This is a genomic window from Undibacterium sp. TC4M20W, from assembly GCF_049340245.1.
GTDB lineage: Bacteria > Pseudomonadota > Gammaproteobacteria > Burkholderiales > Burkholderiaceae_D > Undibacterium.
Genome location: NZ_JBMPPI010000025.1, coordinates 1 through 57,671 on the forward strand (window position 1 = coordinate 1; position 57,671 = coordinate 57,671).

The window sequence follows — 57,671 nt, forward strand, 5'->3', positions numbered from 1 at the left end:
GCAAGTATTGGCAGTAATCCAGTCGGCTCGGACGTTTTGATGTCATGTCCCTTAGTGTACTGACTTGAAAGCTGCTTTGGGTTTACATCATTTTTAAAATAGCTCACTTTTTTTGCGTAAGTCCTATATATAATGCACAATTCCATTCCAGCAATGAAAGCGTGCATGAACAATTTTTATAAGCCTCTCGCCTGCAAGATCGCCCTTGGTATTGTCAGTAGCATGTCTTTCTTTCATATGCCGGCTTCGTATGCAGCTAGCGAGCCTATCCCAATCGCCAGCTTTTTCAAAGAAGCCCAGTTCCGTGATGCGCGTCTTTCTCCCGATGGCAAAAACATCGCCATGATCATGAAAGGTGCGAATGACCGCATGGTTTTGGCAGTACTGGAAGTGGGCCAACTGCGCCCTGAGATTATCGCGAACTATGAAGACAAGGACTTAAACTCCTTTCACTGGATTAATAATGAGCGGCTAGTATATGACCTGACTGACTTGCAATATAAGGAAGCTCAGCGCTTTTTCGGTCATGGTCTGTATGCCGTTAACAAAGACCGTAGCAAGCGCATACGCCTGGTCACGCACCAGTTCACCGGTGTACGTACCAAGGTGGAAGGTAATGAATTGCCGTGGTACACCCATTACCTCGACATTGCCCATGGTTCCAGCTCACCTGATATCTATGTCACGCAAGCTGTGGAAGCAGGCTCCAGCATCTATGACCTGTATCGCCTGAACACCATCACGGGCAATACCGAATTGATACCGCGTCCTGGCAAGGTCAATTCGTGGCTGATAGACAAGGCTGGTGTTGCACGCATTGCAGTCACGACGGAAGAAGACAAATCTGTCATTAACTATAAAGACCCGAAGACAAATGCCTGGCGCAAACTGGCGACATCCAGCTGGACATCGGATGACAGGATTACCCCTATGTTTTTTAGCCCCGAAGGTGATTTATATGTACGCGCCAATAATGGCAAAGACCTGAGTTCCTTGTATCGCTTTGACTTGGAAAAGAATCAGCTCGAAACAGAACCTGTCATTTCATTGAAAGGCTATGACTTTACCGGTCAGTTGATTTACAACGGCCCACAAAAGAAAGTATTGGGTTTGCGCTATGAAATGAGCAGACCTGCGACCGTATGGTTCGACGAGTCCATGGCAGAAAAACAAAAGCAGATTGATGCACTTTTGCCAGACACCCATAACTCCCTGCATTTCCCTTCAGATCTGAAAACCAATATCGCCCTGGTTTACTCTCATTCAGATATCGCACCTGGCACATGGCAACTGTTTGACTTCAGCTCAAAAAAATTGGTACGCCTGGGTGTCAGCAAACCTGACATCAAACCTGAGCAGATGGCAGAAAAACAGATGCTGAATTATGCAGCGCGTGACGGCCTGCAAATCCCGGTCAACCTGACCCTGCCTCCAAACAGCACGGGCAAAAATCTGCCAGCCGTAGTACTGGTGCATGGTGGCCCCTATTTGCGTGGCAATCACTGGAACTGGAATCCGCAAGCACAATTCCTGGCCTCACGCGGTTATGTTGTGATCGAGCCGGATTATCGCGGCAGTACAGGCTATGGTGCAAAACACTTCCGTGCAGGTATCAAGCAATGGGGCCTGGCCATGCAGGACGATGTTGCCGACGCCGCCAAATGGGCAGCCGCTCAGGGTTATGCAGACCCAAAACGTATCTGCATAGCGGGTGCTAGCTATGGTGGTTATGCAACCCTGATGGGTCTGATCAAAGACCCCGACATCTTCCGCTGCGGCATAGAATGGGTGGGCGTGACCGATATCAATCTCATGTACGACATCCACTGGAGCGATTTTTCAGACGAATGGAAATGGTTCGGCATGCCAGTGCTGATTGGTGACCAGGTCAAGGATGCAGCCCAGTTGAAGGTGACTTCACCTTTGCAAAACACCGACAAGCTGACACGTCCCTTGTTGATGGCTTATGGCAAGCGTGACCGTCGCGTTCCCATCGACCATGGTACTCAATTCTATAAAGCCATCAAGGGAAAAAATCCCAATGTCGAATGGGTAGAATACGCAGAAGAAGGCCATGGATTCTTCCTGCTCAAAAACAATATCGATTTTTGGGGTCGGGTAGAAAAATTCCTTGAGCAAAATATAGGTAAAGGCCAGCCACTGGCAATATCAGACGCCGGTAAATAATCTTTCCTGCAAAAAGGCCACGAAAGTGGCCGTCTTCAAAGCCAGCCAGTCACGCGCTGGATACACTGCATACACTGGTGAGCCGCTGGGCAATTGATAATTGTCCAGCACTGCCACCAACTCACCACTTTGTAAGTGCTTGCTGACGATGAGTTTATCGATCAGCACTATGCCAGCGCCTGAGCAGGCGGCAGCGACCAGAGCAAGACCATTATTGGATTGGAAGTGGCTGCTCACTCTGACCTTTTTCACCTCGCCATCCTGCAGCAAAGTCCATTCATCATTGGCGCGACCCGCATAGATATACAACAGGCAGGCATGTTGTGCCAGGTCCTCTGCCACAACAGGATATCCAGCGCTGGCCAGATAGGCAGGTGATGCGCAAAGTATGCGCTGACTATCGACAAGCTTGCGCGCTATCAGGCTGGAGTCTTCCAGGTGAGAAACACGGATGGCAACATCAATCTGTTCGGCAATCAGATCAACGAGCCGGTCCTCGACTTGCAGGGCAAAATCAATTTGCGGATAGCGCCTGCAGAATTCCATCATGACTGGCACCAGCCTTGACACCGCCGGAATGGGACAAGTAACACGTAAGCGCCCTTTGACTTCTTGCTGGTGTTGCCCCGCCATTTGTTCTATGTTGGCTAAAGCGGTATCGATGCGCTGAGCCTCGTGCAGGACTTGTTCGCCTATCTCGGTCAGGGTCAGCTTGCGGGTGGAGCGCTGTATCAGCCGTGCGCCCAGATCCTGCTCAAGCTTGGCCAGTTGCCGCGATAACAAGGACTTGCCACAGCCCAGCTGTAATGCGGCTTTGCTGATGCTGCCAGCACGGATAATGGTGGCAAATACGGCCAGGTGTTGTGGATTCAGCATGGATATCCTCTTTTTGCTTCGACATTGTCCTGATTAAGACAACAATATTATGCAATATACCTGACTTATCAAGCAACAATAAGTAACCTATACTGCTTTCCATGGTCAGCAGCGTGCTGCCACAATAAATTCCCAGTAAGTCCTCACTAGCCGACAAGGAAAAAACATGAACGCCATCAACTCTCAATTCAAACTTGCAGCCCGCCCACAAGGCAGCGTCAAAGCCAGCGATTTCAATCATGTCACAGAACAGTTGCGTGACTTGCAAGCAGGCGAAGTGCTGATCAAGAACCTGTATATCTCGCTTGACCCTGCCATGCGCGGCTGGATGAATGAGAGCAAAAATTCTTATATGCCACCAGTTGCTATTGGTGAAGTCATGCGCGCGCTGGCCGTTGGTCAGGTGGTTGAATCAAACAATCCTAAATTCGCTGCCGGTGAGCATGTCAGCGGCATACTGGGCATGCAGGAATATGCCTACTCTGATGGCAATGGCATCAGCAAGATAGACCCAAAACTGGCCCCTCTGCCACTGTACCTGAGTACTCTGGGCATGCCGGGCATGACTGCCTACTTTGGTTTGCTCGAAGTCGGCCAACCCAAGGAAGGTGATACGGTCGTGATATCCGGCGCAGCAGGCGCGGTCGGCACCATCGTTGGTCAGATTGCCAAGATCAAGGGCGCACGTGTTGTTGGTATCGCCGGTGGCGCAGACAAGGTTCGCTACCTGACAGAAGAACTGGGTTTTGATGCCGCAATCGATTACAAGAGCGAAGACGTCAGCGCCGCCTTGAAGCAGCATTGCCCTAAAGGTATAGATGTGTATTTTGATAATGTTGGTGGCGATATTCTGGACGCAGCGCTGGCGCAACTGGCCTTTGGTGCCCGCGTGGTGATTTGCGGTGCGATCTCCCAATACAATAATACGACCCCTATCAAGGGCCCATCAAATTACCTGAACCTGATGGTCAAACGCGCCACCATGAAAGGCGTGATGGTATCCGACTTTTACCCACGCGCCATGGAAGCGGCGATGGTCATGGGTGGCTGGATCATGTCTGGCAAACTGAAAAGCCGTGAAGACATCGTCGAGGGTCTGGAAAATTTCCCTGAGACTTTCCAAAAACTGTTCACCGGTGAAAACAATGGCAAACTTATTTTGAAAGTAGCTGCTGCCTAAGTCAGATTGTGCGTCAAATGAAAAGCCACCAGCATGCTGGTGGCTTTTTTGCTTAAGCCTAATTACTTAAGGCTTCAGTACAAAATGCAGCACAGACAAGGCTGGCAATGTATAACTGAACTTGTTCTTGGAGATATTGCTGAGCCCGCTCCTGGCAGTGATATTGCTGCTGCTGCCACTGACACCCCAGACCTGCGCATATTTCAAATTCACAGGGTGGCTGAGTTGAAAGCTGCTCGTGACATTGCTGCTCTGACGGTTAATGGCAATGACGTGGATGACATTAGGGTCATTGAGATCGACCGCTGCATACACTGCCGCATTGCTATTATTGCTGGAAACCGCTTTCACTGAAGTCGCTGGGAAAACAGATTTATTACCGTCATAATTTCTGTAAATTTTAAAACCGGAAGCAATGTACTGCTCTGCATCACCAAAATAAGTCGCCAGATACACGCCTTGTTTGCCAAAAGCACCCAGCGCATCTGCCTGGGCAATGGCACCGGTTATATCGCTCTTGCCACCGAAATCATATTCGGTCACCGCCAGTTTGGTACCAGGATAAAAATCATTGACGGCTTGTTGCAGCTTGGGCAGCATTTGCAGAGAACGTCCATCAGTAAAACCGTTGCCGGATTGAGTAATCCAGCTAGGCTCTACATAAGTTGCATCCCACAGACTGCGTGCAGCCTGCACCCGGTCAGTGGCATTGTAAGAAGCCTGTGGATAGTAATGGAAAGAAAACACGTCGAGCAAACGGCGGCCAGCGCTTTGCGAAGCCTGGTTCATTTTTGCCAGATAGGCATTCGCCATGGCCATGCCGTTGTAACGATAACGGTCACCAGTATTATTGCTGTAATAAGGCTCAACATTGTATTGCGCCCAGTCAGATGGTTGATGCGAGGCTGAACCATCCCACACTGCCCACAGGCTGAACAGACCAAGGTAGCCGCTGATTGCGGGCCCAAAAGTTTCTGCGCTGGCGTCCATGCGTTTGACTGTTGTTGCAAGGCTGATATTTCTCTGCAAGACATCGGTGACCGTGGTCAGCGTTGGATACAGATTCGCATGCGTACCGCTTTCTCCGCTGTTGGTGGTCCAGTGATGCCAGAGATCAGGCTCATTATCGAGCTCATAGCCTTTAACACCATTTGCGGATGCACCATTGCCATATTTCTGGACAAGAAAATTGATTTCTTCATCTATATAAACCACGCCATCATTCAGACCAGGTGCCAGAGTCAGGCCACCAGCCGCAGCCGGTTTGTCATTGACGATATTGACCCAGCGCGCGGTATCCACATTCGATGGCCCGGCAGTGCTCTGCCAAAGCTGGGAACCCATGCAAGTGCTTGGAGGATTGAGGTTGATGATGTCTTTAGGCAGCTTGCCAGCGGCAGGCAATTGCAGCAAGGAATACGTGCCCAGCACCAGCGACTGGTCCTGGAAACTTTGTAAGGCCGCACCAGGCGTGTAGTAGGCCAAGCCATTATTTGAATTGGGATTGCCCGCTCCTGCAGTAGCACTGACGCCAGCATTGGATGAATGGCACCAATCATTACCAGAATTGCTGACGCCGTTTTCCCAGTTATAGCTGGTCATGTTATTGCCACCCAGGCGACGCGAGCGCAGGTTCAGGTTTTGCAAACTGGCTTGCCCGCCCTGATTGGCCCAGCCAGCACGGCCTGTTCCATCGGCATAAGCGTTATAACCATAGATCAAGGGGCTGATGGTCTTGCGCTCTGCCTGGGTATCAATGGAGAATGTGACATTCTGTGCCGACGTTGTCGAAATTTCTGCCGAAATGCCCAGAATTAAAAGAACTTTGCACAAGCTGACTTGTCTCATGAGGCACCCTTGGTCTGCTCGTCAATAAATTATTTCCAAGTGGAAATTTAATATTCAGGGTACTTCATAGTTTTTAACAATTCAAGAAATATCCGACGGGTAAATGTAACCGTAAGACACATTACCCAGGGGCTTGCTTGGTAACAGCGAAAAACTACTTACAGAATGTTGCAAATCCCGTTGTTGATATAACTTTTACCCCAGCCTTTGTATGTACTTGAGGCTGTTTTTGTTTGCAGTACCACTTTGTCATTTGTCTTTTAATTTGTACAAGTATTAATTTGTACAAGTATTTATAAAAACCATCCAAATCCATTTTCGAGAATAACAATGAGACTAAGCAAACTCGCCCTCGCTCTTAGCCTGACCAGTCTGGCAACAACTGTATTTGCCGCACCAGCCTACTATCGTTTCCCCAGCATACGTGGCGATGCTGTGGTATTTACTGCAGAAGGCGATTTATGGAAAGTTGCAAGCAGCGGTGGCCAGGCGCAAAGACTGACCAGCCATCCTGCGGCAGAAACCTTGCCCGCCATTTCACAAGATGGCAAATGGCTGGCGTTTTCTGCGGCTTACGAGGGGGCAACCGAAGCTTATGTCATGCCCATGGCAGGTGGTGTGCCAAAGCGTATCAGTTTTGAAAATGACCAGGTATCCGTATTGGGCTGGACTGCCAATGGTGAAGTACTGTTAACCACACTCAACAGTACAGGCCCGGCATCGCACCGCATCATCGCCGCCATCAATCCACAAAGCCTGACGCGCAGGGTTTTCCCGGTGGCAGATGCGAATGAAGCTGTGCTCGACGATAGCGGCAAGTATTTGTACTTCACCCGCTTTGGCCTGCACATGACCAATGACAACGCCAAGCAATATCGCGGTGGCGCCACTGCACAAGTCTGGCGTTATGACGTACAGGCCAAGACTGAAGCCACGCAATTATTTGCCGACGACAAAAGCAACAACCGCCGCCCCATGCTATGGAAGGGCAAACTCTACTTTATCAGTGACCGCAATGGCGCCTTCAATATCTGGAGCGCCAATCCTGATGGCACAGATGCCCGCGTCCTGACCCAGCACAAGGAATGGGAAGTACGCAACCCCAGCATAGCCGATGGCAAGATAGCCTATCAACTGGGCGCAGATTTGCATGTACTCGACATCAGCAGTGCCAAAGACCAGACCCTGACCATAGACCTGGTGTCTGACTTTGATCAGCAGCGCAAGCGCCAGATCAAAAACCCTATGGAATATGTGTCGAATATAGAAATCGCTGGCAAGGAAGAACGCCTGCTATTCACTGCGCGCGGACGCCTGAGCATAGCGGGCTCTGGCCCGCAAAGACGCATAGATCTACCGGTGCCGGAAAACGCCCGCGCACGCGAAGCCGTGTTTTCGCATGACGACAAATCCGTTTATGCCATCGTCGATACTACCGGTGAAAATGAAATCTGGAAATTCCCGGCCAATGGCCTCGGTAAACCAGAAGTCTTGACGAGCAACGGCGACGTCCACCGCTACCGCATCATCCCCTCGCCTGATGGCAAATGGCTGGCGCATACCGACAAGCGCGGCAGGCTGTGGTTGCTGGATCTGGCGACCAAGACCAATCAGGTCATTGATGATGCAGGCAAGATAGGTGCTGAGAGACAGGAAGAAGTCATCTGGTCACCTGATAGTAAAACCATCGCCGTCGTCAGGGCAGACAACAAATTGCAAAGGCCGCAGATAGGTCTGTACGCTGTCGACAGCAAGCAAATACACTTTGTCACCAGCGACCGTTATAACTCGCACGCACCAGTGTTCTCTCCCGATGGACGCTGGCTGTATTTTTACTCGGAACGCAATTTTCAGGTCAGCAACCGTGCCCCCTGGGGTGACCGCAATATGGGGCCGCATTTCGAGAAGCGTACCGGCCTGTATGCGCTTGCTCTGCAGGTAGGGAACCGCTTTCCCTTCAAGGCAGATGACGAGTTGAGCAAGTCCGGTGACAAGGCAACTGACAAGCCGTCAGATAAAGATAAAGATAAAGAGAAAACTGACGACAAGAGCGCAGACAAGTCAAAAGACAAGCCAGCCGATAAAACTGAAGAAGCCAAGAAACCTGCCAAGCCTGCGCTACCCGCCATCCAGTACGCCGGTCTGGCAGAACGCTTGTATCAAGTGCCTCTGGCTTATGGCAATTACCGTGACCTGGCCATTGATGACAAACGCCTGTATTTCACTGAAGCAGAAGGCACGGATGGTAAGTCCACGTTGAAAACCCTGGCGATCAGCAAGACTTCACCACAACCCGACATTTTTGCTGGCAACATACGCCAGTTTGATTTGTCTGCCGACAAAAAACATGTGTTTTATCGTCAGCAAATTGGCACTGGGCCACAGGAATTCTTTGTTGTCGAAGCCGGAGCAAAACAACCGGGCGATGTCAGCAAATCCAAAGTCAATATGAATGACTGGACTTTCTTCCTGAGCCCCAAACTTGAATGGCAGCAAATGTATGCCGATGCCTGGCGCATGCACAGGGACTTTTTGTTTGACGACAAAATGCGTGGGGTAGATTGGAACAAGGTACGTACCAAGTATGCACCATTGGTAGAGCGTATCACCGACAGGGCAGAGTTGAATGATGTATTGGGCATGATGGCCAGCGAAGTCAGCACCCTGCATTCACAAAGCCGCCCTGGCGATATACGACGTGCAGCGCCGGAAGGGCAAGCTGCCTCACTCGGTGCGGTCCTGAGCCGCAGCAATGGTGGATACCGCATCGACCATATTTATCATACCGAAGCAGAATTGCCATCCGAGCGTACCCCTCTGTCACAACCGGATCTGGACATCAAGGAAGGCGACGTCATCACCGCCATCAATGGTCAGCCTGTGATGGAAGCACGTGATATTTCAGACCTGCTGATCAACCAGGCAGACAAGCAGGTATTAATGCATGTCAAACGTGGCGACCAGGCAGCCCGTGCCGTCATCGTCACGCCTGTCAATATGATGAAGCATGCAAATCTGCGTTACAGCGACTGGGAACAAAGCCGTAGCGAGGAAGTCAACAAGGCATCACAAGGCCGTATTGGTTACCTGCATCTGCGTGCCATGGGTGCACAAGACATCAACAGCTTTGCCCGTGACTTTTACAGCAATATAGAGCGCGATGGACTCATCATCGACGTGCGCCGCAACCGTGGTGGCAATATCGATAGCTGGATCATAGAAAAACTCTTGCGCAAGGCATGGGCTTACTGGGCATCGCCAACCTCTGCGCCTTACACTAATATGCAGCAAACCTTCCGTGGTCACCTGGTGGTACTGGTGGATGAATTGACTTACTCTGATGGCGAAACCTTTGCCGCCGGTATCAAGGCCCTGAAGCTGGGCCCACTGGTAGGCAAACGCACCGCAGGTGCCGGCGTCTGGCTGTCTGACAATAACTCACTGTCAGACAACGGCATGATCAGGGCTGCAGAAAACGCACAATTTGGCATGGATGGCCGCTGGCTGGTAGAAGGTGTAGGTGTAGCACCCGATGTCGAAGTGGAAAATCTGCCACATGCCACCTTCAACGGCAAAGACCAGCAACTGGAGACTGCAATTCAATTGCTGGAGAAGAAATTGAAAGAGCAGCCGATCAAGGCCATGGTGCCGCAAGTCATTCCACCATTGAAATAAATGACAAGTAAGTAGTTTTTCTTGCTGCATAAAATATCCTCATAGCTAAACACTATGAGGATATTTTTTTGCCTTAAGTGAGGCAACGTACAGAGTATTTACGAAGGCAGAGATAAACTTTAAAGCGTAAAAAAGTAAAAAATAAGATGTATAGAAGTAAGTCGTACAAAAAGAAGTTTATGGAAAGCAGGTATCACATGATCATCTCGCCCATCACTCCAGTAAGCCCATCGGCATTGCAGGTGGTATCAGCAATCAATGCCGGTACGATCAATCCGCTGTCACCCATAATAAGTAGCAATCCAAGCAGCAATCCCGGTTTGCTTGATTCGATACGCAGCGATAACATCACTGTCGATGTTTCTCCCTTGGGTGAATTGCTGGCCTATACCGCACGCCTGCAAAGCAGGCAGGCGGCCAATATTTCAGCAACTTCAGCAAGCTCAGCAACTGCTGATGCAGCAAATCAGACAGAGACAACGCCAGCCAAGGCAGACATTGCCCAGCTCACTGCGATTGCCACTTCATTTGTCGATGCATTCAATCAACTGCAAGCCAGCAATTCCAATCTGACTGAAAACCCCTTGATACCTGACAGCAGCGACAATCTCTTGCAGGTAATGAATGCAGGTGCAAAAAATGCAAATGACAGCAGCCTGTTCGAGCAGTTAGCCGACATAGGAATCAATTTGCAAAATCCCGCCCAGCCAGACAGCAATAGCTTGCTGACGCTGGATGTAAATACTTTTCAAAACGCACTCACTGCAAACCCTGAAGAAACGACAACATTATTGACGCAGGCATTACAGGTATTGGCCAGTGCGGAGAGCACCGTCCTTACACAGAATCAGGAACTGGCTTCTGGCAATCTGCTGGCTACTGTCGCTGCTGATACTACTAATGCGAGTGCGACTGAAAACACTGATGTGGCAAATTCAATTTCAACCAGCAATGCCAATACCACTGATGTCAGCACCACTACCCCATCAGACACTTTGAATGAAGTAGCAGTGAATACACCCGCCACTACATCCACTAATACATCCACGACTTCAGGTACTAACGCAAACACTGCCGCCGATATACAACTGCAACAGACCCTGGAAGATGAAGCATTGCGTGCTGCCATTGATATCACCAGAAATTCGCAGGCAGTAGGCACCAGTGCAAAAACTGAATTCACAAACAATGTAACGCAGGCAGCGCCTGGCATACCGCCAACACCAGCAACAAGTACCGCAGATTTGTCCGTGACCAATAATGTTGCAGCTAGCATTCAATCCAATACAGAGACAACAGATACCCCTGCTGAGGCAACAACGATTATTCCAGCCCCGGATACGAGCACCGCTGCCTCAAGTGCGGCATTGAATACGCAAGCAATAGCTGAGGACACAAGTACAAGTACAAGTACAAATGCGACTGCAACAGCGACAACAGATGCCACTGACCTTGCTGCCAACGCGTCTTCACAGGCACTGAATTCACAAAGCACAACACAAACCACCACGCAAGCCGCCACGCCAACAGCAACACAAACATCGCCATCAGATAATCTGGATAGCACCACTCCGCCGGGTACCCTGGCTGCTGAAAACAAGCTCGCCGCCAACTCCACGACACCATCATCACTGCTGACAGAAAGTCAGCTGGAGAGTCAGGTAGCTGCAAATTCGACAAAATTAAATGAGAGCGCTGCTTCTGACGTAGACAGTAGTGCAACGATAAATAATGGCAAGGCAATGGCTGCCACACCTTCCACATTTGATGAAGTCAGCAAGACGCTGGATACCATCAACCAGGCCACGGCCGCGGCGAATAATATTGCGGCGAACAGTCAGGCGGCATCAGCCAGCCCGGTATCAACAACAGTTGTCACCCCTGTAGCCAACGCTACTACCATTGAACAAGCCACGCCTGTCAGCAATAGCGCAGTAATCACAGCCAATGCGACCACCAGCATACAGGCCAGCATCAATCCTCTGATTTCTGCCGCAGTAGCTGCCTACAGGGTCAAGGACGGCATACAGGCCGACAGTATTGACAAGCCGCGGTCGGCAGAGAGCGACGAAGTCACAGCGCCTGAGCCGGTCACGGTGGTAGAACCCGTCACCCTCGATCTGCATGAACATGCGCAAAGCCAGCGTCATGATGCCGAGGCTGACGCAGCTTATCACCAGGCAGAAGAACTGGGTGAGCCAGAGAAAGAAGATGCGGCCGGTAACATCAACGTCAATATCTGAACAAATCAAGGCATTGCTTTATACGGCAAGCGACTGGTCATGAGATTGCTTTTGACATTGCTTCTGAGATTGCTTTTGAGCCTGTCAAGCAAAAAGGAATTCAGGCCTTTAGTCAATTCAGGGGCCAGTGGCAAGGCCGGATCAGTATAACTAGCCATTTGCTGCGTAGTATCATTGACTATGATTTTCAGCACATGGTTCATATTGTGTATCAACAGGCTTTCGGCGTCTGGTTTGGCAAGTTTCAACGCAGTCAATTGCGCCGTATCTACCTGTATGTCTTTGTCGCCCTGTATTAGCAAGACCGGGCAAGTCAATTTGGCTATCTCTTTTTCCGGCGTGTAACGGAACCATGAAATCAGATATGGCTGCACGCTGGCGCGGTACAGTATCTTTAATTCTGGCGGTACTTCAGCATAGGTTTTACCTGCTTGCAAAGCGCTCAGGATTTCTTCATTACTGGCAGCCAGCGCCGGTGACAATTTGCCTTGCAACTGCCACCGCAAGACATCGGCAGCATTTTTCGCCGGGCCTGCCACAGAGATGTATGCTTTGACGGCTTCTTGTTGCGCAGCCAGCATGGCGATCAGCGAGCCCTCGCTATGACCGAGCATGGCCACACCAGAAAACCGTACATCTGCTTTTAGCAGTCTTATCCAGGCCACGGCGTCCTGCACATAGGTTTCAAAACGCAGATCCGCTTCAGATGCTGCAGATGTTACAGCTTCTGCACTGCCGGCGATGCCACGCTTGTCAAAGCGTACCGACGCTACCCCAGCCTGTGCCATGGATGCTGCCAGCATTTTCAGTGAATCATTCTTGCCTTTCAGGCCGACCGTATTGCCATCTCTGTCAGTGGCACCTGAACCTGCAATAATCAATACAACAGGCGGCTTCACCCCATTGGCGGGCATGAGCAGGCTGCCCTCAATCTTGCCACCCGTGGTAGTAAGTACGATATCCTGATCATAATCGGCTTGTCTTGCGATAGCCGATGTGCAAAAAATGACTACCACCAGAGCCACGGCAAATATCATCATGCGCATGGGATTTACTCTTCGTGGTTTTTGAGAACTTTTTCTATGCGGCGGTCAGGTATCAACCATATCAGTGCCATCGCAACATACATTGCCATCGCCAACAGAGGATACCAGCAGGCCAGCATCATGCCTGTAGCATAGACCACTGGCGAGAGCTTGCCCTTCCAGTCTGCGCCCACTGCTTTTTTCAGTAATGAATCTTCACCCTGAGTAGCAATGATCTGCTGTTGCAGTATGAAATAGGCAATCGCCGACATCAGCAAAACCGCACCATACAAGGCTGCCGGGATAGGGGCGAAATGATTTTCACCTACCCAGCCGGTAGCGAATGGAATAAGTGAAAGCCAGAACAGCAAATGCAGGTTGGCCCATAAAATCCCGCCAGTCACCCTGCGGCAGGTGTGCATCATGTGATGATGGTTATTCCAGTAGATGCCAACATAAACAAAGCTCAGTATATAACTGAGAAATACCGGCCATACAGGCAGCAGGATTTCCAGTGTGCCGCCATGCGGTACTTTCATTTCCAGCACCATGATGGTGATCAGGATGGCGATCACGCCGTCGCTGAATGCTTCCAGTCTGGTTTTGCCCATCATGCTTGCTCCGTCTTGTTAAACTTTAATTATTCTGACGGATATGTTTGTCCGGCGCCAGCAAAAAACTTTGTGGCGCCAGAGTAAGCGTGCGGATGCGCATCTGATGTGGTCAGCGCCTCAGGTGTGCAATAGCCTGCCGCCAGCGAACGACCAGTTCTCCCAGGCAGTTTCCCTGAAGCAGACCATGATGTTTTCTGGATTCATGCTCTTGTCGCAAAGACGCTTCATGAGCGTGTCCAGTAATTTTTTCTTGATCTGTACACTGCGCCCGACTGACCAGAGTATCTCTATCAGGACAAAGTCCTGATTCCTGTCCTTGTGCAGATCAGGGTAGCGAGTATCAAAGCGGAAGTTTTCAGTGTCGAGTTCCAGTATGCGCTGGAACTTGTCTTTCTCTGGCACACCTGCTTCTATCAATGCCGCATGCACGGCATTCAGAACAGTCTCTTTGAACAGCAGGGACTTGGGTTTGCAGACGGTAATTGTAACGAGGGGCATGATGTCTCCTTTTCTACAAAAACGGCGACTTCTTAAAGAAGCTTATTTCCATCTTAGCAAATTAAATAGCTCTTTTGAAATTCTTTATACTTATTTTAGTTAGGCTTCCCGATATTTAGGTTATGTCAGGCTCGGCTTAACAAATCCTTACCTAAGACAGCTATGCAAGCGCCTATCAGCGAAGGTATCATCGCACATCATTTCCGCACGAAAACATTGCATGTCAGATAAGCACCACGCCGTTTTGCTGAAGGCCTCCCGGTTTATAGGGATGTTGCTCTGTATGTGCTGCCTGCAATCAAAAGTGCATGCTGAAACTGTCGTGCCTTTGCTACTCGCAGAAACCCGCGATGAAAATGGTGAGATTGCTCCCATCCGGCCAGAGAACCAAAAAATCATCGCCTATTTTGAACGCGCCATGGATGTGAAATTTGAGGTGCGTCGCTATCCCCTGCCCCGCGTCATAGAAAACATAGGCAAGGGTGAAGGGCTGGGATTTGGTTTATCAAAAAATACTGAACGGCTGAAGACCATGCGCTATTCAGAAGCTGTTTTTTCAGATTTTGTATGGGTCGTGGCAAGAGACGATACGCACATGAAATATGCTGGCATCAGTGATTTGCAAGGCAAATCAGTCGGCATAGTCAGGGGCATACGCTTTGGCGATGATATCGACAAATTACGCAATGTCATGTTTCGCGTAGAAGAAGATCAGCCACAAAACAGCTCACGTCTGAAAAAACTTTTATCAGGCCGCATGGATGTCATGCTTGTCAATTCACGCATGCCAAATGCCAAAGACCTGGAAGCAGAACTGAATCTTTATCTGGATGAAAAAAACCTGCGCAACGAGACGCAGATGAACTATGGCGTCAAAGTATTTGCCAAGCCCTTGCTGGTCGATCCTATCCATTTCACGACTGGCATCAATACCAGATCAGATGTCATCAACAAGATCAACGCAGCCATCATCAAGGGCAGGAAGTCAGGCGACTTGCCCGCCCTCTGGAAAAATTAATCAGTGTCACCGCTGAGCAGTGTCAGCACATTGCCCTGATCAGGCCGAGCGGCCCCACCCAGCATATCATCATAGACTTGCCTTACTGCAGCCTCACCCTGTCCATGGATAACCTGCATCCATGGTTTTTCTGCTGACATCACTGGCTGCATAAAAGCTTGCCAAGCTTGGGCAAGACGGGATTGCACACCATTCGGCCCCCAGTCTGTCATGCGCTTCTTGATTTGTGCCGGTGCAAAGAACAAAGTCGGTTTTGCGCCGGGCAAATTTGATCCACCGCTCAACTCTTCCCAATGCGTACCACCAACTGCACAACTGTATTTCATGTTCTCGTTGAAATGATGATGCAACTGGCTGCGTAGTTGCCCATTGCCAGCCATATCGACATATACAACGCCCTGGTCAGTTGCCAGCTCAGTCACTTGCTCATAGCTGATGACTTCGTCGTAGATCGCCATATTCCGCACGAATTCCAGATTACCCGGCGAAGTCAGACCTATGATCTTGCAAGCTTTGTCCTTGCGCAGCGACAGCATGAATGCCAGGCCATAAGCAGTCTTGCTGGAGGCACTGGAGATCAACACTGTCTGTGCACCAAAGAACTGATTGTCATCAAGAAAATCATCGATCATGAATGAGGTGATGAATAAGGGGCGCAGCAAGACCTGCACATCTTCAGACTCTTTGGTGTAGCCAGGATCGGTAGTAGTCCTGACATAATGATTGTACAGACCATGCATGGCCTGCCTGTGTTCTGCACCATCGACAAAACCGCCAGGTGAAACCCGTGTAGCCTGCACTGTCAGGTGGGTAGCCATGGGGTAGTAGCCATAAAAGCGCTCGCCCACTGCCACGCCTTCGGCTTTTGAGGCCAGCACATCACCAAAACCCCAGACCGGGATATTACCCCAGCCCTCATCGGTAGGGAAAAAATTCCAGTAATGCATGGCTGTGCCAAAGGCTGCATAAGTCACATTATTTGACGTGAAGGCAAAACGCTCTACCTGCAACACGACTTGCCCATCCTGCAATTCCGCTTCCGCAGGCACATGCAGGGGCTTGAATCTGGACTCCAATAAATTGCTTTTATTGACAATAAATTCTTTGGCTGGATTTTTCATGGTCTCGTCGTTTTTATTAAGGAATGTGCATTAAAAATCTAGTATCACATGATTCTGGAAATTTTTCTTGTCTCGTCGATATTTCATTATTGACAAAACATCCTCGCGCAATACTCCTTCCATTCGCGCCATTTTTACTACCGTTCGCGGCAAACTTCTCTGCCTCGTCGCATCAGCATTGAGGGTAATGTTAGCTCTCTTTAATCTCCGTCCTGTCGCAACATCCGAACAAGTATCACCCTATATTTAATTTAACAGGAGATCCACATGCGCGCATTTCACATCCCTACTGGCAAAAAAATTCTGCTGGCGAGCAGCCTGCTACTGGCATTCACGACTCAGGCCATGGCATTTTCTGAGCCACAGTTTCAAACTGCCTTCCAGCAATTCACCCAGTCTGCCAAGGGTAGTGAAGAAGCTGCGGCAAATGCCTTTAATGAATTGCTCAAACAAGACCCGGCCAGCCCATTGATCATGGCCTATGCCGGTGCCAGCACGGGCAAGCTGGCGGTGACTACCATGTTCCCGTGGAAGAAAATGTCTTACGCAGAAGATGGCATGGCCATGCTGGAGAAAGCCCTGCAACTCGCCGCCGCCAATGAAAACGCCCAGGGCCATGGCAGCACGCCGGTGATACTGGAAGTCAAATATGTTGCCGCCAGCACTTTCTTGGCTGTGCCGGCCTTTATGAACCGTGGCCCGCGTGGTGCCAAGCTCTTGAATGAAGTGCTCGAACACAAGCAATTCGACAAGGCAGAGCCAGGCTTTCGTGGTTCGGTGTTGATGCGCGCTGCCAGTCTGGCGAATGAGCAAAAACGCCCTGAAGATGCCAAGCGCTACCTGAATGAAGTGGTCAAACAAAATGCACCACAGGCAGAAGCTGCCAGGGCCATGTTGAAAGGTATTCCATCATGAGCCTGGCACCTGCCATAGAACTGCATGCAGTTCATAAAACTTACCAACTCGGTGCCCACGTCGTCAAGGCCTTGCAAGGTGTAGATCTGACATTACAGCGTGGTGAATTGCTAGCCCTGACCGGCCCGTCCGGCAGTGGCAAGAGCACGATACTAAACCTTTGCGGCCTGATAGACCATGCCGATGCTGGCGACATCTTGCTGAACGGCGTCAACATCAATCAATACAATGAAACACAAAAAACCCTGCAAAGGCGCGACACCATAGGTTTTATCTTCCAGAGTTTTAACCTCGTGCCTGTCATGACAGTGGCTGAGAATGTCGATTACCCGCTATTCCTGACCGGTGTACCGGCAGCAGAACGGCGTGAACGGGTGGCTGCGCAATTAAAGGCCGTTGGCCTGCATGAACATGCGCAGCATTTGCCAGACGCCTTGTCTGGCGGCCAGCGCCAAAGGGTGGCTATCGCCCGCGCCCTCATCAAACGCCCCAGCCTGGTGATTGCTGATGAACCCACGGCCAGCCTGGATTCACATACCGCCGACCAGGTACTGGATCTGATGCGTGAACGCGGCCATGCCGAAGGCGTGGCCTTCATCATCGCCAGCCATGATAACCGCCTGACTAGCCGCAGTGACCGCATCGTGTCACTGCTGGATGGGAGATTGCAATGAAACTCAGCTGGCTCAAATTTGCCTTTTACAATACCCTGCGCAACCGCCGCCGTTCTGCCATTACCGTGGTCATCGCAGCGCTAGGTACAGCAGCCATACTGCTGGCCGGTGGCTTTGCCTATTCGACTTATGAAGGCCTGGCGCAGATATCTGCACGCAGCACTGGTCACCTGACCATAGGCAAACCCCAGCACTTTACCAGTGACCAGGATGTGCCCCTGCAATATGGCCTGGAAAATGCAGCAGCCCTGCAAAGCAAGCTCTTGGCTGATCCGGCAGTGCGTTATGTCTTGCCACGCATAGAATATAGCGGCCTGATCAGCAATGGCGACAAATCCACCATCATGATGGCAGTGGGTATAGACCCTGATGCTGAATTTTCGGTCAAGGGCCCTACCCTGACATTGAAAGAAGGCGAACTGCTGCAAACCGAATCAGCAGAGGCAGAAATCGTCCTGGGTGACGCACTGGCACGCAGCCTGAAAGCCAAGCCCGGCAGCAGCCTGACGTTGATGGCCAGCACCACTGATGGTGCCCTGAATGCGGTTGATGTCACCGTCAAGGGCCTGGTATCCACCGGTGTTCCTGACCTGGATAAGCGCCTGGTGTATTCGAATATCAAGACAGCACAAAAGCTATTGAATACCCAGCGTATTTCCAGCCTAGGTGTGTTCCTCAATTCCATGAATGCGACCCTGCCTGCACAGGCCAGACTGGCAAAAGTATTCCCTGAACTGACCGTACAAAACTGGCTGGAACAAGCCTTCTTTTATAAATCTGTACGTGATTTATATAACCGCATCTTTGGTGCTCTTGGTGCCATCATCAGTGTCATCGTAGTGTTCGTGGTTGCCAATGCCATGGCCATGGCCATCATAGAACGCACTCGTGAAGTTGGCACGCTGCGTGCCATGGGTACCTTGCCAGGGCAATTGATACGCAGTTTTTCTTTTGAAGGAATGATACTGGGCGGCACAGGTGCCATTGCCGGTGCCTTGCTGGCGATCACCGTTGCGTTGCTGCTCATGGTGTTCCCGGTTGAAATGCCACCGCCACCAGGGCGCTCCAGCGGTTACCCCTTACTGATCACGATAGATGCTGCCATGTATGCCATCACCGTGTTCATGATGATTGCCCTGTCCATGCTGTCGTCAGCCTTCATCGCCCGCAAAACCCTGCGTCAACCTATCGTCGATGCACTGGCACATAACTAAGACAGGAAGAAAAATGAAAACAACTATACATATTGCTGCTTTACTGCTGGCAGCAACAACAAGTCTCGCCAGGGCAGATGAAGTCAGTGACTACCTGAAAGCGGCCGATCAGTTCAGGGTCGGTACAGAAAACATGCAGGTAGAAACCGAGATCACTACTTTTGCCAAGGACGGCAGCAAGGAAAAAGAAAGAAATTACCTGGTGTTTTCACAGGTCAATCATCAATCTCTGGTACTCATGAAAAGCCCTGCAGAAAAAGGGCAAAAGGTCTTGATGCTGGGTGATGATTTCTGGATGCTCTTGCCAGGCAGCCAGCGCCCGCTGCGCATCACGCCCATGCAAAAATTACTGGGTGATGCTTCTATCGGCGATATCGCCACCATGAGCTGGTCGCAAGACTACACAGGCAAAATCATAGGCGAAGAAAAATGCGATGACAAACCCTGTGTGCATCTGAGTTTGAATGCCGTGCGTAAATCCGTCGCTTACCAGCGCATAGAGCTGTGGCTGGGTAAGACGCGCCACGAACCTATCAAGGCAGATTTGTATGTGCAATCAGAAAAACTCGCCAAGCAGGCCAGCTTTGTATTGGACAAGCCGCAAGCACCAACTGCGGTGTCTGAAATGATCTTGCTGGATCAATTGAGCAGCCAAAAAGAAACACGTGTGCGCTATCTCAGCCGCAAACAAAAGACCGTGCCTGAACAGTGGCTAAACCCCATGTTTCTGGCCAAGAACCCCAGCCTGGAGTAATCATGCGTGATTTGAAAACCCCAGCCTTGGCAAGCTTGCTGGCTACCCTGGTCTGCACGCCTGCTTTTGTCATGGCTGAAGATACAGACTTCAGCGGTCAGGTGCGTGGCCTGGTCAATAGTTACACCAGCAATGGTGCCAGTCCTTTGGCAATTGCCAATCAACTTGTTCCTGGCTTATCCAGCAAGAATTCGCAACTGGGCGTAATGGAAACCGAATTGCGCGCCGGTGGCAAAGGCATTAATGCGGTTGCTACCTTGCAGGGGCAGATCAATGATGGCGGGCGTACCCAGGCCACGGCATGGCTCAATGAACTGTATGGCAGCCTGGGCGATGGCGCATGGCAATTCAGTGCTGGCAAAAAAACCATTGCCTGGGATGTGGGGTATGGCTTTCGCCCGAATGATGTAGTTGCGCAGGAAAAGCGCCGCTCACTGATCAGCACGACTGTCATAGGTAAACCTTTGGCCAGTATTGATTACTTCACTGCGAATACTTCAGCAACTTTGGTGTGGGTCAATCCTGGCCATGCTGCAACGACGGATACAGCAGATGAACAGGCGCTGGCAGCGCGGGTTTATCACCGTGCTGGCGGTGTGGATTTGCATGGCTTTGGCCGTTATGGTCAAAAGAATGGAGGCAGTCTTGGAGCTGCCGCGTCCTGGGTGGCGACAGATGAAATGGAGATACATGGCTCTGTACGTTTCATGCAAAAAAATACAGGCTTGCGCATGAATACAGATCCTGCACTGCTACAGCATAACAACCCCTGGCAAAACAATACACAAAACAATGTCGTACAAGCCATGCTGGGTGCAAACTACACGACAGAGTCGCAGCACAGTTTTTTCCTCGAAGCCTGGTGGGATGGCACTGCCTTGTCAGACCGCGAATGGCAAAACTGGAACAAGCGCAACCTGACTTTGCAGGGCAGCGTCAATTATTTGCCGCAAATGCAGCAAATAATTGGCTATAACCTGGCCTGGCAAAACCAGGCATTGTCTGCCTCTGGCAATATTCGCCGCAAGAATGTGTTCGCGCGCTGGAGCTGGCAAAAGAATGACTGGCAACCCTCGCTGGATATACTCTGGACGCCAGAAGACCATGGCCGCATCATCACGGCTGCACTGGGCTGGCAGGGTGACCGCATCAGCATCAATGGCGGCTTGCGTATTTATGGCGGCCCGAGCAAGGCAATACTGGCGCAACTGCCAGATAGCAAAACGGCATATGTTTCTGCTACCTGGGCATTTTGAATGTAGTGACAGGCAGTTTCAGCATGAATTTCAGCGACGATTTAAGCGATAATGGCGGCTTGCTCCAAATAGCTGAAAGCCGCCCCATGTCAAAATCTCATGTTGATGCCAATTACCGTTTCATCGCCGCCAACCAGGAAGTCAATACCCGCATAGCACAAAGACATCAGGCACTGGCCCTGTATGTGACCCTGGTAGTCAGCCTGCTGGCCGCCCTGGTGGCCTTGAAACCGGGTGAGCCCAGCAGCAAGCTGCCAGTAGAGTGGCTGGTCATGGGTTTTCCTGTGGCATCAATTTGCCTGACATTCTTGAATTACAAGGCAGAACGCTCGATCACGAATTTGCGCCATTTCCTGGCCACGCTGGAAAGACTGGAAGATGCCCATTTGCACCTGCCCAGCTACAACACTGACCCACGCTGGGCCAAGAGTGCCAACAAGGCCAGACGTTTCCAGGACTATGCCTGTGCAGTACTGGTGGCTGCCGCCAATGCCATAGGCCTGGGGGCTGTCATCCACATCTACCCAGAACGAATTGCAGCGAATCAGTTTGTCATCTGGATCAGTGTCATTACGGCACTGGCTTCACTGTTTGTATTGCTGTTCATGCCAGCCTGGAGTTATCGCCCTGACAGTGAACTGGAAAAACAGATTGTCGTCGCCAATGACGTTACTGCTTCCGCCGATCAGCCAGACCAGCAAGCTTGAGCTTGTAGTTCAAACGTTGTCATTGCCAGCCACGCGCACGGCATTGCGCCCGGCCAGTTTTGCTTCATAAAGCATGGTATCAGCACGCTGGAACCATGCCTGGCCATCTTCCCCTGCGATTTTCTTTGCCACCCCTATGGATACAGTAACCGGATAATCACGCAGCAATTGCGCCTTTTCTACCAGGGTGCGCAATTCCTCGGCAAACCTGGCTGCGGCAATATCATCTGCCCCCATGGCAATGACAACAAACTCCTCACCGCCATAGCGGAAGAAACAGTCTGCCGTGCGTATGCGTGAACGCAGCAGTGCGCAAAACTGTATGAGGACCTGGTCACCCACCATATGACCAAACTGGTCATTGATTTTTTTGAAGTGGTCAAGATCAAGTATCAGGATGCAAACATCGGTATGTACTTCATCCTTGGCGCAGATAGTCTGTAGCTGTTTGTCAAACGCACGGCGGTTGCCAGCCCCGGTTAAAAAGTCTTTTTCTGCTTGCTGGTTCAGTTCAAAATGCTGGAGGCTGGTGCGGTCAGAGAAAATATAAGAAAACAGATTGATCAACACCAGCGTGACAACCAGGCTGGACAAATCCAGCAACAGCATGGCATTACGCAAGATCACGACCAGCACGATCAATGAAACGCTATTGATGATCAGTGCTTCTTTCGCCCTGAGTATAAAGAAGGCAGCGATCATCGTGGGATACACCCAATATGCGATAGGCACGCCCTTGACATACACTGCGGCCAGCATGCCCATGGAGTAAAACACCGTCACGGCAATACCTGCCAGACGTACCTTGCGCGTGCGCCAGACAAAAACAATGATGCACAACATGCCCAGCACGATCAACAGATCGACTGTCGCCATTAAAAAATTACCCTGGAACAGACGCACTATACCAAAAGGGAGGATGCTCGGTATGCTCAGGCCGCAAAGCATGAGCAAGACTACTTCTTCTTTTGAGCGTTTTAACAACATGCTGTTTTCCCGGCTATTGCCCCTGCAAGGCAGGGATCTGTTCAATGCCAGCCTAACTCAAGCGACAAGCATATGTCCAACACTATGCAACAGGCTTTGCATGAAAAAAACAGTCTTGTTAAATCTTGTCATGTCGCCGTAAAGATTTGTTTATCTGCCGGCAATATCAGGATGCAAACATGCATACATCCAGAAATTACCAGGGGTACCGCGCACCATGCGGAAAGCCCGCAGATAACCTTCGCGTTCAAAGCCCATGCGTTCCAGCAGTTGTATGGAATGGGAGTTGGTTTCCAGCACAGTCGCCTGGATGCGGTTATAGCCAGCCTGCCAGAAACCCCATTCAAGCAGTGCCATTGCCGCAGCTTGCATGACGCCCTTGCCCCAGTATTCTGGTGCCAGGTCATAGGCAAGTTCTGCACTACGGTTAATACCGGAAATGGTATGAAAACCGACCGTACCTAGCAACCTGTCTTCTTCCTTGCTGACGATGGCCAGACGAATAGGGGTATCAGGTGCAGCGCTTTCATATGCATCGAACTGCGGTAACAGATCTGCCGCTGCACTAAGATTCCAACTGGTATGTCTGATCACATCTGGATTTTTGAGATAGTCATACCAGGCTGCTGCATCACTGCGGCGTATGCTACGTAAGCGAACATCCTTGTGTGAAATTTCAGGTACTTTACTTATCTGCATACTGTCTGCAAGCTTAAAGAATTATTGCCTGGCGATCAGTTTGCGCACTACATCATTGAACATCTCTACCATGGCAGGATCAAACTGGCTTTCAATATTGGCATTGATCTCGGAAATAGCACTCAGCAAACTGCGTTTGTAGCTGCGGTCAGAACGTTCGTTGGTGACTGAACAGAAAGTATCGACTATCGCCAGTATGCGTGCGCCAGGATGTATCTGTTCAGCTTTCAAGCCATTTGGGTAACCTGAACCGTCATAGCGCTCATGATGATCCAGCACTATGCGCGCAGCCTCATCCCAGCCGCCGAAGCGCAAAAGAATCTGGCTGGCCGTCACCACATGCTCCTGCACGATTTTTAATTCTTCCCTGGATAAACCGGCTTCCTTATTGAAGATGCTGTGCGGTATAAATCCCATGCCAATATCATGCATCAAGGAAGCAGCCTTCAATTGCTGCGCATTGACTGGCAAACCCAGGGCCTCATTCAGTGCCTCTGTTAATTGTGCCGCTTGTTCACTGCGATTTTTTCTATAGATGCTGAGATTATCGATTTGCTGGGCAAACTTGTACATCATTGCCATGTCATCTGATAATTCCAGCAACACACGCGGTACCTTGGCGACATTTTCCTTATTGGCGACTTTGCCATCCAGTGCCGCAATCGCGTCCTTGAATTGCTGAGCCTGAAAGCCACCACCAACGGTTTTTTGCAAGGCATCACATAGTTCATACAGTTTCTTGCGCCTGACATCGCTGGTACTTCCATTGGCGATCAGGTCATTGAGCAAATCCTCGACCTCATCAATGGCCAGCAGCAAAAACTCACCCAGCTCACGAAAATAAGGGTCTTGCTCTGCCCTGACCCTGGCAACGATCTCTTCCAGCCTGTGCAATAACTCAACAAAGGGAATCAGCCCCACCATCTGGCAATTGCCCTTGAGCGAATGCATAGCGCGGAACAGGCGGTGTACATAGGCCGTACCGCCCTGGTTATTGAGCTCTTTGACACAGGCCTCAGCCTCTTCACAAGCTTCACGCGTGCAATCGACAAAGTCATCGATGATGCTGCGTTCCATGGCAAGAAATTCAGGACAAGTGAAACTATCGACACTACTGGCTGTATTCATCTTGGGCTTTCCTGATTGTCTTAGGTCAATATTACTAAAAATTATAGTTCAAAGCAGGCTTCCTATATGGCGCCCATGAATTAAATTAAGTTTTTATCAGGGATATCTGCAAAATCTCAGCGTCTTGATTACTTTATCTACTGTTAGCTGCTTGCAATTAAGTGATGACTGTGTCAATTGAAAAATTTAATAGTCAGACTGGCAAATCAATTGTTATTATAGGAAGCATGGCAGCAAGCTCTCTACTTGGCTGGAAACAGCATAAGTGCAGTTTATTCAATTAAAGCTAAGATTTACCTCATGAAATCCAGTATCTTGAAATTGGTTTTGCCGGTGTGGCGAGTACTTCCTACAGAATTTCGTCAATCCAGCCTGGCCGCAAAAATCCGGCAGCAATTTATAGCTCCGGTAGCAGTACCGGTTCCTGTCGTTGTCCCGGTTGAACCCGCACCACCAGTGGCCGCCGAAGTTGAAGACCCGCTTGTCCCTGTACGTGCGTGGCAAGATGGTTTCAAGCCAGTTCACGATTATCTGCAATCACCGCCCCCCGTCCGCACGGAGTTATTGAAATCATCAATGTGCACAGAACAGTTGATGCGCACCGAAGTTTTTCAATACTGGACGGTGCGCATGGGTGACAGGCCTGGCCATATGCATAGAAAAATCTGGGAGTGGGCTTTTATCACCCAGGCATTAAAAGAGCGCGGCATGCTGCAAGAAGGCCAGCTTGGCCTGGGATTTGCTATCGGCACTGAACCATTGACTGCCATCTTCGCAGCACATGGTGCCAGCATCATCGCCACAGATTTGTTCACTGAAGAAGCACAAGCCAAGGGCTGGGTCGATTCCACTCAACATGCAAATGGTTTTGAAGCCATCAACCAACGTAATCTCTGTGATGAAAAAGAACTGCGCAGGCTGGTCGAATTCAAATTTGCCGACATGAACAATATCAGTGAATATCTGCATGGCAAATTCGATTTCCTGTGGTCATCCTGCGCCTTTGAACATCTGGGCTCCATCGAACATGGCAAGAATTTTGTCCTCAATGCCATGCATTGCCTGAAGCCCGGTGGCATCGCAGTCCACACGACAGAATTCAATATGTCTTCCAATGATGATACTGTCGATACTGGCGCTACCGTCTTGTTCCGCAAGCGCGATATCGAAGAAATCATCACTACCCTGCAATCACAAGGCCACCATATAGAAATAGACTGGGATGAAGGCGATGGCTTTGCAGATGGCCATGTCGATATGGCACCCTACATACAGGATACACATCTGCGTCTGCAGATAGAAAAATATGTAGTGACGTCGATAGGTTTGATCGTACAGAAAGCTGCGTAATTTTTTGCAATATACGGATATTAAAAAAAGCCCTGCAATCTTCAAGGATTGCAGGGCTTTTTAACTATCGGGCTATCTGATTGGCTTAATCAGCAAACACCTTGCTTGCAGGTGTGATGCTGACAGCATCAGCCTTGATGTTGAGCTTGCGCTTGCCGATGACCTGATCTTCGTCCAGCAATTCCTTGGGTTTGTCGGAATTGTATTTGATCGGTGATTCAGCATCGGCCACCAGCTTTGCCTTGAGGTCGGCAGCATCTTTGGCGATGATGACGACAGACAGGTTTTCTGCCGACAAATGCTTTTTGATGGCTGCATTGACATCTGCCAGGCTCAGCTTGCTCAGGTTATCACGCATCATCTTCGTGAATTCTGGCGTATGGTGCCATTGTGAATCCATGGCATAACCTAGTTGCTGGTCCTGAGTAGCCGTCATCATGAAAACATTCTTCATCAGATAAGCACGGGTGATCTCGAACTCTTCCTTGCTCAGTCCCTTGTTGACCATTCTGTCGAACTCGGTAAGTGCAACACGTATGGCCATCTGGGCATTTTCCGGAGCGACCGGGCGTATCCAGATTTCAAACAACTGTGACTGACGCGCCCTGTTGGCAGTCGGGAAGAACTGGAACATACCACCTGGGAAGGCTTCGATATACGCATAGTCACCGTAATTCATGCCACGTACTTCGCGTATGCGCTGGTACAAATGGGATGAACTGGCACGGTGTTCGCCCAGCCAGGTCTTGGCCAGCCACAAGGCGGCAAAGTCAGGATGCGCACGCGTCACCGTGATAGGTTGTCCCAAAGAGATAGCAGTTGCCCGCGTATTCTTTTCTATGATCTCTACCTCCAGTCCCTTGCTTACCTTGCCCACAGGTGCGGCAATGCGCGCAATGCCTGCGCCTTCTGGCAATTTTGCCAGGGCTTGTTGCAAGGACGCCTGCATTGCTTCTGTCACATCGCCAGAAATACCGACCTTCAGCGCACCTTTGGTATAAGCCTGTTTCCAGAACTGTTTGACATCATCCAGCGTAATCGCGTCTATGCCCTTGATTGTACCGAGCACAGGGTGGGCATAGGGTGATGCTGCAAACACATTGGTTTGCAGACGTTCTTTGGCGAGTTCTTCTTCGTTGTTGTCTTTCAAATCCAGCGTCAGAGCATTTTTTTGCGCATCCTTAAGACGACGGAAATCTTCTTCGCGGAAGCCGGGTTCCAGCAATTGTGGCAAGGCGATATTGATCAGATCATCCCATTTGTCTTTATGGACTGAACCGCTGAAGGTCGTCATTTCCTTGTCGGTCAGGCCATTGAAGCTGGCTGCCAGCGGGAACAAGGCCTTCTTGATTTCATCAATCTTGCGCTCTTTGGAACCTGCCGCATCGACCATGGCTGCTGTCAGGGCTGCCAGACCTTCCTTGCCTGCCGGATCATTGGCGGCACCGGCATTGAACACCAGCTTGAAGCGTATCTGTGGCAGAGCTGATTTTTGTACCAGCATGTCGAGCTTGCTGCCTGTGCTCTTGTCGGCAAAGCTGGCCAGCTTGGGCAACTGGCTGACCTCGGCAGGCAAGGCTGTATTTGACAGCGTGGTGACGATCATGCTGTCATCGCTCAGGTATTTCTTCGCCGCTGCCTGCAAGTCGGCTGGAGTCAAACTATCTATGAGCTGATAGAACTGGTTCATGGTCGCGTAAGAACGCTTGTAATGGACAAAGCGTACCAGGGTGGAGGCGATTTGCTCGGTATTGTCGAGTGAGCGTATCACGCCGTATTTAAGTGCAGACTTGGCGTCGGCCAGTTCTTTGTCAGACAGAGGTTTGGCTGTGATGCCAGCAACAGTTTTGAGGATGGCATCGCGCACATACACTACGTCTTCCGGCTTTTTGACGCGAGCACCTATGGTCGCCAGGCCAGGATCGACATTGTCTGGCGTAAAGTCAAACAACTGATCGACCTTTTGCTCATCCTGCTGCAAGCGCTTGTTCAGGGCTGAGGTAGAACCGAAGGACAGGTTCAGCAGCAGACGCAGGGCGGCATGTTCCTTGTTAACTTCAGAAAAAGCTGGCGCATGGAAAGCCACTGTCACATACGGCAAAGTTGGGCTAGGCCATGGCACATGTTTATAGATCGCACCTGTCGCTGCCGGTTCTGCCGGAACAGCAGGCTGCACCTTGCCGCGCTGCCATTTACCCCAGTATTTCTCGACCAGTGCAATAGCTTTCTGTGGCTCTACATCACCGGCGATGATGACGGTGGTGCGCTCAGGGCGGTACCAGCGGTCAAAGAAAACCTTGGAATAGGCATATTGATTGGGCATGTCCTCAATGTCCTTGAGAAAGCCCATCGTGGTGTGTTTGTAGGTATGTTTCTGGTAAGCCGCATCGCGCATGACTTCAAACAGCTTGCTGATGGGGTTGGCGCTGTTCTTGTTGTATTCACCCAGTACTGCGCGCGACTCTGTCTTGAAGTCTGCTTCGCTATAGGACAGGTTCTGGAAACGGTCTGCTTCTATCCTCAGCATGGTTTCCAGGTCTTCTTTGGAGAAGGTCGTGTGATAGTTGGTCAGGTCATCGCTGGTATACGCGTTTTGTCTCGCGCCCGTGGCGGTCAAGATGTCTTTGTACTTGTCTGCCGGGATTTCCTTGGTGCCGCGAAACATCATGTGCTCAAAGAAATGGGCAAAACCGGACTTACCCTCTTCTATCTCATTTCGCGAACCAGTCTGTACTGGGATATGCAGAGAGATGATGTTAGGCAAGCCAGTCGGCACGATGATGATTTTCAGGCCATTGGGCAAAAGCTTTTCTGTTGCGTGAAATGGCAGCAGGTCTGCGGTTTTTTGTCCTGGTCTGGCTGCTTTGGCAGCCGTAGTTATTTGGGCAGGGGCAGCTTTATCCTGTGCATGAACAGAAATAGCCGGGAGAAAGGCAGTTGCCAGCGCAAGGGCCAGCGTGCTGCGTACAAAGGTTTTCATGGTTGCACCACCTGTAATATTTTATTGTAAGGGAGCTTGATCAGATTGTATGGAGCTACGTTTGACCAACACGCAAAGATAGCTCAAAAAGCAGCGTTTTGACTACAGTTTGCAGAACAAGTTCAGAAAACCAGAGTTCACTGGCGATGGATACAAAAAAGCCCTGATGCTTTTTATGCATCAGGGCTATCTTTACAGCAAATTCACTTACTTTTTACGCTGCGGTGGCAAGTCAGTACAGACACCTTTATACACCTCAGCCGCCATGCCTATCGATTCACCCAAGGTAGGATGTGGATGGATGGTTTTGCCGATATCGACTGCATCAGCACCCATCTCTATCGCCAGGGCGATCTCGCCTATCATGTCACCGGCATGCGTGCCGACGATGCCGCCACCGACGATGCGTTTGGTTTCTGCATCGAACAGCAACTTGGTGAAGCCTTCGTCACGGCCATTTGCCACTGCACGGCCAGAAGCCGCCCATGGGAAGTGGCCTTTTTCAAGCTTGACGCCTTTGGCCTTGGCTTCATCTTCTGTCATACCTACCCATGCGACTTCAGGGTCAGTGTAGGCAACGGATGGGATCACGCTGGCATCAAAGTAGGCTTTTTCACCGGATGCTGCTTCTGCTGCGACGTGGGCTTCATGCACAGCCTTGTGTGCCAGCATGGGTTGGCCAACCAGGTCACCAATCGCAAAGATATGCGGCACGTTAGTCCGCATTTGCTTGTCGACATTGATGAAGCCACGGTCAGTCACGGCCACGCCTGCTTTGTCAGCGGCAATTTTCTTGCCGTTGGGGCTGCGGCCTACTGCAACCAGTACCAGATCATAGATTTGTGGTGCTGGTGCTGTTGCGCCAGCTTCGGCGGCTTCGAACGTGACCTTGATGCCTTCTGGCAGAGCTTCAACAGCAACCGTTTTGGTTTTCAACATGATGTTGTCAAAACGTTTTTCATTGAATTTTTGCCAGACCTTGACCATGTCACGGTCTGCGCCCTGCATCAGGCCGTCCAGCATTTCTACGACATCAATGCGCGAACCCAGGGTGGAATACACAGTCGCCATTTCCAGGCCAATGATGCCGCCACCGATGACCAGCATACGCTTTGGTATCTGGCGCAATTCCAGCGCGCCGGTGCTGTCAACAATGCGCGGGTCAGTCGGTACGAACGGCAGGTTCACGACAGAAGAGCCAGCGGCAATAATCGCCTGCTTGAACTGCACGGTTTTTTTGCTGCCATCCGCCGCAGTGACTTCGATATGATTAGGACTGAGGAACTGGCCTACGCCCTGCACGACATTGACCTTGCGGGCTTTCGCCATGCCATTCAGGCCAGTCGTCATTTTCTTGATGACACCTTCCTTGTAGCCACGCAGTTTATCGATATCGATTTCTGGCTTGGCAAAGGTCACGCCATGCGCTGCCATGGATGCGGTTTCATCAATCACGGCGGCCACGTGCAGCAGCGCCTTGGATGGGATACAGCCTACGTTCAGGCAGACACCACCGAGGGTGGAATAACGCTCGACCAGTACGGTATTCATGCCCAGATCAGCAGAGCGGAAGGCGGCGGAATAACCACCAGGACCAGCGCCCAAGACCATCATGTCGCATTCAACATCGACCTTACCGGTGTAACCGGAAGCGACTGGTGCAGGTGCGGCAGGGACAGCAGGTGCGGCCTGAGCAACTGGAGCAGCGGCGCTTGCAGTTGTGGTTGCAACAGCGGGAGCAGACGCTGCCTGGCCTGCGGCTTCCACCAGCAACAACAAGCTGCCTTCAGCAACCTTGTCGCCGACCTTGACCTTGATTTCTTTTACCGTACCGGCATGGCTGGATGGAATTTCCATACTGGCCTTGTCAGATTCGACAGTAATCAGCGACTGATCCACCTTGATGCTGTCGCCCACCTTGACCATGACTTCGATAACTTCAACTTCCTTGAAATCACCAATATCAGGCACCTTGACTTCGACAATGCCGACTGGTCCGGCAGGTGCTGCAGCGACGGGCGCAGCAGCAGGAGCAGGAGCCGGTGTTGAAGCAGCCGCAACTGCGGGAGCGGCCTGCGCAGGCGCTGCACTTGCCGTAGCGCCTTCAGCGTCTATGACCAGCAACAAACTGCCTTCGGCAATCTTGTCACCGAGTTTGACTTTCAATTCCTTGATGACACCGGCGTGGCTGGATGGGATTTCCATGCTGGCCTTGTCGGATTCCACTGTCACTAGTGATTGATCAACCTTGATGGTGTCACCCACCTTGACCAGCAATTCTATGACTTCAACTTCCTTGAAATCACCGATATCGGGTACTTTGACTTCGATAGTGCTCATAGTCTGGTCTCCGTTCACAGCAGGGTTTTACGCAGATCAGCCAGTACATCAGCCAGATAAGCGGTGAACTTGGCAGCCATGGCACCGTCAATGACGCGGTGGTCATACGACAGCGACAAAGGCAACATCAGGCGTGGCTGGAATTGCTTGCCATCCCAGACTGGTTTGATGCTGGATTTGGACAAGCCCAGGATCGCCACTTCAGGTGCATTGATGATAGGCGTGAATGCCGTGCCACCGATACCGCCGAGTGAAGAGATCGTGAAGGTTGCACCCTGCATGTCAGCAGGTTTCAACTTGCCATCGCGTGCCTGGGCAGACAACTCACCCATTTCGACCGCGATTTGCGACAGGGTTTTCTGGTCTGCGTTTTTAACGACAGGCACGACCAGGCCATTCGGCGTATCTGCTGCAAAGCCGACGTTGTAATACTGCTTCAGAATCAGGTTTTCACCTGTCGCATCGAGCGAAGAATTAAATGCCGGGAATTTTTTGAGTGCGGCAACGCTGGCCTTGATGACGAAAGCCAGCATCGTCAGTTTGACGCCGGATTTAACCAGGGCTTCGTTCGAAGACTTACGGAATTCTTCGAGGTCGCTGATATCGGCTTCATCAAATTGCGTGACGTGCGGGATCATGACCCAGTTGCGGTGCAGGTTCGGGCCGCTGAGTTTTTTGATGCGTGACAAAGGCGATGTCGTGGTCGCGCCAAACTTGCTGAAATCCAGCGATGGCCATGGCAATACATCGAGGCCAACACCACTGCCATTTTTTGCCGGAGCAGAAACCGCAGCAACAGCTGTGCTGCCAGCCATGATGCCCTTGACGAAGTTTTGTACGTCTTCTTGTGTGATACGGCCTTTTTGGCCGGAACCGGCAACGCGACTCAGATCAACACCGAGTTCACGCGCGAATTTGCGTATGGATGGTGAGGCGTGCGCTTTGCCTGCGCTGGCTGTTGCTACCGGTGCTGCCGTAGCAGCTACACCAGCGGCAGCAGGTGCTGGAGCCGCTGGTGCAGGCGTTGCCGCTACTGGCGCGGGGGCTGCTGCCGGAGCTGCCGGAGCAGCCGCAGGCGCAGGTGCCGTAGGTGCCGCCGCCGGTGCCGCTGCACTTGCCGCAGCATCAACCACGACCAGCAAAGAACCTTCAGCAACCTTGTCGCCGACCTTGACTTTAATTTCTGTAACCACACCGGCATGGCTGGATGGAATCTCCATGCTGGCTTTATCTGATTCTACGGTGATCAGTGACTGATCAACCTTGATGGTGTCGCCGACTTTGACCATCAGCTCAATGACTTCAACTTCCTTGAAATCACCAATATCCGGTACTTTGACTTCTACGCTACTCATAGTTTTCTCCATTGTCGCCCTGCGTTGTCACAGGGCGGTTGGGGTGAAGCCAGTTTTTTACTCTGGCTTCACGCTCATCCTGTCTCTCTAAAATGAGAGAGACAGGAAATGTTAGTGGGTGTCAGACGTAAAATTACACAGTAACCGGATTAGGTTTATCTGCATCGATACCGTATTTGGCAATTGCCTGCGCTACCACGGAAGCAGACAAGGCACCTTCATCAGCCAGTGTTTTCAAGGCAGCGATGACGACGAAGTAACGATTGACCTCAAAGAACTCACGCAGTTTGGCGCGAGAATCAGAACGGCCAAAACCATCTGTACCCAACACTTTATAGCTACGGTTTTTAGGTATGAACGCACGTACCTGTTCAGCAAAGGTGCGCATATAATCGGTTGCGACAACGATAGGGCCAGCCGTGTCTTTCAGGCATTGAGCGATGTAAGGTACGCGTGGTTCTGCAGTCGGGTGTAGCATATTCCAGCGTTCAGCATCCTGGCCGTCACGGGCCAGCAAAGTGAATGAAGGTGCAGACCAGACATCAGCAGCGATACCCCAGTCGTTTTGCAGCAACTCAGCACCGGCAATAACTTCACGCAAGATTGTGCCAGAGCCCATCAGCTGCACGCGGTGCTTGGTGGTTTGCTCTGATTTTTGCAACTGGTACAGGCCCTTGATAATGCCCTCTTCCTGACCGGCCTTCAAACCCGGGTGGCTATAGTTTTCATTCATCAGGGTGATGTAGTAGAACACATCCTCCTGATCGGTCACCATGCGGCGCAGGCCGTCATGCATGATGACTGCCACTTCGTGCGCGAAGGTCGGGTCGTAAGGAATACAGTTAGGGATGGTGGATGCCAGTACATGGCTGTGACCATCTTCATGCTGCAAGCCTTCGCCATTCAGTGTCGTGCGACCGGCAGTACCACCAAGCAGGAAGCCACGTGCGCGCATATCGCCAGCAGCCCAGGCCAGATCGCCGATACGCTGCAGACCAAACATAGAGTAATAGGTATAGAACGGGATCATGACGCGGTTATTGGTCGAGTAGGAAGTCGCCGCAGCGATCCATGAACTCATACCACCGGCTTCATTGATACCCTCTTGCAAAATCTGACCGGCCTTGTCTTCGCGGTAGTACATGACCTGGTCTTTATCGACCGGTTCATACAACTGACCCACCTGGCTAAAGATACCGATCTGACGGAACAGACCTTCCATACCAAAAGTACGGGATTCATCCACCATGATAGGCACCACGCGCTGACCCAGGCTGGCGTCGCGCAGCAAGGCTGTCAGGATACGCACATAAGCGGCTGTCGTGGAAATTTCACGGCCTTCCGCAGTTGGTTCCAGCATGGCCTGGAAGGCTGTCAGTTCTGGCACCACCAAAGCCTCGTCGGCTTTTTGACGACGTTGCGGCAGGTAGCCACCGAGTTCTTTACGGCGCGCATGCAGGTATTGCATTTCTGGCGTGTCGTCAGCCGGTTTGAAGAATGGGATTGCTGGCAGTTCAGCATCCGCAATCGGCAACTGGAAGCGGTCACGCATGGCCTTGATGGCTTCATCGTCGAGCTTCTTGGTATTGTGCGCAGTGTTGCGTGCTTCGCCGGATTTGCCAAAGCCAAAGCCCTTGATACTCTTCGCCAGAATGACGGTAGGCTGGCCCTTGTTTTCCTGGGCGACTTTGAATGCAGCATAAATCTTGTGTGGGTCATGGCCACCACGGGTCAGGCGCCAGATGTCGTCATCCGACATTTTGCTGACCATTTCCAGCAATTTTGGATGCTTGCCAAAGAAGTGGCTGCGTACATAGGCACCATCCTTGGCTTTGTAATTCTGGTATTCACCATCAACGGTTTCCATCATCACTTTTTGCAGGATGCCGTCTTTGTCTTTCGCCAGCAATTCATCCCAGCCGCTGCCCCAGATGACTTTGACGACATTCCAGCCAGCACCACGGAAATCAGATTCCAGTTCCTGGATGATCTTGCCATTTCCACGTACCGGGCCGTCCAGGCGTTGCAGATTACAGTTGACAACCATCACCAGGTTGTCGAGCTGTTCACGACCAGCCATGCCGATTGCGCCCATGGATTCTGGTTCATCCATCTCGCCATCACCACAGAAGGCCCAGACCTTACGTTTTTCAGTGTCAGCAATACCGCGAGCGTGCAAATATTTCAGGAAACGAGCCTGATAAATCGCCATCAAAGGGCCCAGACCCATCGATACCGTAGGGAATTGCCAGAAATCAGGCATCAGTTTTGGATGCGGATAAGAAGACAGACCCTTGCCATCGACTTCACGGCGGAAGTGAAGCAACTGGTCTTCAGTCAGACGGCCTTCGAGGAAGGCGCGTGCATAGATACCAGGAGAAGAATGGCCTTGGATATACAACAGGTCGCCACCGTGATCTTCCGTCGGCGCATGCCAGAAATGGTTGAAGCCTATGCCCAGCATGTTTGCCAGCGAGGCAAAGCTGGACAGGTGACCACCAAGGTCGCCATCAACACGGTTAGCCTTGACCACCATGGCCATGGCATTCCAGCGCATATAAGAGCGCAGGCGCTCTTCAATTTCCAGGTTACCAGGGCAATGTTCACCCTGGTCAGCCGGAATGGTATTCACATAGGCTGTATTGCTGGAAAACGGGATATGGGCACCACGGCGGCGCGCCAGATCTACCATGCGCTCCATCAGATAATGTGCGCGCTCAGGGCCTTCGGCCTCTATGACGGATTCGAGCGCATCGAGCCACTCATTTGTTTCAACTACATCTGGATCATTTACGGCCTGGGCCAGCACCTGGTCTATCTTGGGTGACATAGAGTGGGTCTCCTGTTATTGCGCGCTTGGATGAAACGCGCGTGGGCGAATCGACAAATTACGGCTAGTTTTTTATTCTCGCAAGCATTTTAACAGGACTTTTTAATTTTTCAAATAGCGATATATGTTTTCACATTATGAAATTTAAGCTGCGACGCAGCATTTTTATGTCATATTTCCATAGCAAAACAATCATATAATCCAAATCAGCCCAAAACAAAGGAGTATCAATGGCCAACCTTATCCTCACCACCTTCGATTGGGTACCAGAAACACCACGTGGCTATGTGCGCGACCTGCGGGTGCGCTGGGCCTTGGGAGAGGCTAACCTGCTCTATCGTGTAGAGAGCGTACCATTTGGCAAGCGCGATGCAGAACATTTCGCGCATCAGCCCTTCGGCCAGGTGCCCTGGCTGACTGATGGGGATATATCGATTTTCGAGAGTGGTGCCATCCTGCTGCACCTTAGCAATCATCCCGAAGCCCGCAGCGGAGCGCTGACGCCCACCGATGCACGCGGCCGGGCCGAGGCGACAGAATGGCTGTTCGCCGCCCTCAATTCCGTAGAAGCAGCCAGCCTGCCCTGGTCTGTCTTTGCATTCTCTGGCTACAATAAAGATACGCCAGAATGGCAATGTCTTGATGGTTTTCTTGCTGCCAGGCTAAAGCATATGGAAACCGTACTGGCAACACGCACATGGCTGGCCGGTAGTTTCTCAATCGCTGACATCATGATGGTGGATGTATTACGCCTGTTACACCGCTTCGATCGACTGGCACAACACCCGGCCTGCCGTGACTATGTTGCCCGCGCTACTGCCCGCCCGGCTTTCATTAAAGCGCATGCTGACCAGATGGCGCATTTTGCGATGGCGGATCAAAACAGAAACGCGTGATGTGGATTGCCACTGTATTGCAGGCACGTGCCAGCCAAAACACATTTTTACGCCATCGCCCCCTACGCTCAGCATGATAAGAAAACACATACCGGTGTTCAGCCGCATGATGTTGATCGTCTGCCTGCTGGCCACATCCCCGGTCAGCCCCGTCTTTGCAGAAACGCAAGCAATCTCTGCCGCCGCAGAAAATTTCATTCAGGCATTTGAAAAACAGGCTGGCAAGCGCTGCCAGCTTCTTACATCCCGCTGCGGCAAAGAAAAATTCCACATCATCAATCAGGGTGCAGGGGAAAGCAATGATCAAAAACAGGTATGGAGGGAGATGCAACTCAATGGCTTACAAGTAGTGGCCATCTACCCTGAGACCAAACCAGCATCATATTATTTTGCCAAAATCACCGTCAGCAGGGCTGACTGGCCTCTCCCGCCAGGTTTGAGAGTTGGCAGTGCAAGCAAGGACATTGCGAAAAAACTAGGGCCCGCCTCTTCCATTGATGCAAGCGGCTGCCAGATCTACTTCTCTGAAGGAATGCAAACCAGCGTCAGCTTTTGTTCAGCAAATACCCGCATCAGCAGCGTCATCTGGGAAACGTTTGTTGATTGATGAGCCAGTTTTTTTCCATCCCATTCCTGCCAGTTTATTCCCTGTAATACACAATCTGATTGCTATTCGCAAGCAACTGACCATCATCACTCCATATCTCAGCAGCCTGGTCAAAATAGCCGTTACGAAAACTCTTGGCCTGGGCCACACCAAGCACTGGCCTGTCGCCCTGCTTTAGCAGCAATGCAGCATCTGCATGAAAATACGTCGTCAAAGAAACCGTGCCCATAGGCACAAACTTGCGACGGCGAACAAAAATTCTGGGGAAGAAACTGTCGCATAGTGCGGCAAGTGAAACAAAATCCAGAGGGCGGGCTGGTTCATCACGTATCCACATCCGTGTCTCAGAGTTATTTTGCATCTCACTATCCTGATGTACCGGCAAACCACCGCGCTCAAAACGCATTTCGTAGCGGGAAACCCATTTCACACTAGCACCTGAAGGCAGAGGTGCCAGTGTATGCGCAGACGGCATCTCTGGTGGTACGGCCTCGGGCGCAGACCATGTGTCACGACGCAACGCAAAAACGGCACTGGCACTTGCCGCGACTTCGCCTGCCTGTATCAACTCCAAGGACCAATGCTGGGTCGAACGATTGGTGCGAACAGGCCGGCATGAAATATCGAAGTCTCCATCCGCCAGTGCTGCGGCAAAGTTAACCGTCAACGCAATCGGATCACCTATCCTGGACTCATGCTGCATTGCCGCTTGCAACAGACTGGCTGCTGTCGTGCCACCAAACGGCCCTATCATATTGGCATAGTCAGGACTGGTCTGACCGCGGAAGCGACCATCATCCATCAATTTCAGTGTTATGGCTTTGTCAAAAGGATGCATAAGTCTCTTTATGTAGATGGTGACGGATTTCTTGTAACAACTATTGAGAAAACATTGCCGTTCGATATTCATTTTAATAGATATGCCAAATACTTTCTTGCCAGGCAGCTTGGTATAGTCAACAGCACATTCGCCGTCGCAAAGAAAAAAAGGGCGATGATTACTCATCGCCCTTTATCGCTTATTCAGCGCAACTCAGCCAGGCTGAGTTGTGAACCTGTGTAACCAGGGATTATTTGAATTGATATTTCAGGCCAACTTTGAAGTAACGGCCGATTGCGCCGCTGCCATCCATAGGGTTGAAGCCCATAGCACCGTAAGTCAAAGGATCCAGTGGTGCAACCTTGTCAAACAGATTGGCAATGGAACCGAAGACTTCCAGGTTTTTCATTGCTTTGTAGCGGAAAGACACATCCAGAGTCGTGAAGGAAGCCAGTGTGCAACCTGCTGGCGCATCAGTGCCGTCAGCAAACTTGTTAGCGCAAGGCTGGCCTTCTTCAGGGATGTTTTTCATGGAACCACGATAGCTGACTACGCCCGTGATGTTCAATGGACCTTTGTCCCAACCCAGTACAAAGTTGACTTTGTCTTTTGGTGTACCTGCGCAGTTTGAAGTATCGCAGTTACCATGAGTACCGGCATATTGATGTTGTACAGCACCATCAACACGCAACCAGGAATTAACGTGTGTCCAGTTGACGTCAGCAGTCAGTTTGCCGTATTCACCCAGATTGATACGCTGTTTGGCGTTCAGATCCACGCCCTTGACTTCAGTGTAGCTGGAGTTCGCATAAGGAGCTGCTCCACCGATGATGGTACCTGTACCTGGTGTCACCACGCCGTTGATGGTCAGGTTGTTATCCTGACGCAATACGCCTGGCAAGGCAGCTGCTTGCTGGAAGGACATGGAGTTGATTTCGTTATTACGACGAATCTTCCATGCGTCAATCGCGAAGCTTGTGTCTGGCAATGGATCCCAGACCATACCCAAAGTGTAACCTTTGGATTTTTCTGGCTGCAGGTTAGGGTTACCAACTTTGAAGCCTGTGAAAGTTGCAGCGCAATCAGAAGCCTGTGCGCCTGGCAATGGTGTGCCGTTAGGGCAGCGTACTGGATCACGGACGGAAGCCGTACCTGCACTGAAGCTTTCTGTACCAGATTCAGGAGCACTTGGTGCACGGAAGCCTTCAGAATAAGTACCGCGCAGAGCAAATGTCTTCACTGGTGTCCATTTGGCACCGACTTTTGGTGTCACAGAAGAGAAGTGAGAATATTTGTCGTAACGCAGCGCGCCGGACAATTCAAGAGACTTGATGACCGGAGCCAGCAACTCAGCATAGATCGCAGATACTGTTTCATCGCCCTTAGCCGCTACATAGCTGGCATTGATGGAACCATCTTTGCTGCCGTCCAGCGAAGGCATGTCATAGGATTCACGGCGGTATTCAGCACCGACCGCCAGACCCATCATACCGCCCGGCAAAGCGAACAATTCACGGGAAGCCTTGAAGTCGATGATGTCCATTTTGGTAGGCGCATCGATAGTCGCTGTCTTGACCATGGCTGCATACAAAGCCGGATTGTTTTTGCTGGCCTGAGTACCTATGTAGTATGGGAAGTATGGGCTCTTAGGATCGCCCAGAGCAGCCTTCAACACAGCCATGTTGATGGTGTTGGTGTAATCCAGATGCAGCTTGGATTCAGAATGCAAAATAGCGGTATCGAAATCCCAACCAGCCATCGTACCTTTCAAACCTGCAACGGCGCGGTAGAAGGAGTTGTCAGCAATACGGCGATTAGCACCGACGTCAAACATGGAATAACGCAGACGAACATCAGCACCATACGGATTTTGCGGATGCGAAGCCGACATCAGAATGGTGTTGCCGTAGTTGATGTTACCGTTCAAATTGGTAGCATTTGAAGGGAAGAACACGTTGGCAGATGTAGAAGGTGGCGTTACTGTGAACGCTGCCTTGCGCTGGGAATAACCAAATTCAGCATAGGCTTGCAAATCATCATTCAACTGCCATGTACCACGGGCAAACAGGTTCACACCGTCGATTTGTGGCAGCATGGTACGGAACTGATCTGCGTACCACAGACAGCCACCATTCGGGTCCTGATTTTTTGTTGCCGACAAAGTAGAGCAACCTGGCAGGGACACGTAGTTCAGTGTCTTGGGGTCGCGCAGGGAACCGGCAGGATTTGGTTGCGCGCTGTTGTTACCAGCGATGTAACCGGAAGTGAAAGAGCCCACAGTCACCATAGGGTAACCCCAGCGACGCCAGTCGCCTGTGCCTATCCAGTCGCGGTCAGAACGCTGACTATTCATCAACTCATTGGATTTATAAGCCTCGGCATTGAGGATGATGTTGTATTTGTCTTTGTCCAGGTTACCAAAACCGGCAGTGATAGAGCCTTTGATCTGGTTGGCATCGCGGGAACCGGAAGTGCCTGCAGTCGCGCTGACAGTGATGCCTTCATAGTTCTTTTTGAGAATGATATTGACGACACCGGCAATCGCATCAGCACCGTAGATGGAAGAAGCGCCATCTTTCAGGATTTCGATACGCTCAACCACTTCCATAGGGATAGTGGAGATATCTGTAAATGCTTTTTGACCATCATCAGCACGGCCAAACTGCGCCATGCGGCGGCCATTCAGCAATACCAGTGTGGAAGTGGCGCCCAGGCCACGCAGAGAGATGGCTGTAGAACCTGCAGCAAAACCATTACCGAAGCTGGTTGGCAAAGAACCGGCGCCATCGGAAGTCAGTGTTTGCAGGTATTCGGCAACGGTCGTCTTACCAGACTTGTCGATATCTGCACGGCTGATGATTTGTATCGGCGATGCAGTTTCAGCTTCAGCACGTTTGATACTGGTACCTGTTACTTCTACGCGCTGTATCTTGGCGTCATCCTGCGCAAATGCAGGTTGTGCCAGCATACCTGCTGTCATCATCAAGCCGCCTGAAAACATCACGCGCAGCGATCTTGAAATTACCTTTTCCTTCAGCATATCTCTCTCCTAGGGGGTTTGTTTCTGGTGTTACATCGCGGCGAAGCCAAGCAATCAACCACGATGAAAAATATTTTGAAAATTAATTTTCACAATATGTATGAAGCCATTCTTGAAATTTGAAGTCAATGAATACGCAGAGAATGCGGACAGAAAACAACAAAGCGATACAATTCCATAACCAATTGACACAAAAGACTTACATAAAGGTAATTCAAAACTGAAAATTGATTATTAATTACATAATTTTTCACTATGAAAAACAATGTTAAATGGCCGGAATTGAAGTCAACAGTGCGAGCTTGATTTGCAGACATGCTCCATGCGCCGCCATCCCTTATAATCCTGCCTTATCTATCACTAACATAGCCCTATAAAACCATGACTGCCCAAATCATCAGTGGTACCCAGCTTTCTGTACAAATCCGTGCCGATGTAACACAACGTGCCGCCAAACTGACCGCGGCAGGCAAGCAGCCTGGCCTGGCTGTCATCCTGGTTGGTGAGAATCCGGCGTCGCAGGTGTATGTGCGCAACAAGGTCAAGGCTTGTGAAGACTGCGGTTTTTACTCAGTTTTGGAAAAATATGATGCAAATTTGACCGAAGAAGCACTGCTTGAGCACATTGCCCGCCTGAACAATGATCCAAAGATCAATGGCATCCTGGTGCAACTCCCGCTGCCTGCCCACATCAATGCCAACAAGGTCATCGAAGCGATTGCGGCAGAAAAAGACGTCGATGGTTTCCATATCAGCAATGCTGGCTTGTTGATGACGGGCCAGCCATTGTTCCGCCCCTGCACGCCTTATGGCGTCATGAAGATGCTCGAATCGATAGATTATCCTGTGCGCGGTGCCAACGCGGTTGTGGTCGGCGCCTCGAATATCGTCGGCAAACCGCAGGCCATGTTGCTCTTGCAAGCTGGCGCTACTGTCACCATCTGTAATTCCAAGACCCGTGACTTGGCAGCGCACACGCGCAATGCCGACATTCTGGTAGTTGCTACCGGCAAGCGCAATATCGTCACGGCAGACATGATCAAACCTGGCGCAGTTGTCATCGACGTAGGCATGAACCGCGACGACGAAGGCAAACTCTGCGGTGACGTTGATTATCTGCCAAGCACAGAAGTCGCGGGTTATATTACGCCAGTACCAGGCGGCGTCGGTCCCATGACAATCACCATGCTGCTGGTCAACACCATAGAAGCCGCTGAAAGAATTTAATATGACCCAAGACAATCCCCTGCTCGACTTTAGCGATTTACCGCGTTTTTCTGACATCCAGGCCCAGCACATAGGTCCGGCCATTGGCACCCTGCTGGAAGAAAACCGTGCGGTGATTGCAGAACTCGAAAAAAACACTGGCCCGGTTACCTGGGACAGGTTTGTAGAGCCACTGGAAAACGCCACAGAAAAACTGGGCCGTGCCTGGGGGATAGTCGGTCATTTGAATGCGGTTGTCGATACGCCAGAAATGCGCGCCGCCTACAATGAAAACCAGCCAGCCATTACTGAGTTCTGGACAGAACTGGGGCAAAATCTCGCCCTGTTTGCCGGCTATAAAGCCTTGCAGCAAGCACCTGAATTTGCCAGCCTGCCGCAAGCAAGAAAAACCATCATCCAGAATGCGATACGCGACTTCCAGTTGAGTGGTGCAGAACTGGCCGAGGACAAGAAGCTGCGCTATGCAGAGATACAAGAAAAACAGGCTGCCCTGTCGACCAAATTTTCTGAAAACCTGCTTGATGCAACCAATGACTATGGCCTCTTGATCGAAGATGTGGCCGAGCTCAAAGGCTTGCCAGAAGATGTCTTGCAGGCCGCCAAATCAGCGGCAGAAGCCGATAGCAAAACCGGCTATAAATTCACCCTGCACTTCCCTTCGTATTTCCCGTTATTACAATACGCAGAAAACCGTCATATCCGCGAAACCATTTACCGCGCAAACGCGACCAAGGCTTCAGAGCTTGGCAGCAAGGCGGAATGGGATAATAGCGACATCATGGCCGAACTGCTGCGCCTGCGCAAAGAAGAAGCCCTGCTGCTGGGTTATCAAAATTTCGCCGAAGTATCACTGGTCAGCAAGATGGCTGAGTCCCCGGCACAAGTCAGCCAGTTCCTGGAAGACCTGGCAAAGCGCGCCCGCCCTTATGCAGAAAAAGACCTGGCACAATTGCGCACCTTCGCGGCAGACGAACTGGGCATCAGCGACATGCAAGCCTGGGATACTGCCTATGCATCCGAAAAACTGCGCCAGCAACGCTATGCCTTTTCTGAGCAAGAAGTGAAAGAATACTTCCCAGAACACAAGGTTGTCGATGGCCTGTTCCGCGTCATCCAGACCCTGTTTGCAGTCGATATCAAACCAGATGAGGCAACTGTCTGGCACAAGGATGTGAAGTTTTACCGGCTTGAAAAAAATGGTGCGCTGATAGGTCAGTTTTATCTTGACCTGTATGCCCGCAATGGCAAACGTGGCGGTGCCTGGATGGACGACGCACGCGGCCGCAGATTGACGGCAGATGGCGTGCAAACACCAGTCGCTTATCTGACTTGTAATTTCAGTGCACCTGTCACCATGAATGGCGTGGCAAAACCTGCCCTGTTCAGCCATGACGAAGTGATTACCCTGTTCCATGAATTTGGCCATGGCCTGCATCATTTGCTGACCAAGGTCGATGATCTGTCTGTTTCTGGCATTTCTGGCGTCGAGTGGGATGCGGTTGAATTGCCATCACAATTCATGGAGAATTTTTGCTGGGAATGGGATGTGCTGCAACACATGACTTCTCATGTGGATACCGGTGCAGCATTGCCACGTGCACTATATGACAAGATGATTGCAGCTAAAAACTTCCAGTCTGGCTTGCAAACCCTGCGTCAGGTTGAGTTTTCCCTGTTTGATATGCGTTTGCATGATGCCTTTGAACCAAATGGCAGTCAAAGCGTGCAAGATATTGTCAAGGAAGTGCGTGCCCAGGTGGCAGTCATGCAGCCGCCAGAATTCAATCGCTTCCAGCATTCTTTCAGCCATATTTTTTCTGGCGGCTATGCGGCAGGTTATTATAGTTACAAATGGGCAGAGGTTTTATCGGCTGATGCCTATGCCGCCTTTGAAGAGCATGCAGGACAAGCGGGCAGCACCTTGTCCCGTGCTGTCGGTGAAAAATTTCAAACCGAAGTCCTGGAAGCTGGCGGTTCCCGCCCTGCCCTGGCTTCATTCAAGGCATTCCGTGGTCGCGAGCCGGTCATCGATGCCTTGTTACGTCACAATGGCATGAGTGCCTGAGTCTTGAGGAGAAAAATATGACATTCAATAAAAAGGTCCTGATCTGCAGCATGCTTTCCAGCATTTTTATGGCGACCGCAGCGCAGGCACAATTATATAAATCGGTAGGGCCAGACGGCAAAGTCACTTATAGCGATCAACCGCCAGCAGCCAATCAAAAGGTAGAAAAGAAAAAACTGCCCGATACTCTGGAAGGCGGTAACCTGCCACAGGAACTGGCAATCGTTGTTGCAAAAAATCCGGTCACCCTGTACTCAGCCAATGGCTGTTCACCATGCAATGATGGCCGCAATCTGCTCAAAAGCCTGGGTATACCATTTAACGAAAAAACCGTTAACACGGCAGCAGACCAGGAAAAAATGAAGCAGGTCAGTGGCGACTTGCAAATGCCACTGCTGGTGATTTCCAATGTCAAATTCCGTGGCTATAGCATGGATGAATGGAAAGATGCTTTGAGCAAAGCGGGCTACCCTGCTACCAGCAAACTGCCCAAGGATTACCGCTACGCAGCGGCTGAACCTGCAGCCCCGCCACCGCCGCCAGCCGCCGCCAAAGCGCCAGATGCAGCAAGGCAAGCCGCTACTCCCCAGCCCAAGAAGCCGGATGATGGCTTTAAGTTTTGAGTTCGCATGACACGCATCGATTTTCATAGCAATGTGGCGGACAAGCTGAACTACTCTTGCCGCCTGATACGCAAGGCCCACGCTGCCAACTGCAAGATGGTGGTCTATCACCACGACCGTGCCTGGTTGCAGCGCTTGAATGAGACCTTGTGGACGCTGACAGAAGCTGATTTTTTACCGCATGTGACGCTCAGCGATCCATTATCTGCCATGACCCCCATCGTGCTCAGCCACGATGAACATGCTACTTGCCCGCATTATGAATTGCTGATCAATCTGACCGCTGCTACCCCTGCCAACTTTACTCAGTTTCAGCGCATGATAGAAGTCATCTCTGCCGATGATGCAGACAAACTGGCCGGGCGTGAGCGCTATCGCCACTACCAGCAACAAGGTCATACTCTTACCCACTCCGTGGCGAAATAAAATGAATAATCAAATAGACGCCAGCATTCCTGTGTTGACTGAAGTCATCAAGCCGGAAGAACTCCTCACGCCACCTGCCAAAGCAGTTGCAGCAACTGACAATGCAGGCGTCGATGGTACGGGTACAGCACAGCCTGCCTCTGAAACGGCTAGCAATCATTATCCAGGCAAGACCGAAGAAGACTGGCAGGCACTGGAACAAAGCCTGCGTGAAAATGTCTTGCGCCAGGTGCTGACCCGCATTGATTTTGTCCTCGAACACAGGATCAGGGACAACCTGGCCGATGTTTTGCAGATTGCCGTAGCCAATTTATCAACAGAAATACGCTCTGGCCTGCATAAAACCCTGGAAGAAGTCATCACCCGTGCAGTGACGCAGGAAATCACCAAGGCAAAGTCACCTAAATAATCAAAATAATTAATAATATTTTTATTTTTAAACACAAAGACTTCATCCGTGTTTAAAAATAAAAATCTGAAGTAGCTTTCTGATTACCTGAGAAAGCAAAGTATTTCTACAATCTCCTGCATCGCATACAAAATGCAACACAGATGAAACACAGGAGATTCCCCATGAAAGTCATCGTTCTCGGTTCCGGCATAGTTGGCACATCGTCTGCCTGGTTTTTAAAAAAGCAGGGTCACGAAGTCATCGTTATTGACCGTCAGCCTGGCGCTGCACAAGAAACCAGCTTTGCCAATGGCGGCCAGATTTCTGTGTCCCATGCTGAACCATGGGCCAATCCCTCAGCGCCGATGAAGGTCTTGAAATGGCTGGGCAAAGAAGATGCGCCTTTGTTGTTCCGCCCTCGTGCAGAATGGCTGCAATGGCTGTGGGGCCTGAATTTTCTGCGTGAATGCACGCCTGGCCGCACGGCAGAAAATATCCGCCAGATCGTTGCGATATCTGAATACAGCCGCCTGACTTTGCGCAGCCTGCGTGAAGAAACCGGCATACAGTATGACAACCTGAGCAAGGGCATATTGCACTTCTACACCGATCAAAAAGAGTTCGACATTTCCCTGCCCGCAGCAAAACTCATGCGTGACCTCGGTTGCCCGCGCGATTCTATCGATGCCGATGAAGTGGTACGCCGGGAACCTGCGCTGGCAGGCATACGCGATAAAATCGTTGGTGGCGATTACACCGAAACCGATGAGTCAGGCGACGTTTATCAATTCACGACAGGTCTGGCTGACAAGGCCGCGGCAGCAGGCGTGCAGTTCCAGTTCAATACGACGGTTACACGCTTGTTATCTGAGGGCACTGGTGCCAGCGCCAAAATTACTGGCGTGGAGATCATCGATGCAGCCGGGCGTCACAAGACCTTGCATGCGGATGCTTTTGTGGTTGCCATGGGCAGCCACTCACAAACCCTGTTAAAACCTTTGGGTATCTCCCTGATGATTTATCCGGGCAAAGGCTACTCGGCCACTTATCAAATTACCAATCCTGATCAAGCACCTGTTATTTCGCTGACAGATGACGGCTATAAACTGGTGGTGTCACGCCTGGGCAACCGCCTGCGTGTTGCAGGAACCTGTGAAATCAATGGCTATGGCAGAGACCTCAATACTGCCCGTTGCGAAGCTATTACCAGGCGCACGCGGGAACTGTTCCCGACCGCCTGCGATTACGATAAGCCGGTTTACTGGACAGGTTTGCGGCCACTGACGCCTTCGAATGTTCCTTATATAGGCAAATCCCGCATCAGTAATCTTTACCTCAATACTGGCCACGGTACGCTGGGCTGGACCATGGGCGCTGGTTCTGGCCGTGCTATTGCAGACATCGTCTCGGGCATACAGCCAGATGTCGATTTTGCGTTCACTGGCATGGAACACAAGGCGGGAAAAACCATCCTGCTGCCTGCCTGAGACAAGCAATCTCTGAGGCAAGCAAGCTTTATCTTAACAACTACTCTGAGACAGGCAGGATGCGCTCAGGCACAGCCCTCCCCTGCCTTGTCCTGCAAGCTAAACGCCAGCTGAAGCGGGCGTAGCAAAACAAGTTTCCCCTCACGCAAGTTGCCAGATGGAATCTCTATCTGCAACAACTTGCGTTCTTTTTGTCATCCAAATACAAGACCCCGGCGTTTACTGAGAAACAGGCTGAATCATTTAGCTTTATGTTGTTTTATCTGGCTTTACTTGCCTTTAATACGCACAGGTAACTCTTCAGCTTTTTCGTCAAAGGCAATACGTGTCGTAAATTTGGCACGCTTCATGGGGAAACGGGAATGGAAATGTCGGACATTGCCAGAGCCGGAAATGGCGCGCCGCACAAATTGGTAATAAGCGTCCATGTCTATCACATGCACCACCAGGAAATAGTCATACTCCCCAGACACAAAATAACATTGCATGACCTCGGCTTCCTTGTTCATGCGGGTCTCAAATTCACGCATGAATTCATCCGACTGATTGATCAGCGATACCTCCAGAAAAGCCAGCATGCCATAGCCAAGGGCGAAGCTATCGACCATCGCTACTTCAGCGCTGATGACGCCCGCTTCACGCAGTTCCCGTATGCGGCGCAGGCAGGTGGGTTGGGAGATATGCAGCTTGTCTGCCAGTACCCTGGTCGGGGTTTGGTTGTCTTTTTGCAGGAGGTTCAGGAGCTTGCGATCAAGCTTGTCAAGGGTGCGATATTGGGGCATATAAAAAACGTCAGTTTGGAGAAAAAACCACACAAAATAGCTTTGCGAAATATTTTTTCTGTTGTACCTTCTTGCTGTTCAGTTATCTGAATAAGTCAGAGATGCAGTACTGTTATCCTACTTTTTAATCCTTAGGAGTATGTTCATGTCGTTCAAAACTAAAATGATTCCACTGGCTGGCGCAATTGCTTTCGCTTTCGCTGGTGCTGCGGCAGCTCAAGATCTGGTTGTAAAAATTGGTCACGTTGGCCCTATCTCCGGCGCGATCGCCCACTTGGGTAAAGACAATGAAAACGGCGCCAAAATGGCGATCGAAGAACTGAACGCCAAAGGCGTGATGATCGGCGGCAAAAAAGCCAAATTCGAATTGCTGACTGAAGATGACGCTGGCGATCCAAAACAAGGCACAACCGTAGCACAAAAACTGGTTGACGCGAAAGTAAACGGCGTTATCGGTCACTTGAACTCCGGTACAACTATCCCTGCCTCCAAAATCTACAACGATGCTGGCATCGTTCAAATCTCCCCATCAGCAACTAACGTTGACTACACCAAACAAGGTTTCAAAGGTGCATTCCGCGTGGTAGCGAATGACGGCCAACTGGGTGGCACACTGGGTCGTTTTGCTGTGCAAATCAACCACGCTAAAAAAGTCGCTGTGATTGATGACAAAACTGCATACGGCGAAGGCGTGGCAAAAGAATTTATCAAAGGCGCCAAAGGCAAGGGTGCTGACATTGTTGTGCAAGAGCATACAACAGATAAATCTACAGATTTCAGCGCCATCCTGACCACAATCAAAGCTAAAAACCCAGACGTCATCTTCTTCGGTGGTATGGATGCTGTTGCTGGTCCTATGCTGCGTCAGATGAAGGCACTGGGCATCACAGCCAAATTCATGGGCGGCGATGGTATCTGTACAGCTGACTTGGTTAAACTGGCTGACAACGGCATCGGCGAAGGCCAGGTAGTTTGCGCCGAAGCTGGCGGTGTTCTGGATGCACAGAAGAAAGTCAATGACGACTGGAAAGCTGCATTCAAGAAAAAATTTGGTGTAGAAGTCCAGATTTATGCACCATATGTCTATGACTCCGTCATGGTCATGGTAGAAGCAATGAAAAAAGCTGGCTCTGCTGACCCAGCCAAATACCTGCCAGAGTTGAAGAAAATCCATTACAAAGGTGTAACAGGCGACATCGCATTTGATGACAAAGGCGATATCAAAGACGGTACACTGACTTTGTACACATACAAGGGCGGCAAACGTGATCTGCTGCGCGTAGTCAAGTAAGTTAGCGGCTTATTTAGCGGCTTAAATAATATTTGCGCCAAACAAGGGCTTGCAGCGACAAACTGCAAGCCCTTGCGAAACTGAAACAGTTCAGCAAGCAGATATGATGAACAATAAAAAACCTGGCTTATGCCAGGTTTTTTTATTGTTCATCAGTTTGATACAGATCAATTTATCCATATCAAACCAGAATTCATTTCAAACTCAACACCCATTTAACCAGGGTTTTTGCTTCTGCATCACTTACCTGGGCATTTGGTGGCATGGCAACCGGGCCCCATGTACCTGAACCACCCTTTAATACCTTTTGTATCAGTTTGGCTTCAGCAGTCTTGTCGCCGGCGTATTTCTTGGCCACATCCTTAAAAGCAGGACCCACAACCTTGTTATCGACTGCGTGACAGGCCATGCAGTTTTTTGCTTTTGCCAGATCAGCATTCGCCCAAGCCGAGCCAGAAACCATCATTGCCAATACCGAACCTACCAATAAAGAATATTTCATTGCTTTCTCCAGGTTAAAAACTCACTTATTCTACCGCCTTTTGACAATTTTAACGTTTATCCACATACCGGGGTTGACCTGCAGTAAAATTAAGGAAACTCTGTGATCTGTAACAAAGAGTTTGAAGGTTTTTCCCAGAAAAAGGATGTATCCCATGTTCATCATCATCGTTTTATTCATCATGCTCGTATTGAAGCTGGCAGATGTATGGATTTTTGCCACCATGTCATGGTGGTGGATTATTGGTGGTGCTGGTGCAGCATTTGCCTGGTTTGAAGTTCTTGAACGTATGCTGGGTCTGGACAAACGCAAAGATCATGCACATTTTGAAAAAATCCAGAAAGAACGTGTCAAACGCGCTTTTGACAAAAACACCCGCCGCTAATGACAGCACCTGGATCTTTCCCGGATTATTTTTGCGTATCTGCAGCATTCTGACACAACATAAAATACCGGCTGAGCTGCCAGATGTCTTTACCTGAATTACGCAATCTAGAGCTGCGCCAGTTACGCTACTTCCTGGCTGTGGCGGAAGAAATGCACTTTGGCAGGGCAGCAGCACGCCTGCACATGACCCAGCCACCTCTGTCGCAAGCCATACAGGCACTCGAAGCCATACTCGGGGCAGAACTGTTTATTCGCAATACGCGCAATATCTCGCTGTCGTCTGCCGGGATGGCGCTACTGCCTGAAGTCAGGCGCTTGCTGGCACAGGCGCAATCCCTGCCTGAACTGGCACAGAGAGCCGCCAGCGGCACTTATGGTCACTTATCCCTTGCGTTTGTATCTATTGCTGATTACAGCGTACTGCCGCCTGCTCTGCGGGAATTTCGCCGCCATCATGCCGATGTCCACATAGAATTGCGAGAAGCAACCACAGACGTACAATTGCAGGCACTGGAAAATGGCGAAATTGACGCAGGTTTTTTGATACCGCCACTTCCAGATAAGTTGCAAAACCTGTTCAATTATCAAAAAGTGCTGTCTGAACCACTGATGCTGGCAGTACCAGAAAACCACGCGAAAGGACGCCAGCAACTGCGCCTCAGCGATTGCACTGACTTGCCATTGATACTATTCCCTCGCAAAATTGCCCCGGCTTTGCATGATGCGATCCTCGGTTGCTTCCATGCTGCAGGCCTGACGCCTGCCATCGGCCAGGAAGCGATACAGATGCAAACCATCGTCGGTTTGGTCTCGGCTGGCATGGGAATCGCACTTGTGCCACAATCCGTCTCAAATTTGCAGCGCCCTGGCGTTTTGTATTTCGATTTGCCGGAAGCCAGCGCCACCGTTGAAATTGGCCTGGCCTGGCGCAAGGACAATCATTCTGCCGTGCTGGCCGCATTTGCGCACCTGTTTAACTTACCAAATCATCCATGCTGACTCATCCAAATCCTGATCCTGTCGCTTTCCATCTGGGCCCTGTTTCTGTCCACTGGTACGGCATCATGTACCTGATCGCCTTTGCCCAATTTATTGCCCTGGGCCGCGTCCGGCTCAAACAACCACATATCGCTGCACAGGGATGGACACGCGAGCATATAGACGACATGCTGTTTTTTGGTGTGCTGGGTGTGATACTCGGCGGCCGCCTCGGTGAAGTGTTTTTCTATGGTTTTTCATATTACATGGAACACCCGCTGGAAATATTTGCGGTCTGGAAGGGGGGTATGTCTTTCCATGGCGGCTTCATCGGTGTGCTGATTGCCATGTCGCTCTGGGCGCGCAAAGCCAAGTTTCATCTTGCAGACGTATACGACTTCATCGCGCCGCTGGTGCCGCTGGGTTACGCTGCCGGTCGTTTAGGTAATTTCATCAACCATGAATTGCCAGGCCGTATCGCATCGGCAGATTTGCCGTGGGCGATGATCTGGCCAGGTATTGACCACCCGGTCCACCCTTCCCCTATTTATCAGGCATTGGTAGATGGTTTGCTGGCATTCGTCATACTGTGGATATATGCATCCAAAGCCAGGCCGCGCCTGGCCGTAGGTGCCTTATACGTCACGCTGTATGGCTGCGCCCGCTTCTTCACCGAATATTTCCGCACCCCGGATTATGAAGTCAATATTCTCGGCGCGACAATTTCAGCCGGGCAGATGTTGTCATTCCCCATGATTATCGGCGGGCTGCTGCTATTAGGTTTCGCCTACAGGAACAATAAAAAATCAGGTTCGTGAGAGGCTGATTTTTGTATGACTGTTAATCTGCCTGAGCGGCATTTCATTGAGATTGCGTTGCGATGAAATGCCGTTCAGTCAGCGCATAGACAAGCAAACAAAAAATATTGCTTGACGTGCACAGGCAAAATCTTTTACAGTAATTGCATGAACTCTTTTTTGACATCGACATCTGCAAGAAAAATTGCTGACAGCGCCAAGCTGCAAGCAGCGTTGTCGTCTGTGTCTGCCTCTCTGGTTCTACTACCATCTCTAGCAAGCTCGCTACTATAAGTAAGCAGCTTGTCCAGTTTTAATCGGCATACCTGCCAGATTAAAACATCAGTATCAAAAATTACCTTTATATCCCAGTAGTACCCAGCACAGGCTTCCTGACATCAGGAAAAACAGCATGACACCATCAGGCACATCAGCAAAGAATTCAGCAGGCGCTATCAGCGTCATGTCTGGCTTTGCCCGTCCACAGTCTGCGCTGCAACTTAGTCACGATCTGCTAGCGCTACGACTACTGATCGGTTGACCGGCCTCGCGTATCTTTGTGGCAGCCGGTTAGCTTAGCGTCGCCACATCCCCACGAATTCAAAAAATTGAAAATATCAGCGCCTTGCTGAGGCACTGTGCCAGCCCAAGGAAAAAACATCATGATGAGTAATCCAGCTAAAAAATATCAAGCCTTCCCGACTATCGCTTTGGAGGACAGGCAATGGCCCAGCCGCAGCATCAGCAAAGCACCAATCTGGATGAGTACTGATTTGCGTGATGGTAATCAGGCGCTGATAGAACCCATGGATGCTAAGAAAAAACTCAGGTTCTTTGAAATGCTGGTGAAGATAGGCCTCAAAGAAATTGAAGTCGCCTTTCCTTCTGCATCAGAAACTGATTTTGCCTTTGTACGCAAACTCATAGAAGAACAACGCATACCAGATGACGTGACGATAGAAGTATTGACGCAATCCCGCGAAGACTTGATACGCCGCACCATCGATTCCGTACGCGGAGCCAAGCGTGCCATCGTGCATTTGTATAACCCGATAGCACCCGCTTTCCGCCGCATTGTATTTGGCAAATCGCGTGAAGAAGTCAAACAGATTGCCACTGATGGCACCCGCCTCATCAAGCAACTCACTGATGCCATGCCCGAGACAGAATGGGTATTTGAATATTCTCCAGAAACCTTCAGCATGGCCGAGCTGGATTTTTCCAAAGAAGTGTGTGACGCCGTTGCCGCGATTTGGCAACCCACCGTTGAGCGCAAGATGATCATCAACTTGCCAACCACCGTCGAATGCGCAACGCCGAATGTATATGCCGACCAGATAGAATGGATGGACAGGAACCTGGCGCAACGCGACGCCATTATCCTCAGCGTACATCCTCACAATGACAGAGGCACAGCAGTCGCCGCAGCAGAGCTTGCTATCATGGCCGGTGCCGACAGAGTTGAAGGCTGCTTGTTCGGAAATGGTGAGCGCACCGGCAATGTCGATCTCGTCACACTGGCTTTGAATTTATATACCCAGGGTGTTGACCCTGGCCTGGATTTCTCTGACATTGATAGCGTCAGGCAGTGCGTGGAAGAATGCAATCAATTGCCTGTACATCCACGTCACCCTTATGTCGGCGATCTGGTGTTCACTGCATTTTCTGGCTCACACCAGGATGCGATCAAAAAAGGCTTCGCCCAGCAACAAAAAGACGCGATATGGGAAGTGCCTTACTTGCCGATAGACCCGGCTGACCTTGGCCGCAATTATGACGCCGTGATACGTGTCAACAGTCAGTCTGGCAAAGGTGGCATGGCCTTTTTGCTGGAACAGGAATATGGCATCAGCATGCCAAGACGCATGCAAATTGAATTCAGCCGTGTTGTGCAAACGGCTGCCGACGACAGCGGCAAGGAAATGACGGCACAACAGATACATCAGATTTTCAGCGACAGTTATCTTTCGCCAGCAACACCCATCAGTTATCAAGCTCACCATGCAAACCCGGTCCTGCATCACAGGACATCACCATCCGATCCGGCACAAGTATCCTTGCATGTCGATCTGCTGCACCATGGACAGCCACAAGCTATCCAGGGTACAGGTCATGGTATTGTTGAAGCACAGGTCAATGCCTGTCAGGCACTTGGCTACCAAGTCAGAATCATCGACAAACAAGAACAACAAGTGACGCAGCAAGGCCGCTCACAATATATCAGCATCATAGAAGCACGCATCAATGATGGCAGCAGCCAGCATGGTGCAGGCATAGCTGACGACGCGGCAACGGCCAGCATGCGCGCCATCATTAGTGTCATTAACCGCCATGTAAATTCAGATACGGCAAGGCAGATGATTGCGGCCTGATCGCTGCCTGATCGCTAACGAGCAGCCTTGAAGAGCGTAGCCAGTTTGCTGACGCTACGATCTATCTCTGCACAAGTCAGTGAAGCAAAACCCAGTAACAGGCCACCAGGACTTTCTACCGGCCTGTTTGTTTTTCCCGGTACGTCGGCATAATGACTCAGGCCACGCAATTCCAGCCCGATTTTTTGTCCGGCTTCTATGATCTGCTCTTCATCATAAGCCTGTTTGAAGTACACAGCCAGATCAAGCCCGCCATCTTGCGCACCACAGACCAGTTCATCTGCTAATTCTTTTCCCAGACAAGTCACCAGACAAGCCTGACGTTCTGCATAGACTTTTCTGGTGCGCTTGATATGTCTGCCGAAATGGCCTTCTGCAATAAAGTCGGCCAGCGTCATTTGCGGCATGATGCTGGTATGTTTATCGATGACAGCCTTGGCCTGTATCATCGGTTCCAGCAATTTTTCCGGCAAGACCAGATAGCCGAGCCGCAGGCCAGGGAACAGCACCTTGGAGAGAGTTCCTACATAAATAACACTTTGATGAGTATCCAGACTTTGCAGGGATGCCAGCGGGGAACTGCCAAAACGGTATTCACTGTCATAGTCGTCTTCCACTATCCACACTGCATTTGCCTGCGCCCATTCCAGCAAGGTCATGCGCCTTTGCAGGCTCATGGTCATGCCCAGTGGCATCTGATGAGAAGGTGTGACGACAGCGACTTTCGCATCGGGATAATGCATCGCTGCGTATGCGACATCCAAGCCCTCATCATCAACGGGGACAGCACAGATGTCCGCCTGCACTGCATGCAAGGCAGCTGTCGTGCCACGGTAGCATGGATATTCCACCACGGCCTTTTCACCCGGATCAAGCAACATGGTACTCAGCAAATATAGCGCCTGCTGTGAACCGGAAGTGATCAGGATTTGTTCTGGAGCGCAGTTCACACCACGCGCTGCCTTCAGATACACCGCCAGCAATTCACGCAAGGCCAGATGACCGGCAGGATCACCATAACCCAGTTGCCCTTTGGGATGGCGGCAATGACGCGTTTCCAGCCGCGCCCATATATCAAATGGGAATAAATCCAGATCAGGCATGCTGACCCTGAACGCTTTTACACTGCCCTGATGAAAGCGCGTGCTGCCGCGTGGGTCTATATGCTGAAGTCCGCGTTTTGAAATCCTGTCCAGTAGCCGTGCCGCAGGTATATCGCCGGCCCTTGCCTTGGTGCGTTCTGCAATTGCAGGCAAATCTTCATTCACAAAAGTGCCTTGCCCTACCGAACCACGCAGATAACCTTCTGCCAGTAATTGATCATAGGCATTCAAGACCGTCTGCCGGGAAATATTCAGCACCTGACAAAACTCGCGGCTGGGTGGCAATTGCATACCTGGCAGCATCTGGCCTGTCAATATACTTTTTCGAATTTCGGCGTACAACTGCCTGTACAAGGGCTGGCTGTCTTGTCTGTCCAGGGCAATCCCGGCAATCATTTGAGAAATGTGCATGCGTTCACCAAAATTGGCATTCTTATTTTTTACAAAATTGGTACTTTTCAATAGCCAATACCAAGCATAAGATTAGCGTAATTTCAAGGCAAGGGAGTAAAAAAATGCATCAATACCAGGCAAAAATCTTATGGGAACGTGGTGAACAGGTTTTTAGCGACAATCGTTACAGCCGTGCACATGCATGGGAATTTGACGGCGGCCTGGTAGTGCCGGCATCGTCATCCCCTTTGTCTGTTCCAGTACCGATGTCGGAAGAAAAAAATGTCGATCCGGAAGAGGCGCTGGTTGCTGCGCTGGCATCTTGCCATATGCTGTTTTATTTATTCTTCGTTGCCAAACGTGGCTACGTGGTGGATCAATACAGTGACCTGGCGATAGGCATCATGGATAAAAATGCCAAAGGCAAGCAAGCGATTACCCGCATCCATCTACGTCCTCAGGAAAGCTATAGTGGTGATAAGCAACCCAATTTGCAGGAACGTGAAGAACTCCATCATATGGCACATGAACACTGTTATATCGCCAACTCCATTAACGCCGAAGTCATCATAGAAATCGAGTAAGCCATGTACATGCCCAGTCATTTTGCTGAAGAACGCATCGATGTTTTGCACACGCTGATACAGGCGCATCCACTGGCCGCGCTAGTCAGCTTGCTGGATGGTGAACTGGAGGCGAATCACATTCCCTTCATCGTTTCACCACCAAGCGCAGATACACCTTATGGCGTCTTGCGGGGCCATGTCGCCCGCAATAATCCAGTCTTGCAAAGCGCCAGTTCAGGCACGGATGCACTAGCGATTTTCCAGGGCCCACAAGCCTATATCAGCCCGCGCTGGTATGAAGAAAAGCAGCGCAGCGGTGCTGTCGTGCCGACCTACAACTACGCAGTCGTGCATGTGCACGGCCCCATGCGCATCGTCGAAGACCGGCAAGAATTTTTGTACCTGCTCAGCGAGCTTAGCGATAACTTTGAGCGCAAGTTCGACCAGCCATGGAAAGTCAGCGATGCGCCTGCAGAATATATAGACCGCATGATGGACATGATAGTTGGCATAGAAATCCCGGTACGCCGCATCAGCGGCAAATGGAAAACCAGCCAGAACAAAAGCACGCAAGACAGGGTGAATATGGTGGATGGATTACGCGAACAACATGACCCTGCCTCGCATGCACTGGCAAGTACCATGGAACAGCAATTGTTCGAAACCGAATAAAACGAAACGACAAGGAAAAGAGATGAGTAAAGTAGTAGTACGTGCCGTCACCAAAGAAGATTTCGCTAACTGGTCTGTGCTATGGGAAGGCTATAACCAGTTCTATGAACGCACTGGCCCAAATGCCTTGCCAGAAACCGTAACGCTCAGGACCTGGGAGAGGTTTTTTGACTGCTATGAACCGATATACGCTCTGGTCGCTGAGCAGGATGGGCAACTGGTCGGGCTCGCGCATTATCTGTATCACAGGACCACCAGCCGTATCGAAGCCAGTTGCTATCTGAATGACTTGTTCACCAGTTCTGATAAACGTGGTCAGGGTGTGGGCCGTGCCTTGATAGAAGCGGTGTATGAGCAGGCAAAACTGGCTGGTTCTACAGTTGTCTATTGGGGAACCCATGAAACCAATGAAACAGCGCAAAAACTATATCGTCAGGTGGCAGACCGGTCAGGATTTATTCTGTACAAAAAAATCCTGACGCCTTGAGTAAATCAACAAATAAATAAAAGATATTCATTCATTTACAAGAACGGCGCGGGTAGGCAATATGTCTCTTCCCATTTAGAGAACCCCTATTCGCCCTGCTCTTTTCATGAAACTGATTTTCCTGCTCGTATGTGTACTTGGCCTGGCGTACGGATCAAGATTATTGCAAATCGCCCTTTGGCCAAAAGTACAGGTGCGTGTGGTCAGCAGTAGAGAAGAAGTCACTGGCAAGGATGAGGGCTTCACCACAGGCTGGCTGCATGCCGAGCTGGAATACTGGTATCA

Annotated in this window: 48 protein-coding genes (1 of these 48 running past the window's edge); 30 read left to right on the plus strand and 18 right to left on the minus strand. The window is 50.6% G+C overall.

Annotated features, from left to right (window positions below; genetic code table 11):
• Positions 1-165: 165 nt before the first annotated feature.
• Entirely contained in the window at positions 166-2,187 is a 2,022-nt protein-coding gene (locus ACO0LL_RS23095) for an alpha/beta fold hydrolase (protein WP_422953165.1), read from the plus strand.
• Here ACO0LL_RS23095 and ACO0LL_RS23100 read toward each other — a convergent pair.
• On the minus strand, positions 2,170-3,063 hold the full coding sequence (locus ACO0LL_RS23100; RefSeq protein WP_422953166.1) for a LysR family transcriptional regulator: 894 nt from the start codon (positions 3,061-3,063) through the stop codon (positions 2,170-2,172). The genes ACO0LL_RS23095 and ACO0LL_RS23100 overlap by 18 nt on opposite strands.
• A 166-nt stretch (positions 3,064-3,229) precedes the next feature.
• Between ACO0LL_RS23100 and ACO0LL_RS23105 the strand changes: the two genes are divergently transcribed.
• Positions 3,230-4,243 (plus strand): NADP-dependent oxidoreductase, encoded by a 1,014-nt coding sequence (locus ACO0LL_RS23105; RefSeq protein ID WP_422953167.1) that lies wholly within the window; start codon positions 3,230-3,232, stop codon positions 4,241-4,243.
• A 66-nt stretch (positions 4,244-4,309) separates the two neighbouring features.
• Here ACO0LL_RS23105 and ACO0LL_RS23110 read toward each other — a convergent pair whose 3' ends face one another.
• Complete coding sequence (locus ACO0LL_RS23110; protein WP_422953168.1) at positions 4,310-6,091, minus strand: glycoside hydrolase family 44 protein; 1,782 nt, start codon at positions 6,089-6,091, stop codon at positions 4,310-4,312.
• A 330-nt stretch (positions 6,092-6,421) separates the two neighbouring features.
• Between ACO0LL_RS23110 and ACO0LL_RS23115 the strand changes: the two genes are divergently transcribed.
• On the plus strand, positions 6,422-9,766 hold the full coding sequence (locus ACO0LL_RS23115) for a S41 family peptidase (protein WP_422953169.1): 3,345 nt from the start codon (positions 6,422-6,424) through the stop codon (positions 9,764-9,766).
• 197 nt (positions 9,767-9,963) lie between these two features.
• Complete coding sequence (locus tag ACO0LL_RS23120) at positions 9,964-12,009, plus strand: hypothetical protein (RefSeq protein ID WP_422953170.1); 2,046 nt, start codon at positions 9,964-9,966, stop codon at positions 12,007-12,009.
• 5 nt (positions 12,010-12,014) lie between these two features.
• Here ACO0LL_RS23120 and ACO0LL_RS23125 read toward each other — a convergent pair whose 3' ends face one another.
• The 3 genes from ACO0LL_RS23125 to ACO0LL_RS23135 all read right to left on the minus strand — a co-directional run bounded on the left by ACO0LL_RS23125 (position 12,015) and on the right by ACO0LL_RS23135 (position 14,146).
• Positions 12,015-13,055 carry an alpha/beta hydrolase family protein gene (locus ACO0LL_RS23125; RefSeq protein WP_422953171.1) on the minus strand — a complete coding sequence of 347 codons (1,041 nt, stop codon included), beginning with the start codon at positions 13,053-13,055 and terminating at the stop codon, positions 12,015-12,017.
• 5 nt (positions 13,056-13,060) lie between these two features.
• Complete coding sequence (locus tag ACO0LL_RS23130) at positions 13,061-13,645, minus strand: TMEM175 family protein (RefSeq protein ID WP_422953226.1); 585 nt, start codon at positions 13,643-13,645, stop codon at positions 13,061-13,063.
• 120 nt (positions 13,646-13,765) lie between these two features.
• On the minus strand, positions 13,766-14,146 hold the full coding sequence (locus ACO0LL_RS23135; RefSeq protein ID WP_422953173.1) for a tautomerase family protein: 381 nt from the start codon (positions 14,144-14,146) through the stop codon (positions 13,766-13,768).
• A gap of 304 nt (positions 14,147-14,450) precedes the next feature.
• Between ACO0LL_RS23135 and ACO0LL_RS23140 the strand changes: the two genes are divergently transcribed.
• Entirely contained in the window at positions 14,451-15,164 is a 714-nt protein-coding gene (locus tag ACO0LL_RS23140; RefSeq protein WP_422953174.1) for a substrate-binding periplasmic protein, read from the plus strand.
• On the opposite strand, the gene ACO0LL_RS23145 is transcribed toward ACO0LL_RS23140, so the two are convergent.
• On the minus strand, positions 15,161-16,285 hold the full coding sequence (locus ACO0LL_RS23145) for a DUF2855 family protein (protein WP_422953175.1): 1,125 nt from the start codon (positions 16,283-16,285) through the stop codon (positions 15,161-15,163). The genes ACO0LL_RS23140 and ACO0LL_RS23145 overlap by 4 nt on opposite strands.
• A 267-nt stretch (positions 16,286-16,552) precedes the next feature.
• Here ACO0LL_RS23145 and ACO0LL_RS23150 point away from each other — a divergent pair, with 267 nt between their 5' ends.
• The 6 genes from ACO0LL_RS23150 to ACO0LL_RS23175 all read left to right on the plus strand — a co-directional run bounded on the left by ACO0LL_RS23150 (position 16,553) and on the right by ACO0LL_RS23175 (position 21,805).
• Positions 16,553-17,200 (plus strand): hypothetical protein, encoded by a 648-nt coding sequence (locus tag ACO0LL_RS23150; protein ID WP_422953176.1) that lies wholly within the window; start codon positions 16,553-16,555, stop codon positions 17,198-17,200.
• The gene (locus tag ACO0LL_RS23155) at positions 17,197-17,874 is read left to right on the plus strand and encodes an ABC transporter ATP-binding protein (RefSeq protein WP_162058058.1); all 678 of its coding nucleotides are present in this window, start codon (positions 17,197-17,199) and stop codon (positions 17,872-17,874) included. Before ACO0LL_RS23150 ends, ACO0LL_RS23155 begins: the two co-directional genes overlap by 4 nt.
• Entirely contained in the window at positions 17,871-19,088 is a 1,218-nt protein-coding gene (locus ACO0LL_RS23160) for an ABC transporter permease (protein WP_422953177.1), read from the plus strand. The genes ACO0LL_RS23155 and ACO0LL_RS23160 overlap by 4 nt, the downstream gene beginning before the upstream one ends.
• A gap of 13 nt (positions 19,089-19,101) precedes the next feature.
• Complete coding sequence (locus tag ACO0LL_RS23165; protein ID WP_422953178.1) at positions 19,102-19,842, plus strand: outer membrane lipoprotein-sorting protein; 741 nt, start codon at positions 19,102-19,104, stop codon at positions 19,840-19,842.
• A gap of 2 nt (positions 19,843-19,844) precedes the next feature.
• Complete coding sequence (locus tag ACO0LL_RS23170) at positions 19,845-21,098, plus strand: hypothetical protein (RefSeq protein WP_422953179.1); 1,254 nt, start codon at positions 19,845-19,847, stop codon at positions 21,096-21,098.
• A gap of 86 nt (positions 21,099-21,184) precedes the next feature.
• Entirely contained in the window at positions 21,185-21,805 is a 621-nt protein-coding gene (locus ACO0LL_RS23175) for a hypothetical protein (RefSeq protein ID WP_197740985.1), read from the plus strand.
• A 9-nt stretch (positions 21,806-21,814) separates the two neighbouring features.
• Here ACO0LL_RS23175 and ACO0LL_RS23180 read toward each other — a convergent pair whose 3' ends face one another.
• From ACO0LL_RS23180 to ACO0LL_RS23190, 3 genes are all read right to left on the minus strand, one after another.
• The gene (locus tag ACO0LL_RS23180; protein WP_422953180.1) at positions 21,815-22,792 is read right to left on the minus strand and encodes a GGDEF domain-containing protein; all 978 of its coding nucleotides are present in this window, start codon (positions 22,790-22,792) and stop codon (positions 21,815-21,817) included.
• A 150-nt stretch (positions 22,793-22,942) separates the two neighbouring features.
• On the minus strand, positions 22,943-23,491 hold the full coding sequence (locus ACO0LL_RS23185) for a GNAT family N-acetyltransferase (RefSeq protein ID WP_422953181.1): 549 nt from the start codon (positions 23,489-23,491) through the stop codon (positions 22,943-22,945).
• Between the two features lie 21 nt (positions 23,492-23,512).
• Positions 23,513-24,619, minus strand: a complete 1,107-nt coding sequence (locus ACO0LL_RS23190) for an HD-GYP domain-containing protein (protein WP_422953182.1) — start codon at positions 24,617-24,619, stop codon at positions 23,513-23,515.
• A 300-nt stretch (positions 24,620-24,919) separates the two neighbouring features.
• Here ACO0LL_RS23190 and ACO0LL_RS23195 point away from each other — a divergent pair, with 300 nt between their 5' ends.
• On the plus strand, positions 24,920-25,969 hold the full coding sequence (locus ACO0LL_RS23195) for an SAM-dependent methyltransferase (protein ID WP_422953183.1): 1,050 nt from the start codon (positions 24,920-24,922) through the stop codon (positions 25,967-25,969).
• Between the two features lie 85 nt (positions 25,970-26,054).
• Here ACO0LL_RS23195 and ACO0LL_RS23200 read toward each other — a convergent pair whose 3' ends face one another.
• The 4 genes from ACO0LL_RS23200 to aceE all read right to left on the minus strand — a co-directional run bounded on the left by ACO0LL_RS23200 (position 26,055) and on the right by aceE (position 35,474).
• Complete coding sequence (locus ACO0LL_RS23200) at positions 26,055-28,949, minus strand: M16 family metallopeptidase (protein ID WP_422953184.1); 2,895 nt, start codon at positions 28,947-28,949, stop codon at positions 26,055-26,057.
• A 207-nt stretch (positions 28,950-29,156) separates the two neighbouring features.
• The gene (gene lpdA / locus ACO0LL_RS23205) at positions 29,157-31,289 is read right to left on the minus strand and encodes a dihydrolipoyl dehydrogenase (protein ID WP_422953185.1); all 2,133 of its coding nucleotides are present in this window, start codon (positions 31,287-31,289) and stop codon (positions 29,157-29,159) included.
• Between the two features lie 14 nt (positions 31,290-31,303).
• The gene (aceF, locus tag ACO0LL_RS23210; RefSeq protein WP_422953186.1) at positions 31,304-32,656 is read right to left on the minus strand and encodes a dihydrolipoyllysine-residue acetyltransferase; all 1,353 of its coding nucleotides are present in this window, start codon (positions 32,654-32,656) and stop codon (positions 31,304-31,306) included.
• Positions 32,657-32,777: 121 nt separating this feature from the next.
• Positions 32,778-35,474 carry a pyruvate dehydrogenase (acetyl-transferring), homodimeric type gene (gene aceE / locus ACO0LL_RS23215; protein WP_422953187.1) on the minus strand — a complete coding sequence of 899 codons (2,697 nt, stop codon included), beginning with the start codon at positions 35,472-35,474 and terminating at the stop codon, positions 32,778-32,780.
• 230 nt (positions 35,475-35,704) lie between these two features.
• Here aceE and ACO0LL_RS23220 point away from each other — a divergent pair, with 230 nt between their 5' ends.
• Together ACO0LL_RS23220 and ACO0LL_RS23225 are read left to right on the plus strand one after the other, a co-directional pair.
• Positions 35,705-36,370: a glutathione S-transferase family protein gene (locus ACO0LL_RS23220; protein WP_422953188.1), complete on the plus strand. Its 666-nt coding sequence runs from the start codon at positions 35,705-35,707 to the stop codon at positions 36,368-36,370.
• Between the two features lie 73 nt (positions 36,371-36,443).
• Positions 36,444-36,977 (plus strand): hypothetical protein, encoded by a 534-nt coding sequence (locus ACO0LL_RS23225; protein ID WP_422953189.1) that lies wholly within the window; start codon positions 36,444-36,446, stop codon positions 36,975-36,977.
• Positions 36,978-37,011: 34 nt separating this feature from the next.
• Here ACO0LL_RS23225 and ACO0LL_RS23230 read toward each other — a convergent pair whose 3' ends face one another.
• Positions 37,012-37,815 carry an acyl-CoA thioesterase gene (locus ACO0LL_RS23230; RefSeq protein WP_422953190.1) on the minus strand — a complete coding sequence of 268 codons (804 nt, stop codon included), beginning with the start codon at positions 37,813-37,815 and terminating at the stop codon, positions 37,012-37,014.
• A 232-nt stretch (positions 37,816-38,047) separates the two neighbouring features.
• Complete coding sequence (locus ACO0LL_RS23235; protein ID WP_422953191.1) at positions 38,048-40,837, minus strand: TonB-dependent receptor; 2,790 nt, start codon at positions 40,835-40,837, stop codon at positions 38,048-38,050.
• Positions 40,838-41,218: 381 nt separating this feature from the next.
• On the opposite strand from ACO0LL_RS23235, the gene folD reads away from it, so the two are divergent.
• From folD to ACO0LL_RS23265, 6 genes are all read left to right on the plus strand, one after another.
• Entirely contained in the window at positions 41,219-42,064 is an 846-nt protein-coding gene (gene folD / locus ACO0LL_RS23240; protein ID WP_422953192.1) for a bifunctional methylenetetrahydrofolate dehydrogenase/methenyltetrahydrofolate cyclohydrolase FolD, read from the plus strand.
• A 1-nt stretch (position 42,065) separates the two neighbouring features.
• Complete coding sequence (locus ACO0LL_RS23245; protein WP_422953193.1) at positions 42,066-44,129, plus strand: M3 family metallopeptidase; 2,064 nt, start codon at positions 42,066-42,068, stop codon at positions 44,127-44,129.
• Positions 44,130-44,146: 17 nt separating this feature from the next.
• Positions 44,147-44,752 carry a glutaredoxin family protein gene (locus tag ACO0LL_RS23250; protein WP_422953194.1) on the plus strand — a complete coding sequence of 202 codons (606 nt, stop codon included), beginning with the start codon at positions 44,147-44,149 and terminating at the stop codon, positions 44,750-44,752.
• A gap of 6 nt (positions 44,753-44,758) precedes the next feature.
• The gene (locus ACO0LL_RS23255; RefSeq protein WP_422953195.1) at positions 44,759-45,178 is read left to right on the plus strand and encodes a DNA polymerase III subunit chi; all 420 of its coding nucleotides are present in this window, start codon (positions 44,759-44,761) and stop codon (positions 45,176-45,178) included.
• Between the two features lies 1 nt (position 45,179).
• Positions 45,180-45,587, plus strand: coding sequence for a hypothetical protein (locus tag ACO0LL_RS23260; protein ID WP_422953196.1), 408 nt, complete (start codon positions 45,180-45,182; stop codon positions 45,585-45,587).
• 164 nt (positions 45,588-45,751) lie between these two features.
• Positions 45,752-47,056, plus strand: coding sequence for a D-amino acid dehydrogenase (locus ACO0LL_RS23265; protein ID WP_422953197.1), 1,305 nt, complete (start codon positions 45,752-45,754; stop codon positions 47,054-47,056).
• Positions 47,057-47,325: 269 nt separating this feature from the next.
• On the opposite strand, the gene ACO0LL_RS23270 is transcribed toward ACO0LL_RS23265, so the two are convergent.
• On the minus strand, positions 47,326-47,838 hold the full coding sequence (locus tag ACO0LL_RS23270) for an Lrp/AsnC family transcriptional regulator (protein WP_162040309.1): 513 nt from the start codon (positions 47,836-47,838) through the stop codon (positions 47,326-47,328).
• A 145-nt stretch (positions 47,839-47,983) separates the two neighbouring features.
• Here ACO0LL_RS23270 and ACO0LL_RS23275 point away from each other — a divergent pair, with 145 nt between their 5' ends.
• A complete protein-coding gene (locus tag ACO0LL_RS23275) occupies positions 47,984-49,129 on the plus strand; it encodes a branched-chain amino acid ABC transporter substrate-binding protein (RefSeq protein WP_422953198.1) in 1,146 nt (381 codons plus the stop codon).
• 193 nt (positions 49,130-49,322) lie between these two features.
• On the opposite strand, the gene ACO0LL_RS23280 is transcribed toward ACO0LL_RS23275, so the two are convergent.
• Entirely contained in the window at positions 49,323-49,631 is a 309-nt protein-coding gene (locus ACO0LL_RS23280) for a c-type cytochrome (RefSeq protein ID WP_422953199.1), read from the minus strand.
• A 154-nt stretch (positions 49,632-49,785) separates the two neighbouring features.
• Here ACO0LL_RS23280 and ACO0LL_RS23285 point away from each other — a divergent pair, with 154 nt between their 5' ends.
• The 5 genes from ACO0LL_RS23285 (at position 49,786) to leuA (ending at position 54,165) form a co-directional block, all read left to right on the plus strand.
• Positions 49,786-50,016 (plus strand): TIGR04438 family Trp-rich protein, encoded by a 231-nt coding sequence (locus tag ACO0LL_RS23285; protein ID WP_162040306.1) that lies wholly within the window; start codon positions 49,786-49,788, stop codon positions 50,014-50,016.
• Between the two features lie 83 nt (positions 50,017-50,099).
• Entirely contained in the window at positions 50,100-51,017 is a 918-nt protein-coding gene (locus ACO0LL_RS23290; RefSeq protein WP_422953200.1) for a LysR family transcriptional regulator, read from the plus strand.
• The gene (gene lgt, locus ACO0LL_RS23295; RefSeq protein ID WP_162058038.1) at positions 51,011-51,814 is read left to right on the plus strand and encodes a prolipoprotein diacylglyceryl transferase; all 804 of its coding nucleotides are present in this window, start codon (positions 51,011-51,013) and stop codon (positions 51,812-51,814) included. The genes ACO0LL_RS23290 and lgt overlap by 7 nt, the downstream gene beginning before the upstream one ends.
• A 391-nt stretch (positions 51,815-52,205) precedes the next feature.
• Positions 52,206-52,334 (plus strand): hypothetical protein, encoded by a 129-nt coding sequence (locus ACO0LL_RS23300; RefSeq protein WP_422953201.1) that lies wholly within the window; start codon positions 52,206-52,208, stop codon positions 52,332-52,334.
• Between the two features lie 118 nt (positions 52,335-52,452).
• Positions 52,453-54,165: a 2-isopropylmalate synthase gene (leuA, locus tag ACO0LL_RS23305; RefSeq protein WP_422953227.1), complete on the plus strand. Its 1,713-nt coding sequence runs from the start codon at positions 52,453-52,455 to the stop codon at positions 54,163-54,165.
• A 14-nt stretch (positions 54,166-54,179) separates the two neighbouring features.
• Here the strand turns inward: leuA and ACO0LL_RS23310 are convergent, their stop codons facing one another.
• Positions 54,180-55,679 (minus strand): PLP-dependent aminotransferase family protein, encoded by a 1,500-nt coding sequence (locus tag ACO0LL_RS23310; RefSeq protein ID WP_422953202.1) that lies wholly within the window; start codon positions 55,677-55,679, stop codon positions 54,180-54,182.
• A 104-nt stretch (positions 55,680-55,783) separates the two neighbouring features.
• Here ACO0LL_RS23310 and ACO0LL_RS23315 point away from each other — a divergent pair, with 104 nt between their 5' ends.
• From ACO0LL_RS23315 to ACO0LL_RS23330, 4 genes are all read left to right on the plus strand, one after another.
• Positions 55,784-56,245, plus strand: a complete 462-nt coding sequence (locus ACO0LL_RS23315; protein ID WP_422953203.1) for an OsmC family protein — start codon at positions 55,784-55,786, stop codon at positions 56,243-56,245.
• A 3-nt stretch (positions 56,246-56,248) separates the two neighbouring features.
• On the plus strand, positions 56,249-56,899 hold the full coding sequence (locus tag ACO0LL_RS23320) for an FMN-binding negative transcriptional regulator (protein WP_422953204.1): 651 nt from the start codon (positions 56,249-56,251) through the stop codon (positions 56,897-56,899).
• Between the two features lie 22 nt (positions 56,900-56,921).
• Positions 56,922-57,386: a GNAT family N-acetyltransferase gene (locus ACO0LL_RS23325; RefSeq protein ID WP_422953205.1), complete on the plus strand. Its 465-nt coding sequence runs from the start codon at positions 56,922-56,924 to the stop codon at positions 57,384-57,386.
• A 106-nt stretch (positions 57,387-57,492) separates the two neighbouring features.
• On the plus strand, positions 57,493-57,671 hold the 5' end (the start) of the coding sequence (locus ACO0LL_RS23330; RefSeq protein WP_422953206.1) for a hypothetical protein. The gene runs 202 nt beyond the window's last position; the window shows 179 of its 381 coding nt (coding positions 1-179); it begins with the start codon at positions 57,493-57,495; its stop codon lies beyond the right edge, outside the window.

Excerpts from the sequence above, each read along its gene's own strand:
- ACO0LL_RS23095 (WP_422953165.1), top strand. The coding sequence starts at position 166 with ATGAACAATTTTTATAAGCCTCTCGCCTGCAAGATCGCCCTTGGTATT.
- ACO0LL_RS23100 (WP_422953166.1), bottom strand. The coding sequence starts at position 3,063 with ATGCTGAATCCACAACACCTGGCCGTATTTGCCACCATTATCCGTGCT.
- ACO0LL_RS23105 (WP_422953167.1), top strand. The coding sequence starts at position 3,230 with ATGAACGCCATCAACTCTCAATTCAAACTTGCAGCCCGCCCACAAGGC.
- ACO0LL_RS23110 (WP_422953168.1), bottom strand. The coding sequence starts at position 6,091 with ATGAGACAAGTCAGCTTGTGCAAAGTTCTTTTAATTCTGGGCATTTCG.
- ACO0LL_RS23115 (WP_422953169.1), top strand. The coding sequence starts at position 6,422 with ATGAGACTAAGCAAACTCGCCCTCGCTCTTAGCCTGACCAGTCTGGCA.
- ACO0LL_RS23120 (WP_422953170.1), top strand. The coding sequence starts at position 9,964 with ATGATCATCTCGCCCATCACTCCAGTAAGCCCATCGGCATTGCAGGTG.
- ACO0LL_RS23125 (WP_422953171.1), bottom strand. The coding sequence starts at position 13,055 with ATGCGCATGATGATATTTGCCGTGGCTCTGGTGGTAGTCATTTTTTGC.
- ACO0LL_RS23130 (WP_422953226.1), bottom strand. The coding sequence starts at position 13,645 with ATGGGCAAAACCAGACTGGAAGCATTCAGCGACGGCGTGATCGCCATC.
- ACO0LL_RS23135 (WP_422953173.1), bottom strand. The coding sequence starts at position 14,146 with ATGCCCCTCGTTACAATTACCGTCTGCAAACCCAAGTCCCTGCTGTTC.
- ACO0LL_RS23145 (WP_422953175.1), bottom strand. The coding sequence starts at position 16,285 with ATGAAAAATCCAGCCAAAGAATTTATTGTCAATAAAAGCAATTTATTG.
- ACO0LL_RS23150 (WP_422953176.1), top strand. The coding sequence starts at position 16,553 with ATGCGCGCATTTCACATCCCTACTGGCAAAAAAATTCTGCTGGCGAGC.
- ACO0LL_RS23155 (WP_162058058.1), top strand. The coding sequence starts at position 17,197 with ATGAGCCTGGCACCTGCCATAGAACTGCATGCAGTTCATAAAACTTAC.
- ACO0LL_RS23160 (WP_422953177.1), top strand. The coding sequence starts at position 17,871 with ATGAAACTCAGCTGGCTCAAATTTGCCTTTTACAATACCCTGCGCAAC.
- ACO0LL_RS23165 (WP_422953178.1), top strand. The coding sequence starts at position 19,102 with ATGAAAACAACTATACATATTGCTGCTTTACTGCTGGCAGCAACAACA.
- ACO0LL_RS23170 (WP_422953179.1), top strand. The coding sequence starts at position 19,845 with ATGCGTGATTTGAAAACCCCAGCCTTGGCAAGCTTGCTGGCTACCCTG.
- ACO0LL_RS23175 (WP_197740985.1), top strand. The coding sequence starts at position 21,185 with ATGTCAAAATCTCATGTTGATGCCAATTACCGTTTCATCGCCGCCAAC.
- ACO0LL_RS23180 (WP_422953180.1), bottom strand. The coding sequence starts at position 22,792 with ATGTTGTTAAAACGCTCAAAAGAAGAAGTAGTCTTGCTCATGCTTTGC.
- ACO0LL_RS23185 (WP_422953181.1), bottom strand. The coding sequence starts at position 23,491 with ATGCAGATAAGTAAAGTACCTGAAATTTCACACAAGGATGTTCGCTTA.
- ACO0LL_RS23190 (WP_422953182.1), bottom strand. The coding sequence starts at position 24,619 with ATGAATACAGCCAGTAGTGTCGATAGTTTCACTTGTCCTGAATTTCTT.
- ACO0LL_RS23195 (WP_422953183.1), top strand. The coding sequence starts at position 24,920 with ATGAAATCCAGTATCTTGAAATTGGTTTTGCCGGTGTGGCGAGTACTT.
- ACO0LL_RS23200 (WP_422953184.1), bottom strand. The coding sequence starts at position 28,949 with ATGAAAACCTTTGTACGCAGCACGCTGGCCCTTGCGCTGGCAACTGCC.
- lpdA (WP_422953185.1), bottom strand. The coding sequence starts at position 31,289 with ATGAGCACTATCGAAGTCAAAGTACCCGATATCGGTGATTTCAAGGAA.
- aceF (WP_422953186.1), bottom strand. The coding sequence starts at position 32,656 with ATGGAGAAAACTATGAGTAGCGTAGAAGTCAAAGTACCGGATATTGGT.
- aceE (WP_422953187.1), bottom strand. The coding sequence starts at position 35,474 with ATGTCACCCAAGATAGACCAGGTGCTGGCCCAGGCCGTAAATGATCCA.
- ACO0LL_RS23220 (WP_422953188.1), top strand. The coding sequence starts at position 35,705 with ATGGCCAACCTTATCCTCACCACCTTCGATTGGGTACCAGAAACACCA.
- ACO0LL_RS23225 (WP_422953189.1), top strand. The coding sequence starts at position 36,444 with ATGATAAGAAAACACATACCGGTGTTCAGCCGCATGATGTTGATCGTC.
- ACO0LL_RS23230 (WP_422953190.1), bottom strand. The coding sequence starts at position 37,815 with ATGCATCCTTTTGACAAAGCCATAACACTGAAATTGATGGATGATGGT.
- ACO0LL_RS23235 (WP_422953191.1), bottom strand. The coding sequence starts at position 40,837 with ATGCTGAAGGAAAAGGTAATTTCAAGATCGCTGCGCGTGATGTTTTCA.
- folD (WP_422953192.1), top strand. The coding sequence starts at position 41,219 with ATGACTGCCCAAATCATCAGTGGTACCCAGCTTTCTGTACAAATCCGT.
- ACO0LL_RS23245 (WP_422953193.1), top strand. The coding sequence starts at position 42,066 with ATGACCCAAGACAATCCCCTGCTCGACTTTAGCGATTTACCGCGTTTT.
- ACO0LL_RS23250 (WP_422953194.1), top strand. The coding sequence starts at position 44,147 with ATGACATTCAATAAAAAGGTCCTGATCTGCAGCATGCTTTCCAGCATT.
- ACO0LL_RS23255 (WP_422953195.1), top strand. The coding sequence starts at position 44,759 with ATGACACGCATCGATTTTCATAGCAATGTGGCGGACAAGCTGAACTAC.
- ACO0LL_RS23260 (WP_422953196.1), top strand. The coding sequence starts at position 45,180 with ATGAATAATCAAATAGACGCCAGCATTCCTGTGTTGACTGAAGTCATC.
- ACO0LL_RS23265 (WP_422953197.1), top strand. The coding sequence starts at position 45,752 with ATGAAAGTCATCGTTCTCGGTTCCGGCATAGTTGGCACATCGTCTGCC.
- ACO0LL_RS23270 (WP_162040309.1), bottom strand. The coding sequence starts at position 47,838 with ATGCCCCAATATCGCACCCTTGACAAGCTTGATCGCAAGCTCCTGAAC.
- ACO0LL_RS23275 (WP_422953198.1), top strand. The coding sequence starts at position 47,984 with ATGTCGTTCAAAACTAAAATGATTCCACTGGCTGGCGCAATTGCTTTC.
- ACO0LL_RS23280 (WP_422953199.1), bottom strand. The coding sequence starts at position 49,631 with ATGAAATATTCTTTATTGGTAGGTTCGGTATTGGCAATGATGGTTTCT.
- ACO0LL_RS23285 (WP_162040306.1), top strand. The coding sequence starts at position 49,786 with ATGTTCATCATCATCGTTTTATTCATCATGCTCGTATTGAAGCTGGCA.
- ACO0LL_RS23290 (WP_422953200.1), top strand. The coding sequence starts at position 50,100 with ATGTCTTTACCTGAATTACGCAATCTAGAGCTGCGCCAGTTACGCTAC.
- lgt (WP_162058038.1), top strand. The coding sequence starts at position 51,011 with ATGCTGACTCATCCAAATCCTGATCCTGTCGCTTTCCATCTGGGCCCT.
- ACO0LL_RS23300 (WP_422953201.1), top strand. The coding sequence starts at position 52,206 with ATGACACCATCAGGCACATCAGCAAAGAATTCAGCAGGCGCTATCAGC.
- ACO0LL_RS23310 (WP_422953202.1), bottom strand. The coding sequence starts at position 55,679 with ATGCACATTTCTCAAATGATTGCCGGGATTGCCCTGGACAGACAAGAC.
- ACO0LL_RS23315 (WP_422953203.1), top strand. The coding sequence starts at position 55,784 with ATGCATCAATACCAGGCAAAAATCTTATGGGAACGTGGTGAACAGGTT.
- ACO0LL_RS23320 (WP_422953204.1), top strand. The coding sequence starts at position 56,249 with ATGTACATGCCCAGTCATTTTGCTGAAGAACGCATCGATGTTTTGCAC.
- ACO0LL_RS23325 (WP_422953205.1), top strand. The coding sequence starts at position 56,922 with ATGAGTAAAGTAGTAGTACGTGCCGTCACCAAAGAAGATTTCGCTAAC.